Source organism: Cardinium endosymbiont of Culicoides punctatus (assembly GCF_004354815.1).
Taxonomy (GTDB): Bacteria; Bacteroidota; Bacteroidia; order Cytophagales; family Amoebophilaceae; genus Cardinium.
Window position 1 is genome coordinate 1 of sequence record NZ_QWJI01000055.1, and the last position, 43374, is coordinate 43374.

Consider the following 43374-nt stretch of genomic DNA (forward strand, 5'->3'; position numbering starts at 1 on the left):
TTTAAAATCAGGTTTTGGCTTATTTTATGATTTTTTGTGTAAAAATATCATGAGACAACCCTAAAAATATAAACATTTATGTAATAAATAGAGAAAATAAAAAATCTCAAATTTTTGTGCGAAATGTCGGTTTAATAATGGTAGTAGCTGGAATATGAGCTATAGATTGGTGACATGATCGGCACGCAACCACTTCGTGAATAATTTTCGCATCAGGAGTATCTATTTGTTCAAGCGTATTGCCCTGGTGACCTTGTTGACCACCTGTCGGACGCACGCCAGGTGTACGCAAAGACTGAGGAGTAGGCTTTTTAGACAAGCCATCACTAGAGGGTGGTTTCGAGCTATTCCTGCTGTCCAGCCCTAAACGACGTTCTAGAACAGCTAAACGTTGCCGTAAAAGCTTATTTTCTGATTCCAGTTCCGCTATCCGTTTATCTTTTGCATCCATATCACATATCTAACAAATGGTACTCAATAGTAAGAAAAAAATTTTGATATACCTGAAAAGTCACGAAAATTCAAAAAAGGTACCTGGGGAGTTACCTAGAACCTCTTGTTGCAATGGGGCAACCGTATGAGAAAATGCCTCATTCATTTTAACAAGTGTAGCTGTTGCAATACGCAATCCAAATACATCTTGGAAAGTTTGTTGCAAGCGATCTTCTGGAATAAATTGCTGATTTAACAAATAAACGGCTAACGCTTTAACACGTGATCCATACTGTACAGGAGCTGTAACATCTTTAGGAAATGCAGCTACTGTTTGATGACCACATGAACATATTTTAATCTCAGCTTGATGTTCTGTTACCAGAATCTTAGGAGCAGGGATATCGAAGACTTGGCGCTTAATAATGGTAGTAGCTGGAATATGGGCTATAGATTGGTGACATGATCGGCACTCAACCACTTCGTGAATAATTTTCGCATCAGGAGTATCTATTTGTTCAAGCGTATTGCCCTGGTGACCTTTTTGACCACCAGTAGCATGTTGACCAGGAGTACGCAAAGATTGAGGAGTAGGCTTTTTAGACAAGCCATCACTAGAGGGTGGTTTCGAGCTATTCCTGCTATCCAGCCCTAAACGGCGTTCTAGAACAGCTAAACGTTGCCGCAAAAGCTTATTTTCTGATTCCAGTTCCGCTATCCGTTTATCTTTTGCATCCATATCACATATCTAACAAATGGTACTCAATAGTAAGAAAAAAATTTTGATATACCTGAAAAGTCACGAAAATTCAAAAAAGGTACCTGGGGAGTTACGGTTCTAGAGCAACTTAAAGGTGTAGCAGTAAAACACGTGGATGAGTCGGGCTTTCGTATCGGTGGAAAAACACAATGGCTACATGTGCTTAGCTCAAAAGAAATGACCCACTATCGGTCTAGTCCAAAACGTGGAGCTCATATAAAAGATGTACAAGGTGTTATTGTCCACGACCATTTTAAGCCTTACTTTACCATCGATAATGTTAAACATGGTTTGTGTAATGCGCATCATTTACGAGAATTAAAGGCTTTAGAAGAAGTGGACAAAGAACCATGGGCTCCTAAAATGAGTAAACTCTTAAAGTGGTTAAGTAAGATAAAGGCCCCTCCATTAAAAATGGTATTTACATTTTATCCCACATTCCGCACCTTTTTTTAGATTCTTATTAATTAAATTAAGATCAATTGATAACATCAAAACTATTTAATATTACTTCAAAAACAACATTTTGTAGAATATATTGTTTAATGAAACACTCATTTCATAATGAATGATTAGGTTTGCTTCCTTATTATACTAAATAAAAAGTTACCATACAATAGTAAAGCAAAAAATTATTACTAATTAGTAGTTTCTAAAACTTATACTCTGTACAAAGTTTTACTTTGGCTATGAAAGTATATTACTATACAATTATAAAAATTATTAGTAATCAATTATAAAATAATTGTAAGATTTGCATTTTTTGGTGCGGAATGTGGGTTTTATGATTACATCATCAAAGAGGGGTTGTTGTTTCACGAAAGCAAAACGGCATTGGCTGGAAGAAAACGACGACCAGGTCATAATTTCAGGACTTTCGCACTTTTAGTTAAAAACACTGTTTATAGACTAGTCTATAAAATAGAGAAATGTTAATATTATTGATTATAAATACTATAAAACATGTCCATGTCTAAAAATGCAAACACAATTATCTGTTTTGCGAAAGTCCTGAATTTATTAATAAGGCTACGAGATTTTAAAGATGCAGTACTCAGATTTTTAACTACACCAGAGGTGCCTTTTACAAATAATCAAGCTGAACAAGATATTCGCATGATTAAAGTCAAACAAAAAATCTCGGGGGGATTTCGTACCCAAAAAGGGGCAGAGATGTTTTGCACTATTCGTGGATTTTTATCAACAAAACGTAAACAAGGGACCAATTTGTTTCAGGCTATTCAACAAGTATATGCTACCGCTTAAGTGAGGCACCTGGGGAGTTACGGTTTTTTAACAAAATAATCCTAAAACTGGTGTTTTCTTAATACAAATATAACATATTTAATATTGAAAACCAAATTATTTTATGATATTGCAGGGCCGACTATTTAGAACGCAAAAACATGATGGTGGGATTATTTTATAATGGATTAAGATTTAAATCGAACTGATTACCTCCGCGAATGATTCATCGAATCATTCTTGGTGAGTAATAAATGGTATTCTTTTGATAGCGTTCTAACGGCTATAATCCATGTAATGCATATGAACAAAAACATGATAGCCAAAAATGGAGATATTTGATCTGGTTGGGCATGAGTAAAAATAGTATAACACACGACTTGTAAGATGGCACCAGCTGATTTACCGATTTTTCCCCCTAAAATGTCAACAGAAGCTTTTCCTTTTGCACGCATTTCTTTATCTAGAGGAATGTAAACCATTTCTTTGGTTATATCAAAAAAACAATATTTAGCTCCTTTAGCTAACACATTTTGTAAACCACCAATGGCTACAATAGCAAATAAAATAGATATACCCATTACATGAGTTGGTAATAACTTAAAATAGTTTAGTACTACTAAAGCAAAGAACATACTTCCCATAATAAGTGTTATAATAGGTGTTCCAAGGGCTGCTCCCTTCCAGCCTAATTTTTGGGTAATAGCATTGCCTACAAATGAACATATAAGTGTAAAAATACCTGTCCAAAATAGAACCTTCCCTTGGTAAGTAATGAAAAGAGCTGGGTCTTTTCTGTAAAAAAGACTTGTTTCATGCAACCAAATTCCTTCAATTAAATTGATAACCATAGAATAAGAAATCATTAACACACAAATTAATCTTAAATATTTAGATTGTGCAATCATTTTAAAGCTTGTCCATAATCCTAGTTTTAATTTAGATGGTACATTTTCAACTTCCTTGTCAATTTGGTGATATATAATACGTGTTTCTACATATCTATGTAAAAAGAGTACAAGAATACATAAAAGAATAACAATAGTTATAAGGGAAGCAACCTGAAGCGTTGTTCCTGTTTTATAAACACCAAGAAATGGCAATAAAAAATGGTCATTACGAGAAAAATAAACCATAATGCTACCAGAAACCAATAGATTGGCTTGTCCGAGTAGATTGAAAACAAAGTAAAATCTACTAGCCTCTTCGGTTTTTGTTATCTTATTTGCTAACTGCCAATATAATAGGGTAAAAATAATCATTGGCCATAATTCACCCATCATATAAAAAAAGACCAATATCCATTTACCCCAGATTATAAAGAACCACTTAAAATGAGGATATAACTGAACATAATTGCTAATAGTATTCGCGCTTGGATGTAATAGTTCTTGGTTGGGAAATAAGAAAAAGCCAAATAAGCTAAAAAAAAGCAGAAAAAAAAGCATGACTCCCCTGAAGATATTTTCTTCTGTTGTCTTATTGCATAATATAGTGTATATAATAACGAACAAAATGCCAGCTGGCATTTCAATAAAAAGCTTAATAAAGCTCAAAGCTTCTGCCCCTATCATGGTAACAACTAAACCGTCTTTAATACCACGAATTAAGTTTTGATTAAGCAGTATAAAAAACATCATGACTGCCATGGAAAAAAACTTTGGCAACTCTCTTCTCTTAATAGGAAAAAAAAGTTCCCTCCATTTTTTTCTTGTAATGCTGGTTTCTTTCATGTACTAAAGTAGTTTAGAGATATATTCATATTAAGAATGATTGCCTATTTTGATAAAATAATTCAGAATCACCTAAATGAATAGAATTCAGTAGGGTTAATGCACATGCTTACATAAGCATTTTAAGGAATCAACTGCTCCGTTAGTACTTCATGATGTTTTTGTATGCAATGGCTAGTTGTATATAAACTAAATTATTAATTATTCAATAGTGCACAAAAACTTAGGTAGCAGTATTTCCTAATAAAAGCATTACTAGGCTGTGTGCGACCGAATAAGGAATAATTTGAATCATACGCATCGTTAAACCATTGAAAATTACACGAAAGTTTTTTTCTACTACAACATTTTGTTTAAGCCTACCTATCCAAGTCATAGGTATTTCTGCACCACAATTTTGTGTGGCAATAAGATCAAACGGCATAGTTAAAACGGATACACCAATTCCTGCTATAGAACTAACAAGTATATTCATGCCCATACCGGTCATGTTTTTTGTAATTTCATACCCTAATACAGCAGCTGAACAGGCAAGTATATTTCTCAAAAGTATTGGTGTAATAATATCTAAAATTTTTGCCTCTCGTTTCATTAGCGGTCCTTTATTAGCAGTGATCTCCCGTGCTTCACTATATACTGTAACAACTGTTTCTACGCCACCAGCTAAAAAGCATTGCCAAACGACCAATAGGATAAAGTTCGTTATAGGAAAGTAGTTAAGAGATAAAAAATAGAGCCATTGGGCAATTCCAAAAGCAAATGCCGCTATAAATTGTCGCAATGCGTAAATATGAGCTCCAGAGAAGAAAATCTTAAAATTTCGAATATGGATATACTTTGTAATAATGGCAGAATATGATTCTTTCGTCTCTTGATAAACCACTTTTATAAATTGAGTAGGGGCAACTAAATAGGCAACAACCATACAGGCTATACCATGTGCAACTGGATCAAGAAATAGGCGATATAGAAGACTGTTTTGCTGCATCTTGTAAATTAAAATATAAGTATTAAAATTGATTGAACTAAAGTGACCTCATGTTTTCCCTTAAAAAAACATTATCGCTATCTTGTAAATTTTCAGATAAAGATAAAAAATGATTTTCAAATCTTTATGGTTATAAAGTAGCATTATTAGTCCTAAGACAAATAAATTCATATATTCAGCTGCTTGCCGAAACCCTTAGTGCAAAACCAACCCAAATCTTTGAGACATGAAAAAGGTCACTATTTAAGACCGTACGTTAGTAACGTGGCTTAAAACAAAGCAATTTACCACTTTTTATTGAAATTATCAAACAAATTACAGCTCCTTGCATTTATATGACTAAAGCTATTAACCATTATTTTCCATTAGTGATATGAATTCTAGTCTGATACCTTATAAAGGTAAAAAACTATACGGTCATTATATCAGATTCCTTTAATTCTAGTAATTCATTAATTTTATTAATAAAATCATCCGTTATTTCTTGTAGTTTTTTTTCTGAGCGTTTTATTTCATCTTCTGGTATACCATCTTTTTGCATGGTTTTTAATATTTCCTTATAATCACGACGAACATTTCTAATAACGATCCTTCCTTTTTCTGCTTCATTTTTAACTAATTTAACTAGATTTTTTCGTCTTTCCTCAGAAGATGGTGGTAGGGTTACTATTACCATACGGCCATCATTTCTAGTAGAAAATCCAAGTTGACTTTCTGAAATGGCTTTCTCTATATGTGGAATAGATTTCTGTTCCCATGGTTGGACTATTAAGGTCCGTGCGTCAGTAGCACTAATGGAGGCTAATTGATTTAATGGTGTAGGATTTCCATAGTATGTTACCATTAATCCTTGAAGCATAGCAGGAACGGCTCTACCTGCATTTACTTTCGCAAAAGCTTCTTGTGTACAAAGGTAGGCTTTTGCCATGTTATGTTTGGCGTCATCTAAATGTTGTTGAACTACTTCCATGAATAGATAAAAATTATAATATACTAAGATTGTATTAGCTCCTTACTTTTCCAAATATAACAATGCTTAACGGTATATCTATATGATTGGGAAAAATTGTCTAGTCGATTTTAAACTATTTTCTATACTTTTTAGCGGAAATCTATTCGTTCACATTGGAGTCTATCATGCATCTATGGAATATAAGAGCCTGTTTTGGATTTTATTATCCATCATATAATCTTTGTGAACAAGTTTTTTGTATCAATGCATATGGGAAACTCGTTAATATTTCTTAAATTTGGAAAGTTTGTGGAGTGAGCATTTTAAGTTTAGTATTATGGAATATCCTTCAGAATCGTGGTTTAAAAAGTGGTTTAAGCTCATTTTTCCAGTAAAAAAATCTGAAGTAAAAAAGGTTTTTTTATTACTTTTCTTAAAGTTCTTAATCTCTCTTGTCTATTGCATGTTAACAACGCTCAAAGACACCGTTCTAGTTACTGCAAGTCAATCTGCCGCTGAAGTCATTCCAATTGTAAAAGGTTCTATTGTTTTTCCTATTTCTATAGCTGTTATCGTGCTATATACGAAACTAAATAACCATTTGAAACAAGCTACCCTTTTTTATGCCACGATCCTCCTTTTTTTATCTTTAATACTGATATATAGCTTTATTTTATACCCAAATGCAGATGCATTCAGTCCACATGCTACGGCAGATTGGCTAATTTCCTATACAGAAGGTAAATACTTACATTGGATTGCCGTATTGCGTCATTGGATACATGTTTTATTTTTTGTTATTGCAGAACTTTGGGGACAAATTGTGTTAATGGTACTCTATTGGAGTTTTGTTAATAATGTTTGTAAAATTCATGACGCCAAGCGCTTCTATGCCATATTTATTGCTGCGGGAGATATCGCGTTAATTGTTACGGCTCCTCTGATCTTAACATACACTAAAAAATATAGTCATGTAGACTTTTTATGCACTGTGCAAGCTTTAGTGGGGTATATTATGTTTTTTTGTTTGGCAATTGTTTTTACCTATTGGTGGGCAAACCATGCTATTAAACTAGATGGGGTTGGAGCAAATAACTTAACTACTACACCTAAAAAGTTACGTTTATCTCTTTTGGGTAGCTTAAAACATGTTGCCTCCTCCAAATATTTGATGAATATTGCCATTATTATGGTCTCATGTGGACTTTCTATAAATATTGTGGAGGGAACCTGGAAATCCTACTTAAAAGAAACATTCCCAAAGGCAGCAGATTATCAAAGCTTTGTTTCAGGAGTTAATTTTTGGACAGGTATCATAGCATTAATTATCTCACTCTTTTTCAGTGGTGGCATATTAAGAAAGTTTGGTTGGAGAACAGCTGCACGTATAGCACCAGTAATCATTGGTATTATGGGGTGCATCTTCTTTTTAATGAGTTATGGTAAAAATAACGTTCCCTGTCTGATAAATTGGTTAGGAGCCAGATTCATCTTATGGATTGTTATTTTTGGCGGCATACAAAATTTAATAGCAAAATCTGTAAAATATGCTTTTTTTGATAAGACAACTCAAATAGCCTATATACCACTTGATCCAGAAACAAAGGTCAAGGGGAAAGCGGCTGTAGATGTATTAGGATCTCGTTTAGGTAAAGCAGGGTCTTCATGGATACAGATTACACTTCTAGAACTTTTTCATACCAACAGCATTCAACCTCTTTCTGGCATATTGTTTATAATTTTACTTATTGCTATTATATTTTGGTATAGAGCTACCGATAATATTGATAAGCAACTTGCAATCTTTGAAGCGAAAGATACTTAATCCTAAAACTATTTACCCACAAAAAGATAGGAGAGGAGGTTGAAATTGTATAGATACCTTAGCATAAACCAGCAGATCAACACTCTAATGGACATACTTTCTTAAGTCATTTGACAAAACTTAAAAAAAAGCTGGTAAATTACCACAGAAGGCTTCTGCTTTAACTAAAGTTGACGGGAACGCTATCAAAACTGAGTAAGATTGACTTGCTTGGAAAATTTATGATAGCGTATGCAATCAACGACAGGGCAAGAAAAAGAAGATTAAAAAGATAAAATCATGCACAAGATAGATGCACTACCTATTGGTTATTCAGATGTTAAAAGGGTTATCAGAACAGGCTATTATGTAGATAAAACCCGATATGCTCAAGAATTGATAGAAAAAGAAAATCCTGTATTTATAGCTAGGCCTAGGAGGTTTGGGAAGTCTCTATTTATTGATACACTGGCTACTATATGCAATGGAGAACAGGAGATGTTTAAGGATTACCATATAGGTAAATCAGAAAATAGCTATCAGTGGAAGAAATATCCAGTGATTAATTTGGATTTTTCAGGGTTATCTAATAACACATCTGAAGAACTAAGCGCATCTATTAAAATGGTATTAAAAGAAATAGCCATTTCATATAGCCTAAAAATAGAAGCATTTACTGTTAAAGATATACTTCGTAGTCTAGTATTACAATTAATAAATTTAAATCATGCTAGAAAAAATGGAAATGTAATATCTATTTATGAGCCTAAAATAGTAGTATTAATAGATGAATACGATGCGCCTATTGTTCATCTAGCTAAAGGATCTGGCCTAGAACAGGCTAGTATCAAAGTCATGAAAGATTTCTTTATGACATTAAAGTCCCTCAACAAACATTTTAAGTTTACTTTTATCACTGGTGTAAGCAAATTCAGTTTATCTGATGTTTTTTCGGGGGCTAATCATTTAAATGACATCACGATTAGCAAAAATGCAGATAGCATGTTTGGATATACTCAAGAGGAAATATTATCTACTTTTTCCCATAATATACATGCTATTGGTTTGGAATGGACTAAAAAAGAAAGTCAAAAAATCACTGATTTAAAAGTTATGGACCGTATGACGACACATTACAATGGATATAGGTTCCATGAAAATGGAGTGTCTGTTTACAACCCATGGTCTACACTTAAATTCTTTGAAAGTGGTAAACTAGAAAACTATTGGTATGAGTCAGGTAGTCCAACTATACTTATTAACCAGATGTTAGTAGATCCTGATAGATTTGATCTTAATATGGATAATCTACAAATAGAGGCTACCAGAGATGACCTTATGTATACAGGAAGTAGGAGTGAGATTAGTTTAAAATCTCTAATGTTTCAAACAGGATATTTAACCATTGACAATTATAATGAGTCTACTGGTCTATATACATTAAAATTTCCTAATAAAGAGATAGAAGAATCTTTTCGGAAGAGTATAAAGTCCAGTTTAGAAAAGAGTGTAAAAGATTATTTCATACAAGAGCGAGATAAAATCAGAAATGCATTGGCAGATAAAAAAATGGAAACATTTATAGATAATATCAATACAGCCTTTTCGACCCTTCCTTATTATATCGATACCAAACAGGAAAAACAGTTCCACAGCAATTTACATATGCTGCTACAAGGTTTGGGGTTCTTAGGCGGTAGGAAAATGCAAATGTATAGCGAATCACCTTCTAGTCAAGGTAGATCGGATATTGTTTTAGAATTAGAAAGAGTAATATATATTATAGAAATCAAATATAAATCCAGCGGAAACATAGCCTTAGCACAAATCAAAGCAAACGGGTATTATAAGCCTTACTTACTCAGACAAAAAACCATTATACTACTAGGTATTAACTTCAATGAAGAAACCAGAATGATAGATAACTGGGAGTATGAAGAGGTGAAGCGCATTTAGGAGCGTAAAGTCAATTTCTGGTATGTTTTACTTTAATTGTTATATAATTAATATTATGTTAAATAGAAAATAAAATTGACTTTCATGAAAAATATGAAAAATTTGTAAATATTTTTGTATACTTGTATGCGTAGCTACAACTATACTGCCTACATAGCTCATTAAGGCATATCGAGTCGCAAAAAAACAAATGTTTTAAAATTTGATAATGAATGCATTACATAAACTTATGCCACTATTATTAGTGGGACTTACTGCTTGTAATAAGCATTCTTTAGGAATAAATAAAAAAGATTTACGACTTTCTCTTAAGGCATCTTGTAAGCCTAATGATTGGGGTTCTAAAAATGGTGCTGCTTTTTTATATACTATAATAGAGGTAGAAGGAGATGATACTAAAGAGTTTGATCAAAAAAATAATGAAACGGAAAGGAAAAAATTCGAAATTTATACTATAAAAGAAGAATGTCATGACGACATATAGTGATTATTCTGAATCAGAAATAAACTAAAAATTAACGGATATGTTCTGCTAAGGTATGCATTGCTAGTGCGTTGGTTCCTTTTAAGAGAATAGCACTATGCTGAAAATTCCGAGTACATAAATAATCAACCAATATTTCTTTATTAGGAAAGCAATGTATGTTTTTATGGGGCTTTTTGCTTGCAGCAACTGTAAATAAAGGGCCACATAATAGTACTAAATTGTAACTTGAATGGCATAATTGTGCTATAATTTTATCGTGCCAAATAGCTGTTTTGCTACCCAATTCCGCCATATCTCCTAATATAGCAATGTAGTAAGCTGATTTCAGCTGTAATAGCGTATCTAGGGCTGTTTGCATGGAAGCAGGGCTGGCATTATAGCTATCAATAAGTAATTGATTACTACCTTTTACTACTAGTTCCATTCGAAAGTTTTTAGGAACATAAGTTTGAATGGCTTGATGAGCAGCTTCTATAGGTACCTTAAAATACTTGGCTACGCAAAGTGCAGCTGCTATATTATAAATATGTGGTTTGCCTAATAGGTTTGTTCTAACATGTGTTCCTTCTGGTGATCTGTAACAGAGATATGGGTTTTCAGAAACTAAATCAAGAGGTGCAAAGTCATTAGCTTGAGGATAGGTAACAAGATTGGGCAGTCGGGCACTCATGGGTTGCAGCAGGGTGTCTAATGTATTTAAAAATACAATTCCCTGAGTAAGGTAGAGGTAGTTATACAATTCTCCTTTTCCCTGTATGATACCTTCTAGGTTATAAAAACTTTCCAGATGTGCATCTCCAATGGCTGTAATAATGCCATGTGTAGGCTCTGCTATTGAACAGCACAATGCAATATCTTTCAATTGTGTAGCCCCCATTTCTACAACAGCTATTTCTGTATCTTGAGCCATAGATAATAGCGTCAAGGCTACTCCTATACTAGTGTTTAGATTACCTTTGGTAGCTACTGTTTTGTAAGTAGTATGTAAAACGCGCCATATAAGTTCTTTCGTGGTAGTTTTTCCATAAGATCCCGTTATACCTATAACAGGGAAGTGTATACCATATTGTCGTCGATGATAATTGGCTAAATAATGTAGTGTAGATAGGCTATCTTCTACTAAAATATAGGCAGATGATGGTTGCATATATGCTGGATCATCTATAATGGCATAACTGGCTCCTTTAGCTAATGCAGCTTCTGCAAACTCATTTCCGTTAAATTTGGTACCCCTAATGGCAAAAAAAAGTGAACCAGGAGAAACATTGCGAGCGTCAATCGTAACAGAACGAGTAATTAAATATTTTTGATAGATATATTCTATATCAGCCATAAAGGTAATAAGAAATAATAATGTTCTATAAGTTAATTATATGCTATAAGTGATGGCTTAGGTGCGATTTTATTTTCAAAACAACAAGTAGATAGTGTTACCGATGGAGCTAACTTCCCTAATAAGGCATTATATCCTACCTTACAATCTACAGTGATCCATTTAATAGTAGTATGTTGTAAACGGAAACCTAATCCACAAGTATCTATCAGTGTTGCATTCAACAGATTATAGTCTCTATCATATAGTGCAATCAAATCACTAAATCCAAGTAATGCGAAATATACATGATGTATTAAAATGGGTGTATGAAATGTGCTAAGTATAGAGCAATTGAGTCGTGCGTTTATAGGTTTTGTAATAGCATAAATAGCATTTTCTTTTTTTTGTCCACATAGTGATTCAGGATCACCTTTTCTAATACCTAAACTTCTTTCTTGTGGCATACGATAGCCCATTATATAATTTAAACGAAAAAACTGACGCATGCCATGACGTGTTGTACGCTGGTTAGAGCTAGCATAGTTAAAGTCTAGTTTTAATACACCTTCTTCTAAAGACTTGTGGTATAAAAAAGCACCCGTTTTGCATGAAAAACTTAGGTAGCCAAAGGCATTATTTGCTATATTTTTAATGCAGTTTATACCAACATATTGTCTATTATTAAATTCTCCTTTTTGATATCCATACAGTATTTCTATAGATTCTCCTTTGGGTATTGATTCAGAGGAATGTAAGGAATAAATGCCTTTTGCTTTTTGGTAACCATCTATTACACATTCTATTTTCCCTAAAATCAATCTATAATGATGATAGATGGCATTTTGTATGGCAGATACAGTAGGTCGTGTATGAAATGTTTTCTTATAGCCACCTAATGTTACTAGCCAATAGCAGGGAGGTAAATCAGTTTTTCTCTTTTTTATAAAAGACTTACCTAACCATAAATTTTTACAGTCAAAGGCATATGTATGGGCATTTTCAGTTTGTTTGTACCATTGCGTTCCTATAAAGTAGGTGCCATGTATTTGAGGAATAGCATATTCTAGGCCATAACCCCATCTTTTCTTTAAAAAAAATTGATTGTGAAAAATATGTCCATACCCACATATATTATTATGGGTTACAGTAAGTAGTGGCCCTTCCTCTAAACTTAGGGAAAGGCTCATCGGGAATTGGTCTCTGGTTCTTATAGTTATATCAACAACAGCTGTTTCATCTTCGAGTAGTGTAATTTTTTTTATAACTGATACAGATTTAAAATATGATAATGCTTCTAGTCTTTTACCTATACGTAATAACTCCTCTTGGCTTAAAACATCCCCTTGTTTTACCTGGATGTATTTATAAATTAATGATGGGTTTGTTGTAGGAGAAAGCCATGTTGCAAAACGTTGATATGGTCTTGGTTTAAGTGGAATCGGGTCCATAGCGCCTGTAGACTCTATAATTATTTTTCCAATTTTGTATTGATTTTCAATACTATTGCATGCTTTTAATTCGAATGAGATACAAAAAGAGAGGACAAAACCAACTGTTAATCCAATGATTTTCAACATACTTTTTATTTTAAAATTGGTATTATTCTCAAGTATATACAAAAAATTTGGATAAAAATTTTTGAATCTCTAAAAAATTTAGAATGGCTGGCTGGATTATTTATTTAGCAAATAGAAAAAATGATTGAGTAATTGATCATTTTTTCCCATTATTTGCTAAATACTCCATATTTAAGTTTTAGTATTCATCTTCATTAAAGATAAAATCATCACCTGTTGGGTAGTCTGGCCATATATCCTCAATCGATGTATATAGACATTCATCGTCTTCTAGCTCTTCTAGATTACGAATAACTTCAAAGGGGGCTCCAGACCTTTTGGCATAATCTATTAATTCATCCTTGGTTGCCGGCCAAGGAGCGTCTTCCAAATAAGATACTAATTCAAGCGTCCAATACATAATTTAAAAGTGAAAATATAATTTATTAAAGTTGCATTTTTTTTGTTACTCATTATTAGTCTTTTAAACTAATCTTTTTAGCAGTCAAAAATATAGTAAATTTTAACTCCATGCAAGTAAAAATGCACTATTTTTTTAGATTATTAAATCCATGGATAGCAAAGTAGCTATTTTTATTATCATTATAATTTTTGTTATTTTAACTACCAGAAATTTACTAGTACATGCATCCAGTTTTTTTTATAACCAAACGATATACCCAAAAGCATACGAAACAAACATTGGTTTATCGTTTATCTAGACTTTCTTGTTATAGTACAGCTTTAGCAACAACTATCCTACTATTGGTACTGTCCACAATGAATGGTATGGAAAAGCTATTTTCTTCTTTATTTTACGCTTATACCGTTGCATTGCGCATAGAAACGAAGACTAAAAGTTGTTTTTATAGGGATAACGAATTAAAAGAAAAAATTAAGCGCATGATTAACGTAACGGATGTAGTTGAAGTGTTAGAAACAACAGCATTGGTAGGGCTTAATGGCAAACAAGCTATTACAGTTATTAAAGGATTTTCTAATAATTTTACAGAAAGTGATTTTTATAAAAAAAGTATCCGCATGGATGCTACTTCTTTTTTGGATCCCAGCGATAATAAATATAAGGCTATTATAGGCACACATATTGGTAAATTATTGCAATTAGATGTGATTAGGAATCATACTATGTTAACATTTTTTTATCCTAAACGAAATGCTTCTCCTCATAGCATAAACCAACCTTATACCTATAGATGTAAAAAATTAGCAGCAGGTGGATTATTTTCTATAGAGCCTAAAATCGATAGTAAATACATTATTACCCCAATTGGTTTTTTAGAAGATTTAACAGATAGAAAAAACCAACGAAGCTATTGGGAAGTTGTTCTAAGGGATGAAACAAAAATAAAAAGTACCCAACAAGCTATACAACAGATATTACCAAAAGAACTAAAGATGAGTAATCGTTATCAACAAAATGAATGTAAAAACAGGGCTATTTTAATTGAAAAGTTATTTGTATACTTTATTTTTTCTTTAATAGTATTACTTACATCTTTTCATCTCTTTTTTATGCTTTGCATGATTATTTTAGCAAAGAAGAAAGATATAGCTATATTGTCTTTGCTTGGCATCACGCAAAATCAAATAGGAAGAATATATTTCTATAATGGATTATTGGTATCCTTAGAGGGCATATTATATGGTCTCTGTACCGCATTCACTATGTGTTTTTTACAACAAAAATTTAAAATAGTTCACTTTATTAAGCTTAAAACAGCTGGGGCTATTTCCTATCCTATGGATATACACGCATGTGATTTTATATATACGGCTATATTAGCCATTTGTGTTGGAATACTTGCATCTCTTTGGCCTATGAAACGTGCTATGGCACTAACGCAACACAACCAAAAAATCTATTAGACCTGTTGCGTAAGTCCTCGGCCCACTGAAGTGGACTAAAACCTACTCAAAAATCCATAATTGGCTGCGTAATGTAGGGTTGTCAACCGAAAATTACCACTATAAGATAATCCAAAAGAAAATCCATATTCAAACAATTGGTTCTTACAATCATAATAGGGTCTAAAAGCAGCTTCAATGGTTATGTCTGGAAAGGGTATCCAGTTTTTATGTAGCGATACCAATAGGAGCTCTCTGGATGGTTCATAGTAGGTTACTGTATTATTTTCTATCCGAATAGATTGATATAATGGATACCCCATATTTTCAGAAGAGAAATTAGTACCATGCCAATAACTCATTGATAACTCAACCCATCCCATAGCACAATTAAAAATATATAGCTGACCATACCCTCCTTTAGAGGGTCTATCAACTGTTTTTACATACCTATTTAAAAGTAAATAACCAGCACAAGTTATTTTTTCAAAAAAACTGTTTGGTGGCATAAAAGTAAACAATAAACCACCAGATCCAGCAAATAAACTATAATCTTTTATAGGGATACCTTGGCCTCCTAAATGATAAATAGCTAATTGAAATATTGTACATAGTCCTATCTTTTGAGTATGATAAAATTGATATCCTGTATCTAAATGAAATGTAAACGTTTCAGGTCTCGATTTTTTCTTTGATAGTAATGTCAACCAATCCAACCAACCAGATAAATAGGTTTTATCGCTTTCTACTCTAAAATGAATACCTTCTATAAAAGGCCTTCGTAGCAAATTATGAAAATTCCAAAGAGGTTCTATTAATGTAGGCTGGTAATCTTTGAGATAAAAAATACCCATTACAAAAGCATTACACTTGTTTTTATAATAGGTTGATAGCATGGGTGTTATGCCACCCCATGGTTTGACCTGTCCAAAATACTTCTTCCAAACCAACCCTATGTCAAGCCCTATATATGGAGTTATCTGTAGGGATATACTGGGAAAAAAATGTAGGCCAAAAATAGTTTCACCTTCCATTATTTTGTTAAAATACTCAATATTATCTACAAAATTGTAATTTCGGATGGTTAGCAAAAGATCCGTTGCATGATCACTCGGCAGCGTAGTTTCATCCCCGTGGTGTTGATGTATTACATCTTGATTTTTATAATCAATAGCATGTAGGGGAATTAAAGGAAGAAACCATAGTATAAGAACCACTAAATAGTCAATTCTGAAATATTCCCTAGAAGACCATCGAGTTGCTAACATCTATTTAATTTAAAATACTTACTTTTCTATGTCGAATTACCCAGCAGCGCGCGTTTTACTTTTTGAAGACAAAAAATAAGAACGAAATCCTTTTAAACTGGAAGAGTATATTAAAAAATAATTATAAATCAATAAAAATATTTCATTATATCCATACTATACCTTATGGATCTTATAAGATCTATGCCATTTTATTTGACCATAAATACCTATGAATACGAGAACCAAATGTTGGATACTAAGTATACTGGCACCAGTATGGTAGCATGCTATGGAAAAAGCTGCATAACGCAATAAAGCTATAAGCCATCTTTCTAACTTTTTATGTGACATAAACCACTTTTCTACAAGGCCAAAAGATAGATTAAAAGCATCTCCACAAATAGCAAAAGAAAATTTATTCGAATCTGTAACCATCATAATGATAAATATAAATCCAAGTGCACCAAGTATACCCGTGCCTATGGCATATAAAAGCATATGATTGGATGTGCGCGTTACATATAATGGTTGTTGATGGGGTTTGCCTCTCCATTTTATATGGGCATATACATTAAACGCTGTAGATATAATCGTATAAATTACTTTTCCATAGAGCCTTCTAACAAAATAGACCTTGATATTCATAAAAAGAATAGGATAGGTCAATATCCTACTCCAAATATTTTGACGTGCATCTAAAATATGCGCAAAAATAGATAAGACAACTAAAGTTATTTCCCATAGCAATTTTTTATCATTGCATAAAAGCAATTGACTATAATCGGCTATAGTGGCCCACAGTTGATCCAGATTCATAAAGAAAAGATATTGTATATAACAAAAGAATTTTATAACTGATATACAGAATATGTTTATAAAACATCTTTGAATTCCTCCGATTTAAGCTGATTGCTAGATTGAGCATGAATTTTGCCTATGAGTTCATAAACTTCTCGAAATGGCCTTTCAGATAATGCTTTAATGATTATATTGACTTCAGCGATATCTAATTTAAGATCTATTGTATTTGGTTTCATACGTGCACCCATTGCATATCCCACTAACTAATTAATAAAAAAAAATCATATACACAAACAAAACTTTCATTTTTTTCCTTAAAAAGGGTAACCAATAGTAAGGTTAAAGTTAACAAGTTTTGATTGCGAAATCAAACCAGAAGGACTACGTAACTTAATGGCTACATCCCCACAAAGTACAAAGGTATTATAAAAATTCAATCTTAACCCAAAACCACCCCCTATAGCAAAAGCTTTATAAAAATTATTAAAATTGAACTTTGCTTCCATTGGTGCATTTCTTGATAAACTCCAAGTATTTCCTATATCTACAAAAAGAGCTCCTTCTAAAAAGCCTATTAGTTTTTGACGAAGCTCTATATTCCCCAATAACAGCAAATCACCATTACCTTCTCTTATTTTATTTTTCTTAGATTGGCAATAACCAGGACCTATTTTATGTGTATCCCAAGCCCTAACGCCACTATACCCTCCAGCTTGATATTGTTTATCTGGATGAACTATGTCATTTTCTCCATAGACTATGTTTACCCCTAATTTGGTTTGACAAACTACCATAGTATCTTCCGTAAGATTAAAAGAACGTCTATGATCTAAGTCAAGCTTAATATATTGATAAAATTGAAATTTTCTTGGGAAGATCTTTTTTAAAGAAAAAATCTTTTCATATAATCCTCCATGTTCCACCCCAATGGAAAAAATCCATTTATACCTATTTAAAACATCTAAATATTCGTTAGCAGTAGTGTCCTTAATGGTAGATGCGAATCCTATGCTTGTTAAAAAAGAAGGTATTAAAATATTGTTTTCTAATTTATATTGAGCATTTTTATCTATCACCTTTGGATGTATATATGAGATCTTACAGGGTGAAAACTGGTATGAAATATTTTTATCTCTATGACGCCAGTCATAGATCAGTTCGCTATCTGTTTTTTTTCTAGTGTAAATTGGATTATGAATATAATTAAACCCAATATGCACTGCTGTATTTGGGCTAAAATCCTCTAATGCCACCTTTGCTCTTTCTGGCAAAGGCAATAAAAAATGTGGAGTGGTGTATTTAAGGCGTAATCCACAAGAAAGGTGTTTGTAAAAAGCCTGTTTTTTTCCTGTTAATTGTTCGCTTAATGAAACATTTGTTTCTATTTGTACAATACCAAGGCCTCCAAATAACTGCCTTATGGTAGGTATAATTTTAATAGTTGGACGTAATCGTTTAAGATTTAGATTAATACACTCCCCCCCTATTTCGGTCTGTACGATAACACGTTCATAAGGCTTCAAATATATATATATAACCAAATGATTTGCTTCTTTTTTAGGGAAAATAGTAATAGACTCAAATATACCAAGGCGATGGAGTCGCTCAGATGTTTCTAGAATCTTACTTTTATCATAAAAGTCTCCAGGTCGAATAGCTATTTTATGGACTAAATCTTTAAGTAAGTGTTTAGCTGATTCAATTAGAAATACAATCCCTTGGCATTCCTTCGTGAGTAAAGTAGTCTGTCCTTTGGTTTTATTTTTGGGAGTTAAATCTACAATAACACGTCCTACTTTAATCTTATTATGAGTTAATTGATTATCAGGTTTTTCTATAACAGTAGTAATGGCTATCGTATGATCATTTTGAGAAACTTCTGCTGTAAAATGACAATATGCTTCATTAAATTCAAAATATCCATTATTGGATAACAAAGTTATAATTCTCTCTTGTTCATTTATAAAATCTTGATATTGATATGGATTATTTTTTTTAATAAAACTTTCTTTCACATGCTTCAATAATATTTCTTTTATAGATGGGTCTTTGATATCTAGTTCTATAGATGAAATTTTATACGCATGCCCTTGCTGTATACGATAGGTCACACATACACTGTTTTTTTTAAAATCAGTTTGCGTAGTAATGATAGCATCTAGATATCCTTTGGAATGAAGATAGTCTAGAAATATTTTTTCATTCTGTTGCACATAAATTCGATTGTAGGCCATTGGCTTTTCTCCCATACGCATAAAGCGATTTCCATGTGCAAGTGCTCTTTCTTTTGACTTAATAAGTCTATCTCTCTGAGCAATAAGTTTAATTTTATCCTTCTCGTTAATAGCTTGATCTATTTTACTTTGATATACACGATTAATTCTAATAATTTTTGCTTGTATTTTTTCGGGATAAAAATGTTTTTCCCCAAGCTGGTATAACCATTTTTTTATTGGTATAAATAAAAAAGTGCTATGTGGTTGATAAATAGAATATTTTTTTAGTTCCTTTTTTTGAGTAGAACGGACACCTACTATGACCTCTTTAATAGACAAGGATTCATTTGCATGTACCTCTATTACCATGCAACCAGTGAATGATAATAGATATAGAACGAATAGTAAGAATTTTTCTTTTCTTCTTAAAAAATATGTTTTCAACTTCGACAGTTAATAGATAATTAAAGTTTTAAAATTGTAAATTAATTAAAAAATCTCATAATTGGTAAAGATGGCATGTTCAATAGGTGTCCCATGTATCATATTATCAAATAAATGTAGTATGTTTGATATACGCTGATTTTATTTTGCTTTGACTTTAAAATCTGGCAGTGAATCATGGGCAATCTTGGACTAACTTGTATAACTAGGCTAACTAAAAAATGAAAAAAATATTTTTCTAGCCCCTAAAACTATATGACCGATAATACAGAAAAATTAAAAGCGCTGCAAATTACCATTGACAAATTAGAAAAGACATATGGACGTGGAACAGTAATGAGATTAAGTGATAATCCCATAGTGGACATTCCTATCATTTCCACAGGCTCCTTAGGGTTAGATTTGGCATTGGGCATAGGTGGTATACCACGTGGCAGAATTGTTGAAATTTATGGTCCAGAATCTTCTGGTAAGACAACGCTATCTCTGCACTGTATAGCAGAAGCACAAAAAAAAGGAGGACTGGCTGCCTTTATTGATGCAGAACATGCTTTTGATAGAAGCTATGCAGAACGTTTAGGTATAGATACTGAAAATTTGTTAATCTCCCAGCCAGATGATGGAGAACAAGCACTAGAAATAGCAGAACATCTCATTCGTTCTGGTGGTATAGATATTATAGTAATCGACTCTGTTGCAGCATTGGTACCCCGTAGTGAAATCGAAGGAGATATGGGTGACAGCAAAATGGGGTTACAAGCCCGTTTAATGTCACAAGCATTAAGGAAACTTACAGGGACTATTAATAAAACAGGTTGTTCTTGCATTTTTATTAATCAATTAAGGGAAAAAATTGGGGTAATGTTTGGCAATCCAGAAACTACCACTGGTGGAAATGCACTAAAGTTTTATGCCTCTGTTCGTCTAGATATTCGTAGTATAACAGCTTTAAAAGAAAGCGACGGTACAATCTTAGGCAAACGTACTAGGGTTAAGATTGTAAAAAATAAAGTAGCACCTCCTTTTAGAGTAGTTGAGTTTGATATTGTTTATGGAGAAGGTATTTCTAAAGTTGGAGAACTTATCGATATCGGAGTAGAATTGGGTGTTATTAAGAAAGCTGGCTCTTGGTTTTCGTATGAAGACAATAAATTAGCTCAAGGAAGAGAAGCTAGTAAGGAGGTACTGAACAATAACCCAGAACTATTTGCAAAAATAGAAAGGGAAATTAAAGCAAAAATTTCTGAGATTACTTTTAAATCAAAAACGGATTGATTTTACTAAACTAAAGGTATTATTATTGCTAGCGGTTTAGAGTAAATTAGACCTTTATAAACATATATTTTGTAATGTCCTCTTAGGACATACTCCAGAACCGACTATTTCATATATTAGGCGCATCTTTACTACATGGTAGAAAATACAATAATAGAGGTCAAAAATTTAGGGTTAATAGCGTATAAAGAAGCACTTGCCATTCAAGAAGCACACTATCAGACAATTGTTGATAGAAAGAAAAAAAATAGCACTTTGCCTCAAGATGAGCAAGAACCAACTCCTAACTATTTGCTCTGTTGCGAACATTTTCCTGTATATACACTTGGAAGAAGTAGTTCTATAGATCACTTGCTTGTAGACAATGCTGTGCTACAAGCACAAGGTATTGCGTTATATAATGTCAATAGAGGTGGAGATATTACCTACCATGGACCTGGCCAATTGGTAATTTACCCTATTATTGATCTGGAGTTTTTTTTTAAGGACATACATCGTTACCTTCGGCTACTTGAATCATCTGTTATAGAAACGTTACGTAATTTTAATATTGTTTCTACGCAGCTTCCTGGATTTACAGGAGTATGGTTAAACGAAGATAAGAACAAACAATGTGCCGAGAGAAAAATTTGTGCGATTGGCATTAGAGTAAGTAGGTGGGTAACCATGCATGGACTTGCGTTAAATGTATGTAATGATCTAATGCCCTTCAGTCAGATTATACCTTGTGGTATAGCTAAACAGGTCACATCTATACAACAAGAACTAAAAAAAACGATTCCAATGCGTTCTGTTGAAGATATGCTAACCAAATCTATTATAAATAATCTTTTGGGTAACACATAATTATAATGGACTGAAAAAGTTAGGCAAAAAGGGGAAACTCCTAGCCATAAATTATTTTCATCCATAGCATTTGCTTTTATTTTTTCAGTTTATTAACTTTGAAAGTTGATTGAAATTTTATCAATAAGTCCTATCAAAGGCGCATCTTATCTTTGGTGTATTATTTCCCCATTTTTAAGTTTAAGCCTTATTAGGCCTGTGTTGCATATTAAGTAGATAGACGTTATGCTAAAAATAACATTTTGCATATACGTTTCTAATGTAATACAGTGATTTTCTGTTTATGCTTTTAACATTATGTAAAAATGAAATTCCGCCTTTTTATGCTCTTTTTATCTATTGTCCTAGCTATAAAATCATGCAAAAGCCCTGCAGCAAGTTCTAGCACAACAAGTGTCCAGGCTAATGGACCTGAAAAAGTGAATTCCGAACGTGGGAAATCTACAAGCAGCAGCAAGGCATCTGAAGAAGAGTATAAAGAAAAACCTTCCAAGCCAATTTTTTCCCTCAAAGACATTACTATACAAACTGGTAATACAGAAGAGATGATTTTAGAAGTTCAAGGGCCAATAGAGGGATATGTAGTTAAATCTATTACAATAAATGGCAAATATGATGTGCATAACTTTCAATTAAGTGCGCTAAAGAATCAATCCATACCATCTACTGGTTTAACATTTTCCATAAATCCAGTGAATACCTTAAGACCAGGTGCCTACAGATTAACAATAAAGGTCGGCAAAATAGGGTGTGGTAGTCGAGCTACAGAGCAATATATTAGTTGTACCATTACCATTTCCACAAAACCAGAAGAAACCAATCTCCCTTCCTCAGAACAACAGAAATGTACTAATAGTGATAGTAATAAAAAACCAGATAGGGTGTCAAAAGAGAAAAAAAAAGGTAAAAAGTCAAAAGCTAACGCAACAGAAGATGCAAACCTATCCGATCCAACACGGGATTTCCCTCTTTTTACAAAATCCTTGCCAGAACCTGATACAATTCCTATCTATACATTTCTATGTACAAACGGTCAAAATACTGTGATTACGTATGATTTAGATAATACCCTAGAAAAGTTTCAAATACAAACAATTAAAATCGTGAAGCAACCAAATGGGAAAAATTCTACTGCCCTCAACCGTTTTGGCCTAGATAAATATAAGAAGGGAGGAATATTTAATAAATCCATAACCATATCTACAAGTATTAATCAGTCGGGTATGTATCGATTGACTGTAGAGATTAAAAACACAAATTCATCAGAAACATGGATATCTGTATGCAATATACAACTTGGTAATAACTAAAATATATGATGACAGGTAACTCCCCAGGTATATCAAATTTTTTTTCTTACTATTGAGTAATATTTGATATGGATAAAATTGTTAAAGAAAATAACTTAAGTAATCAGTCCTAAAATATCATAAAATGTTTTGGTTCAATATCAATTACAAAACAGGCCTAATCAAGATTTATGGTACACATGCCTCATTGGCCTAAATTAGTTAATAGCAAGTCAACATTTTCTATCGATCGCATCAAAGGTTATTTAAGTAAATTAGGTCATCCTGAAAAAAGAATACCACCTATTATTCATATAGCTGGAACCAATGGCAAAGGATCAACACTATCATTTATAAGATATATAATGCAAACAGCAGGATATACAGTGCATACATATACTTCTCCACATTTAATCAATTTTAATGAGCGAATAGTTATTGCAGGTAGCTATATCGATGATCATGCACTATACAACTTATTGGAAGAATGTCGCACTGTAATTGCAGATCAGCCGATTACTTTGTTTGAAGCTGCAACGATGGCATCCTTTTTAGCTTTTTCCCGCCATAAAGCTGATGTCACTCTGGTTGAAGTAGGTATAGGTGGAAGATTAGATACAACAAATGTTATAGAGCATCCAATCTTAACCATAATTACTTCCATTGCACTTGATCATATGGAGTACCTTGGCCCTACTGTAGAAAGTATAGCATATGAAAAGGCTGGAATAATGAAACCTAATGTTCCCTGTATCATAGCACCACAAAAAAAAGCTATAATGAATGTACTAGAACACAACGCAATCAACAATAAAGCACCTTTATATAGAGGAGAAATCGAATGGAATTGCGAAAGAAAGAACCATAAAATGGTGTTTCAATCCGTTATGCAATCCACGGAATTTCCTTTACCATCTTTAAGGGGTGATCATCAAATAATTAATGCAGGAAATGCCATTGCAGCATGTAATATTTTGAGTAAAAAATATGGATTTAAGATCGAAAAAGAGGATATCACTTTAGGACTACAACAGACTTATTGGCCTGCACGACTAGAACTTATAGAAGAGGGTAATTTAATTGCTTTGCTACCAAAAGGGTGGAAGTTATTTTTAGATGGTGCACATAATAATGAAGGTGCTAGAATATTAGCTGAGTGGATAAAAGACCACTTTAATGAAGGTGTTTATATAATTTTTGGGATTACTGGCAATAAAAATATAGAAGAATTTTTGAGCCATTTAAAACCATATATCAGGCTATTATGTTCTATTGATATAAAAATTGAACATAAAGCAACCGATATGAGTTTAGTTAGATCAGGAGCAAACAATATAGGAATCAATGCCATTGAGTGTGTATCGATCAGCGACGCAATATTCAATCACATACTAAAAAAATCTGTCGAAAATGTTAAAACTATATTAATTTGTGGTTCGCTATACTTGGCCAGAGATTTTGCTATGGAGAATATGAAACGATATATTCCACATTTTAATTAGTCGGTTTTAAAGTATTCATATATCGGATTTTTTATAAACCGATATTCTACCAGATTACTCCTTTGTATTCTTGATATACTCCGAAACAACTAGTTATTTCTTTGTTTAATTGGATATTTTTTGTAAAATTGTAATGTATTGCCTACATGATTCTCAATTCTCAGGATATAGGTAAACACAATAAGTAGAAGATTCAACCATTACATCGTAATGTATATAAAACATATAACGTTATAAACATAATAAAATGAGTATTTTAAAAATAAAAAGTATTGGGTTACTAGCTGCTTCCGTTCTGTTCTCATCACAAGAAGCTATAGCAGAAGATCATTGGGGTGCTGGTATAAAAGCATCTGGATCCATTTCTTTTATGAAAGAATCAGCTAAAATGACTAAAGAGATTGAAGACGTCAAAAAGAGCGGTATTGATGTTTCAACTAACTATTTTAACCCTTGGTTTGGTGCAGGTATATATGCAGAGTACGCTTTTTTTAATGACCATATAGGAGTTGGTACAGAAATATTGTATAATAGATTTATTGGTTCCTTTAGTAGGAGTTCCAAACCTAATTCTGCTGTTGCTCCGAATATTTCTGATACAGATACAGGTACAGATACAATTAGAACAGATACTATTGCCTTCCCACTTACTTTTGGAGTGTATTGGACTTCTTTTATTCGTCCATCATTTTAAAGATGACTATTTTCTTGCTAGATTGTTCTTCGGTATATGTCCTGTCGTTTGTTTTGGAGATAAAGCAACTTCTGCAGATCCTGGTAAAATTCCTAAGATTAACAATGATATAAGACGTAGATTTGGCTTTATCGGTGGACATAGTTTTGAATTTCCTAATGGATTGTTGCTAGAGCTTAAGGGTTTACTCCCTTATAACCTTTACGATTCCGATGAAGAAGATAATCGTCCTTTCGTAACATCTTGCCACCTTTCACTCGGTTACAATTTTGCTAAGTTATTAGAAAATTAGGGCAATAATATATATTCCTGTAATAAGGTTTTAAAATTGTTGGCTATGCCGATCAGCTGGTATTGAGCTGTTTGGCATAGCCAACTTTTATTTTACCTAGTTCATTGATTCTTAAGCAAATAGAAGCATCCATCAAAACGTCCACGTTGAAGAAAAATGCGCAAAAAAATCTAGATAAGTTCAATCTATACTGTAAATCTCATTTGTAATATGGTAGTGTATGTATATCACATATATTTATTTGTTATATTAAGCATTGGTATATAAAACCCATGTATTTGTATTTTGATGGATATTTAGCATAACTGCATGTTTACAAATACAACAAAACGTTATCAAGCTTTTATTAAACATTTACGCAAAGAGCCAGCTCAACGTAAGACAGAGCTTGTTTACAATACACCTTTTCAATTGTTGGTAGCTGTTATATTGAGTGCACAGTGTACCGATAAAAGGGTAAATCTATGTACACCAGCACTATTTTCCCTATTCCCTACAGCATCTCTTTTGTCCAAAGCTTCCTTTGATGCAGTATTTGACTGTATCAAAAGTATCTCCTATCCTAGAAATAAAACTAATTTTTTAATAGAAACTGCTAAGCGTCTTGTAACCACATTTAATGAGACCATTCCCTCTTCTGTAGAAGCTTTACAAACCCTACCTGGAGTAGGACGTAAAACAGCACACGTGATTGCATCCATTTTGTATAATAAGCCTACTTTAGCCGTAGATACACATGTTTTTAGGGTAGCAAAACGCATTGGATTAGCTCCACAATCAGCCACCACACCACTCATGGTAGAGAAAGAACTGATGGCCCATCTTCCTATTAAGTATATACAAAGCGCAAACCAATGGATTTTGCTCCATGGGAGATATATTTGTATAGCAAGAAAGCCAAAATGTAATGCATGTCCTATAACAGATTTTTGTGACTATTTCCAAAACAACCCATATGCAGTACAAACGCGTATTACTAAAACTGAGTGGAGAACTGCTAAAGAGTAATAAATCAAAAAAAAATATTGACCACGCACAGCTTCAACATTATGCAGAAGAAATCATAAAGGCACATAAACTAGGAATAGGTATAACCATAGTAATAGGTGGTGGTAATATCCACAGAGGAAATAAAGATGTACTTCAGCTAAATCGCACAGAAAGTGATCATATTGGCATGTTAGCCACCATTATGAATGGGATTGCATTACGCAGTTACTTAGAAAATAATGGCGTTCCTACTATGCATATGTCCAGTATCGCTTGTGCCATGTGTGATGTATACAAGCAGCAAGAGGCTATAAAAGCACTAGAACATGGACATGTAGTGGTATTAACAGGTGGTTTGGGATTACCCTATTTTACAACAGATACAGCTGCAAGCTTGCGTGCAATAGAGCTAGGAGCAGAAGTTATGCTAAAAATGACCAATGTCGATGGTATCTATAGTGCAGATCCTAATATAGATCCCTATGCCGTAAAGTTTGATCACTTAACCTTTCAAGATGCTATAGACAAAAAACTAGCGGTGCTAGATCGGATGGCTTTTGTACTATGTCAAACATATAAGCTTCCTTTAATTGTCTTTGATGCAGCAATCCCTAATGCGTTATTGCGTATAATAAAAGGTGAACACATAGGCACTATAGTTAGTGACCATAAAGAGCCAAATATATATCCATAATTAGTAATAAATCATGTTTTTTTAGTAAATTTAGGATTGTATTTGCCCTAGTTTTAGATCTAGGCGAAATTTGTTATAAATAGGGTGAAGCAAAGGGTATGTAAATACCTTTTTATAGAAGAAATATAGTAAGTTCACAAATCCAAAAGGTTAATGATTTTTGTAGAAGTAAAAGAACAGGAAGGTCTTGATAGAGCCCTTAAAAGATTTAAGAAAAAAATAGAGCGTGTTCGTGTACTTAAACAGGCAAGAGCACGTATGCATTATGTTAAGCCGACAATGAGACGCAAAGCAGAGCGTGCAAGAGCCATTTACAGAAGCAAGATGCAAATGCGTGAGGTATAAAGCTGTTATGTATACCAGACCGCTTAAAAAGATAAGGCTCTGGTATCAGAATGGGCTTACAAAAAAAGCTATCCTTGCTAAGACACGTTAGGATTATGACCTTATAGGGGGGATATCTCAAGGTGATTATTTTAAGGCAAATCTATACGGTTTTATTTTAGCCAGCCTACATGGATGACCAATCGTCTTTAGCATTCTTTGAAGCATATTTAACTGCAGAAAAGAGAGCCAGTGCCCATACTATTTTAGCATATAAATTAGATCTTGAGCAACTTAGATCGTTTTTGGCTAGTCTAGTCATTCCCAAATCGTTTCAGGAAACGACCGCTCAAGAATTGCGCAGTTGGGTGATGTCTTTGGTGAAGCAACAGCTTAGTGCCCATTCTATTAATAGAAAATTAGTTGCTATACGTACTTTTTATGCTTTTTTACAGAAAAAAGCCTGGATAACTACCAATCCTACTGCTCAACTTAGAAGCTTAAAGACCCCTAAAAGGTTGCCTATTTTTTTTCAAAAAAGAGAACTACTCGATTTTTTGGAACAACATACCTTTGAAAGTACCTTTGCTGGCTTGCGGGATAGATTGGTTTTAGAGCTACTATATGGCACAGGTATGCGTTTGGCCGAGCTTTTAACACTCCGTACTCTAAATGTGAATCTTTCAGAAAGCATACTTAAAGTCATAGGCAAACATAATAAAGAACGTATTATCCCTTTTCCAAAAAGGCCCCTGAGTGAAATCATAGCATCCTATTTACTGCAAAAAGAGCAATTAGGGTATACGACTAAAATGCTAGTAGTAACAGACTGTGGGAAACCTTGTTATCCTATGTTTATATATCGCATAGTGAAAAAATACTTAGCACCAACCACGCGCGCTAGTAAACATAGCCCTCATATATTGCGTCATACTTTTGCTACACACTTATTGGATAACGGAGCTGATCTACAAGCTATTAAAGAACTTTTGGGTCATGCAAACTTGTCTGCTACACAAGTATATACCCATAATTCTTTAACCAAATTGAAAGAAATATTTAAAAAAACCCATCCTAGAGCTGAGGAAGAAATGTAGTATCTGGTCCCAAGGAGCATTATGTATATTTATACATTTACATAATCTCTTCACAAGCCTCCTCCCCTATTATATATTATTTGTTGTGTCATAAATATTAACTTTTTTCTTCCGTCTTACTTGTTCCAAAAGCCACAAAACGTTGGCCTGAAGTATCTAAAGCACGGCAAGCAATTGATTGTACCTGTTGCGTTGCGTTATCCGCTTTTTCAGTAAGCTCTTTTATGTATGTTTCTTGTTTCTTGATTTTGTCTTCAAGATAATTGATACTCTGCTCGTTTAGTTTTAATATTCCATCATATTCTTTTTGCTTCAATTGGCTATCAAACTCATGTTGTTGTACGAGTTGTGTACGTAACAATGCCTCGGCTTTTTCCACAGTCTCCTTTATTTTATTTGGTATTTCTTCTACTTGCGCTTTCAAAGAGGCGTATTCTTGCTCTTGCGCTACCAAATCAGCTTCTCGTTTTAGTAAACTATCTTTTAAATCAGATAATTCCTTTTCCATAAAAGCTCTTTTGTCGTTATATTCATCGGTTTCCTTACGACGCTTTAATTCCAAAGCATAGCTGTATTCTTCTTCTTCACGTTTTCTAGTTTTTACAAGCATATCCTTTTGTTCCTTATAATCTTGCTCAAGCATTGTACGTTGTTGTTGCCAATGCGCTTTCTCACTAGCCATTTCTTGTTGAAAACTTTGTTTTTCCTGCTGAATTTCTAGTTCAAAACGCTCTTTTTGTTCCGTTTGAGCTTGCAATAAAGCTGATAAAGTGTTTGCTGTTTCATTAATTTGATACAATTCCTGCAAATGTTTTTGTTCCAAAATAATAGCCTCACGCAAATTGGCTAGTTTTTGAAATTCGTCAAGCAATTGTTCTGATAAACCATCAATTTTCTTAATAGTATTTGATTTCAAAGTACTTAAGTCAGTTAATATATCATCAGATGAATTATTAATTGCTTTGTTTACTATTTGTTGTTTCTCTTCTTGTTTTTTATGTTCTTGCGGACTCTCAACCTGTTTTTCAGTCAGTTTTGTTAGAACTTCATGATAAGCTGCCAAGATTTGATCTTTCGTACTTTTAGCAGACACCTCTAGCATATTATTTTTTTTTATCATTTTCTTAAAACCATTTTTATAATTTCTACTAATTAACTAATTTTTATTGAGTTATCCATGAGTTCACAGAACCATACGAATAGAATACCTCATAGGGCCCCTCTTGGAATAGGGTAATACGATCTATATTATACTACTTTGAGCATCTTTAGCCCTGCTTACTATCCCTTGGTTGTGTTTTGTATATTTCTTTAGTTATCTTTTCAGATAATTCTGCTTGCACATTCAAATTTTTCTTTATTCCATTTTCTTGTGCTTTATTAACAAGATATTTTTCGAAATGGGCATGTTTTGAATCAATGCCATAAAATTTAGCAGTGCGATACATGGTCTTTTTAATATCCTTTTCTAATCTTTCAGATGTTTTATTATTTAGTTTAGAAAAATCCAATCTAATTACCGGATATTTTTTCTAGGCATATTGTATTATATTGCCATTTTCATCTTCAAACTCCCCATTAGAGATAAAACAGTCTTTAAATAGTTCTTTATTTATTGCTCCTTCGGCAATTGCAGCTATGGTATTTACAAACAGTGATTTACCAAATCTGCGGGGGCGAACAAGAAAGGAAGGTTTCCCTTCTAATAAAAGTTTACCAACAAGTTTTGTTTTATCTGCATAGTAACCAGAATGTATAACACTGGCTATATCTGTATCTCCAATAGGCAAACGACTCAAATGTGTTCTTTTTATAGAGGCTGGTTCTAAATGTGTTCCAGCTCTTTTTTGTTCTACATCTTGATACATGTTATACTTATTCGTTTTACACGAAAATAAAGATAGCATAAGACACAGTAATAATATGCAATTTTTTTTATTTTTTTGAATAAACATTTTTTCTATTAATGAATCGTTATTGCTCGATGTGTCTTATGAGAGCTATGTAGGCTGTAATATCTTAAGAAGACTACATGAATGGATGTGCTATCGGAGCATATCATCCCTATAAGACAGATCATGCTAAAAATTTTTAGTCATTACAAATATAGAAACTATCCGTTAACACCGTCAACACTAAGCTACTTCCTTTGCAATTTTAGATATTTTTTTCTAGTCCATCAAAAATGGGTATCATTTTTTGAAAAAAGTTAAGAATTCAAAGATAGTGTTATCATTTATTACTCATCCTTAGGCCTATAACTAGAATTATGAAATAATTTTTGGTTATCTGTGCAGGACATTAAGCCATTTATAGTTTCTATTTTTTTATTTCGTTTCATATATTCTTTTACAATTTCCCAACCCAACCACTTACCAATACTACCTGGACAGTTTGAACTAATTTCTCCTGTAAATGGCCTAGGATATATATACTGTTTTTTTATTACGTGATTCGTATTGAAAAATAGTTCATTTTCAATAAAGTGCTCCCATACAACGGTTTTATATCTATTTAAATCTTTTAATTGATCGGACGTGTAACCCAATATGACATGTTCTGGTAGATCCGGAAGTATGTCCTTAATAAGAAAAAAATTTTTCCCATAGTAGAGCATTTCTGCTAAAAGTGTTTTGTCATTCTTATTTACAGCATTAAACTGCTGTATATAAAGCAACATAATTTTGCACACTATAGAATCAGTATTATATGTATCTGCACTATATTTAGGTATGTTATGAAGTGAAAATTTTGGATTCTTACCCAAGAAACAGTCAAGGCCAATGACAATTAAATTTTTACTTACATAGAGATCTTGTTGCATTCCAGTTATTATTGTATATATTGGGGGGACTTTTATATTTGGATAGTATCTTATTAATTTGGAAAAAGCTAATAATAAATCATTCTTAATATGAGAAAGATCATCAAACTGCTGTTTACTTTCTTCATATATTTCTAATGCTATTGGATCCTTACACATTGAAAATAGTGCTTTGGAGATCTCTTGATAGGCGCCTTGATCTGTATACTGTATGTTCAAAAACTCTCGGCTAAACAACATGTGTTGCATTAACAGACTAATGATTTGCTCTTCGTTTTTAGCAGCAAAAAGCTGTTGTTCTAATCGTTCTATAACACAACTATTTTCTATATCATTTACATATGTGGTAGTATGTGTTAACGGTGTACGAGTAGAAACAAAAAAAAGTGAATATATAACTATTATACTTCCAAATAAAGGAATTATATGCCTTTTCCATTTTTTTATATATCTAGCCATAATAATGTTTATTTAACATACTTATTCTAAGAAAAAATTATAGACATTACAAAGCATTGCATAAAAAATTTGGTAATAGTTAAAATTATATGTTATTACTGTAAAAAAAGTGTAATGTTTATGGAATATTGCAGTAAATTTAGAAAATCATGTCTATGAGTTGTATCTTAAATGGTCTGGTGTCAAATCAAATTTTGACTTTAAACATTCTCTAGTCTCAGCAAGAATAAAAACATGGGAAAGAATCATCCAAATAGTTCATTTAGTGAACTAAAAAGTCCAGAAGAGCAGTTTGATAAGGCATTGCGTCCAGTGAAGTTTATGGATTTTTGTGGGCAGGAAAAATTGGTGGATAATATCAAGATATTTGTAGCAGCTGCTCAAAAAAGAAAAGAAGCCCTCGATCATGTATTGTTGCATGGTCCTCCTGGTCTAGGAAAAACCACATTAGCTTATATCATTGCTCATGAATTACATACAAATATTAAAGTTACCTCTGGACCTGTATTGGATAAACCTGGTGATTTAGCAGGTCTGTTAACCAGCTTAGAGCCTTATAACATACTTTTTATAGATGAAATACACCGTCTAAATCCTATCGTAGAGGAATATCTTTATACAGCTATGGAAGATTTTAAAATAGATATTATGCTAGATGCTGGACCTAATGCACGTAGTATACAATTGGCACTGAATCCTTTTACATTGATTGGTGCTACTACACGTTCAGGATTACTTACTGCACCATTGCGTGCTCGTTTTGGCATTAATGCTCGATTAGATTATTACAATGCAGCATTACTGACTAAAATAGTACAAAGAGCCAGTACCATATTTGATACGCCAATTGACGACGCAGCTGCTTATGAGATTGCAAGACGTAGTAGGGGTACACCTCGTATTGCAAATAACTTGCTTAAACGAACAAGAGATTTTGCTCAAGTTAAAGGAGACGGAACCATTACCAAAGATATTGTTACACTGAGCTTAACCGCTTTAAATGTAGATGAGCATGGCCTTGATGAAATGGACAAACGTATTCTTACAACTATTATAGAAAAATTTAAAGGAGGTCCTGTAGGTCTTACAACGATTGCAACAGCTTGTTCCGAAGAAGCAGAAACCATAGAGGAAGTATATGAGCCATTCCTTATTCAAGAGGGCTATATCAAACGTACGCCACGTGGAAGGGTTGCAACAGAAGCCTCTTATAAACATTTAGGGGTTCCATATACCATTGATTTATTTACTAAATAATCATTATTCATTTAGATAAATGGTTAAAGTATTTCCTTTTTTATTAAAAAATATTAGATTTGTCCGGTTAAAACGTAACACATTTAATAATAAATGCTATTGCTATGGATTTTGGAAAATATACTATTAAGGCACAAGAAGCTATTCAACAAGCCATACAAGTTGCACAAGAAAGTCAACAGCTTTCCATTGAAAATGGTCACTTGCTCAAAGCTATATTAGACAATAATGAGACACATGTTTCATTTATTATCGAGCAACTGCAAATTCCTTTAACACGTTTAGAGCAGGATTTAGAAAAACTTATTCAAACCTATCCCAAAGCATCTGGACAACAGCCCTATTTTTCTTCTGGTATACATACCACATTGTATGAAGCAGAACGCTTTCAAAAAAAATTAGGTGATGATTTTATTGCTGTAGATCATTTGCTCTTAGGTCTTTGTATAGGAAAAGATAAGGCAGCAGAGTTGATGCAGAAATATGGCATCAAAGAGCAACCTTTGTTACAAACGCTTCAAAAATTACGAGGAAGCCACAAAGTATCTGATGCTAGTGCGGAGTCTACCTATAGATCTCTAGAACGTTATGCTAAAAACTTGAATAAATTAGTAAAAGAGGGAAAAGTAGATCCTGTTATTGGTCGTGATGAAGAATCTCGTAGAACCTTGCAAATTATTTCACGCAGAACTAAAAATAACCCTTTACTTATTGGGGAGCCTGGTGTAGGCAAAACAGCAATAGTAGAAGGATTAGCCCAAAGAATTGTAGCCGGGGATGTTCCAGAAAGTATTAAATCTAAAACCGTTTTTGCATTAGATTTAGGGCTTCTTATTGCTGGTGCTAAGTATAAAGGAGAATTCGAAGAACGACTCAAGGCAGTGATCAAAGAAGTAATAGACTCTAATGGTGAGTTTATTCTATTTATTGATGAAATACATACCCTAATCGGTGCAGGTGCTTCTGGAGAAGGGGCTATGGATGCTGCCAATCTACTTAAACCGGCTCTGGCGCGTGGAGAATTACATGCTATTGGAGCTACTACGCTAAAGGAGTATCAGAGATATATAGAAAAAGATAAGGCATTGGAGAGGAGATTCCAGGTTGTAACTATTGATGAACCAACCCAAGAGGATGCCATTTCTATTTTGCGTGGTATCAAAGAAAAGTATGAGCTCCATCACGGCGTACGTATTAAAGACAGTGCAGTTATTGCAGCGGTTCAGCTTTCTAGTCGTTATCTCCCAGAACGTTTTTTGCCTGATAAGGCAATTGACTTAATGGATGAGGCTGCTGCTAAACAAAGAATTGTGCTGGATGCCATTCCCGTTGATTTAGATCAATTACAACGTAAAATTACTCAGCTAGAGATTGAAAGGGAAGCTATTCGTAGAGATAAAGATGAAACAAAACTTGCAGAGCTATCTAAAATGCTTGCTGATCTTAATGAAAAAAAGAATGCATTAAAGGCAAAATGGGAGCATGATAGATCCATTGTTCAGGGAATAGGTATACAAAAGAAATATATTGAACAATTACGTCTAGATGCTGAGCAAGCTGAACGTAATTTTGATTATGGTAAAGTTGCAGAAATCCGATATGGAAGGCTTTCAGAAGCAGAAAAAAAACTCAAAGAACTGCAATTACAAGTAGAAAATCTTCGAGATTCTAGTCCTTTATTTAAAGAAGAAGTTAACGAAGAAGATATTGCTACAATTGTAGCCAGCTGGACAGGTATACCTGTTTCTAAAATGCTCCAAAACGAACGAGAAAAACTATTGCATTTAGAAGATTTCCTTTCCCAACGTGTAGCAGGACAAGAAGAAGCTATTAAAGCCATTGCGGATGCTGTTCGCAGAAGTCGTGCTGAATTACAAGACCCCCGTAAACCTATTGGTTCTTTTATTTTTTTAGGTACTACTGGAGTTGGTAAAACAGAGTTAGCCAAAGTATTGGCTCAATTTCTATTTAATGATGAACATGCTTTGATTCGAATAGACATGTCTGAATATCAGGAAAAACACGCTGTTAGTAGACTTGTCGGTGCACCTCCTGGCTATGTGGGGTACGAGGAAGGTGGACAACTAACAGAGGCTGTTCGTAGAAAACCTTATTCAGTTGTATTATTAGATGAAATAGAAAAAGCCCATTCAGATGTATTTAATATCTTGTTGCAAGTGTTAGATGATGGTAGACTAACAGACAATAAAGGTAGAACAGCAAGTTTTAAGAATACGATTATTATCATGACGAGTAATGCTGGTGCACATCTTATTCAAAGCAGGTTTGCTCATGTTGCAGAGATTCCTACGGATGCTCTACTCGAAAAAACAAAGCAAGACGTTCTGCAAGTGCTACAGAGTAAAATGAGTCCAGAGTTTTTAAATCGGGTAGATGAAATTGTTATGTTTAATCCTCTTTCCAAGAAAGTGATTAAAGAAATTGTTTGTATTCAGATACGAAAACTTACGGAAGATTTACAAACAAATCATATTAATATAACTATAAATGATACGCTTGTAGATCATTTAGCCGAGGAGGGATATAGTTTGCAATTTGGGGCAAGGCCACTTAAACGATTGCTACAACGCACTATACTTAATGAGTTGTCTAAGGAGTTATTATCTGAGCATATTACTAAAGATAGGTCTATTTTAATTGATTATAAGGATGGCATGGTGATATTTGCTAATACTTAAGTTGATTTTTGAGTGTATCAAGAACACAAAGAATTAATTTGCGCGTGATGTTATGTGAGGCATGGTGGCAGGCTCATAGGGATTATAATGAACAAATAAACAATATCCCTATTATATTAGAGATGGCTATATAGATACAAAGAAACAATACAGGTTAAATGAATTGTGCTATATAAAATAAGTACCTGGAGCCGGGATCGAACCGGCACGATATCACTATCATTGGTTTTTGAGACCAACGCGTCTACCAATTCCGCCACCCAGGCAAATATAAAACCAAGAATTCACATTAAAGCAGAATTTAATATGTATCTTAATGGTTTTTTAGAGGTCACGAGTGGATTCGAACCACCGTACGAGGTTTTGCAGACCTCTGCCTAGCCGCTCGGCCACGTGACCTACAAGAACTATTTAATCAGTTTCTTCTTCCTTCGTTTTTTGCTGTATTTCTATTTTTTCTTTTAAATCAGCAAAAGCTTCAAATCCTCCAGAAACTGGCTTTGGTACATTGTTAGCACCAGACGCAAATGTAGATTTTTTTACAGTTTTAGTTGTCCCTCTAGTGGTAACCTGTGTGCGTTCTGTTTTTACATCTCCCGTTATACTTTCTTTTCCTTTATTAGTATCTATCTCTGGGTTAAAACTGGCTTGATGAGATACAATTATTTTTTTATCTGCCTTAGCGACTTTCATGATTTGAAGCTCTAATTCTTCTCCAATTACTGGTTCTGTACCATCTGCTTTTATAAAATGCTGCTGTGGAATTTGAGCTTCCATTCCATGAGCTAGCTCGACAAAAGCACCACGACCTGGAACCTTTTTGATAACAGTTCCTTTATGAGTTGTTCCTACTTGGAAAACTTCCTCACAAATGTCCCATGGATTTTCTTCTAGTTGTTTTAGTCCTAAAGAAAGGCGTCTATTTTCTCGTTCAATTTCTAATACTATTGTTTCTAACCTCTCACCCAGTTTTAGAACATCAGACGGATGGGCAATTCTTTTTGTCCATGAAAGCCCAGAAACATGCAGCAATCCTTCAACACCTGGTTCTAGCTCTATAAATGCGCCAAAATGGGTTAAATTTCGAATGATTCCTTCATGCTTAGTACCTATAGCATAGGTGGATAAGAAGGTGTCACGCTCCCATGGATCTCCAGTTAGCTGCTTAATGCCGAGAGATATTTTGTGATTATCACGGTCTAATAACAGTACAGAAGCTTCTACTTCATCTCCTGTTTTATACCGCTCACTTAGGTCATATGCGTATTGTGACCATGAAATTTCAGAAATATGTACAAGGCCCTCAATACCAGGCATAATTTCTAAGAAAATGCCATAGTCAGCAATATTTGTCACCTTACCTTTAACAGTAGATCCTACTTGGAATGATTCTGGTAGTGTATCCCATGGATGTGTTTCCAGTTGCTTCATACCTAAAGAAATCCGTTTTTTGTCTTCATTGAGTCCAATGACAACTACACGAACCTTTTGGCCAATAGTAAATATATCTTCTGGATGGCTAACTCTACTCCAAGAAATATCTGTGATATGTAGCAATCCATCTATATCCCCTCCTAAACTAATAAAAGCACCGAATTTCGTCATATTTTTGACATAGCCTTCTAGAATTTGACCTTTTTCAAGGCTATTCATAATCTCAAGTCTTTGTCCTTCAAGTTTTTTCTCAATTAATGCTTTATGAGAGACAACTACGTTATCATTTGCATGATTTATTTTGATAACGGCAACGTCAATCATTTTATCTACGAAAATGTCAAAGTCTAAAACAGGTTTAATATCAATTTGTGAACCAGGTAGGAACGTTTCAATATCACAAACCTCTACAATTAAACCACCTTTCGTTCTACGTCTAACAAGACCTTCTAAGACCTCTCCATGTTCTAAAGCATGTTGTATTTTTTCCCATCCCCTTACTAGCTTAGCCTTTTTACGAGATAGAACTAGTTGCCCTTTAGTATCTTCTGTGTCCTCAATATATACTTCTATTGCATCACCTGCTTTTAAATCAGGGAGATCCCTAAATTCGGAAGCAGAAATTAAACCATCAGATTTATAGCCAATACTAACGATGACATCTCTTGGGGTTACACTAATTACAGAGCCTTCTACGATTTCATATCGGTTAATATCTTGTAATGTGGCTCTATATATTTCTTCCAGTTCTTGCCTCTCTTGATCTGTGTACGTACCGGCTAATTGGTTTCCGGAATTATTATATTGATCCCAGTTAAAAACTTTTTCTGTTTCACTCATAGGGTGAGATATTGATTTTTACATTTTACGTAAAAGCAGCTAAAATTTGAAGCAGATTCCTATTTCAAAGCTACCTTGCCGTGGTTTGTTTAAAGATTAAAAAAATACAACTTCAACTTTAATAAACAATTTGTAAACGAAAGTTATACAGACGAGTCCATTTTTTACCTGCCAGTGAACAACCATCAATGATTCAGTATTCCCTTTGGTTTTTTTGCAACGCAATAAAATATACCAAAACACTGAAAATCAAATGATTTAATTTAAGTTGCTACAATTTCATGTTTACTATAACGTAATAAATTTACAGAAAACATTTAGCTGCCTTATTTCTTCTTATTTGATTAAATTAATCATTAATTTCGTTAATGGCTTAATCAACTAACATATAGTGTAGTACACTATAACAAAGGACTCTGTTTGTTGGTGCAATATACGAAAATATAATTTTACTATTAAGCTCTTTATAGTAAAAAATGTGAGCTTCATTTACTTCTTTTGTTAAGAAAAGATTAAAAATTCTTATTGTAGAGAACATTTTCATGCATATTATTAAAGACTATTCTTTACAAAAACTTAATAGTTTAGGTGTAGCATCCTTAGCAAGCCATTATATTTCATTGAATACATTTGGAGAAATAGCGCATTTGTGTAAAGTCTTGGATTTGCCTAAAACACATTTCTATATTTTAGGTGGAGGAACAAATACATTATTTACCGGGAATTTTCCTGGTTATATTATTCAGGTAAAATTAACAGGTATTGAAGTATTAAAAGAAACAATACATGGTATACTGGTAAAGGCAGCTGCAGGTGTAAATTGGCATGATTTGGTTCTATTTTGTGTAAATAGGGGTTATGGTGGTATAGAAAATTTGTCACTGATTCCAGGAACAGTAGGAGGAGCACCATTACAAAATATAGGAGCTTATGGTGTAGAACTGAAAGATATCATTTATACAGTTGAAGCCATTGAATTAGCTACTGGAAAAAAAAGGTTTTTTTCTCCATATGATTGTGAATTTGGTTATAGAACCAGTGCTTTTAAAACAAAATTTTATAATCAGTATTTGATCACAGGAATTGTTGTAAAGTTACACAGGGAGAAGAGGTTTTCCCTAGAGTATATGGATATCCTAGAAACATTGGAAACAATGGGGGTAGATAAGCCCTCATTTAAATCGATCAGTGATGCAATTATTATGATTAGAAAAAGGAAATTACCTGATCCTGCTGTTTTAGGTAATGCGGGTAGTTTTTTTAAAAATCCATTAATTTCTATAGAACAATATAATCTACTCAAGAAAAAATATCCAAAAATAGTTTCGTTTAGAACGGATAACGAGCTTATTAAAAAAATTTCAGCTGCTTGGCTTATAGAAGAGGCTGGATTTAAAGGTTATCGGAAAGGTAATGTAGGCGTTCATAAGTCACATGCCCTTATACTGGTTAACTATGGAGAAGCTACTGGTAAAGAAATTGTCAATTTAGCAAATCTTATCAAAGATAAAGTAGCCAATATGTTTAATATAGTTTTAGTGTCAGAGGTGAATATTATAAATGAGGTAGTTGCCTAGGTTAACTGAAGCCTCTTGCAATATAATTTTGACTTATAGTATCATATAATTTAAACCACGACTAGGTTACGAACATGCATTTTTCATGGATTGTATTTTACCTACTCTCTTTATTACCAATGAGGGTATTATATTTTTTTTCAGACATCTGCTTTATGATTTTATACCATATAGTAGCTTATAGAAAGAAAATAGTCGAGCAAAATCTAAGTAATACTTTTACAACAAAGACTATTCCAGAACGAATCCAAATAGCAAAGGATTTTTATAGTCATTTATGTGATCTACTCTTTGAGCACATCAAAGCTTTAACCATCTCACCTAATGCGTTACTTCAGCATGTTTCTGTTCAACATACAGAGAGCATGGAATCATTTTACAAACAAGGAAAATCCATTATACTTGTTTCTGGACACTTTGGAAATTGGGAATGGATAGCCAACGCACTTGCATTACAAACATCATATATTATATATTCTGTTTATCAAGAATTAAAAAATAAATCGATAGATAGATTAGTAATAAACCTGAGAACACGGTTCAAACGAAAGGTCATTAAAAATACTTCTCTAATCAGGCATTTTGCTATGGACAAAGAAACCCCTCAGGCCATAGCTATGTTAATAGACCAAGCTCCAGAGTATAAAAAAAACAACCACTGGACTACCTTTTTATCTCAGCCTACAGCTATCATGCTAACTGCAGCAAAATTAGCAAAAAAATACAACCAACCTATTTTTTATGTTAGCATACATAAAATAGCAAGGGGAGTATACCAAGCTACTCCTGTACTTCTTGTGGAAGACCCAAATAGCTTCTCTACCGAAGAAATTGCAGAGCTATATACTAGAAAACTGGAAGAAGATATTCTAAATAACCCTGAATTATGGCTTTGGTCTCATAGAAGGTGGAAAAAATAATGGAAAATATCTGTAAAACGCACATTCTGCACTAAAAAATGGAATTTTTATAGTGAGTAGAGCGACAGCCTCCTTGCGTTGGCTACCACCCCCTTGTTAGAGCCTATCGTGGCGCACGAAAGACTCAATGTAATTTTTATGCTATTCGACAAAACTAGCTGAATTAGAATTAAATGTTGTAATGGAGGGATTTTGTACTGATAATTGGTCTTTTTTTAGAAAAACTTTTAGTAATTGTTGTCACAAAATAGGCAAGCAATTTACAAAAATGATCGAGGAGAAAAAAATGTTTATTTCCTCATACAATGAGCCTTTTAAATCGCCTAAAGCTGTTCCCGGGCGATTTAGTACTTTAATCGTATTGAAACGATTAAAGTACTCTTACTATTTCCAAATTACTTTAAGGGGTTCACCTATAGTTTTATCTTCTTTGTCTGTAATAGAAATGATATATTCCACTTCTGAGCTTAAAGGTTCTATCTCATATGTTTTCCCTTCTTTAATTTGATTTAAAACAGTTTTTCCATTGACCTTGAAAATTAAATCTTCGGTAATACCTTCACCAGCTGATATGAAACCGCTACGTATTGTACAAGTTCCTACTGTTTTGCGGATAGCTAATCTATATTTAAGGTATTCACTTTCCTGTTCTGAAGTACAAGGAGTTTTAATAGTAAATGACTTTTCATTTCCAGACAAATTAAGTGTATTCTCAGATTCATGACCCAGAAAAAACAAAAAATTTCCTTTAGACTGTGCTATGTTATTACTATTTCCTGAGGTACTATTATTTTTTGTATTACCACTAGACTGTGCTATGTTATTGCCACTTCCTGAGGTACTATTATTTTCTGTATTACCTGAATTACCACTACAAGCACATATATTTAAAATTGATCCTAAAGCTAAAGCGCTTACCATGTGTGTAGCTATATTTTTATTATTTCTCATAAATAATTTTAATTTTAACATAAACTTGCATCTAATTATTCCCCATGCTAAAAAAGCATATAATCTTAAATATTATAATTCTATTAAAGATAAATACTAAGGATAAAGAAACGTGATTGATTCTTTCCTATTTTCTAATAAAAAAGGTTTGATTTTTCTTAAAGAAATATATTATGAAACAGTCGCCTCAATTCCTTACACATGCAAATGTAGCAAAAAATGTTTTAATGCTAACATTTTGCACAAAAATTTTTAGATTTTTTTTTATTTTTTCGTATATAAAAAAATTAACAAATTCCATTTTTGGTGCAGAATGTATGATAAAATACACATTATGAAATAAAAATATATTTTTTATGTAATCCTTGATTAATCTAAACCTTTTTTTATTAAAAATCCATATCGAATACTAGTGAATATTCCTTAATATTATCAACAGTAGTCACTAAAACAAAGATTTTATGCAAACGCCAATTTCTTTTTCCTCTCCATTTCGGCATTTCCCAATAGAAGGCTATAGTCAAGTAACAAGTCATTGGATTGATCCTAATCAGCAAGGATATGACCAGCCTATGATGGATGCAGCAATACAGAAACGTTACCTGGAAAAGTTATGGCAACGTCTTTATGGTAGTTCGTCTCCTTGGGATAAAGATTACGTTGAAAGCATATTTCAAGAAGATATTGGATCTTGCCAAGAAAATGCACTATTAAGATTCAGCAACCATGATCAATCTGGAGAAGATAAGTGGTATGGAATGAATTTTAGACCTTATACGAGCACATGGATAAAAGATATAAGGGCAAATATCCCCCTACACGAACTTAAAAAACCAATCTTCCATGCAGTCCACAGAGCTATTACGATACAAAATCTTGCTGTTAGAATATTGCCTTCACAAGACATTTGCCTTCGTAGTATCATACCAGGATATGGATATCCCTTTGACCGCTTACAGGCTTCAGCAGTTTTCATAGGCACACCTATTTATAGAATAGCACAAACTAAGGATAAAATATGGTCGCTTATTATCATGCCGGATTTTATAGCTTGGGTTCCAAGCAGTGGGTTAGCTTATACAGATGATGCTTTTATCCAGAAATGGCAAGAAGCTGCACAAGATCAGCTTGCTGCGATTATACAAACTCAGACGCCTTTAGTAGATACAAAAGGAAGATGTATAACACAAGCTTATGTAGGATCTGTTTTTCCAGTATCTACACATAAACATGATACAGTAGGTAGACTGATCTTAAGTGTTCCTATTGCTAACGAAGAAGGGAAAGCTTCTTCAGTTGATGTAGCGGTTTCTTCAACACAAGCTACCTATATTCCAATGCAAACGTCACGCAAGAATTTTGCAAGGCTAATTGAAACGTTGAAAGAAAGGGATTTTGGTTGGTGTGGTACAACCTTTTATGGTGGTGGTACAAATATATGATGGGATAAAAGACTGACATTGAGGATTTTCCACTATATTTGATAAAAAACGGCTAATTTTTCTCAAAGCAATATATCATGGAAAAGTGTCCTCAATGTCTGACTGACTTAAATGTAGTAAAAAATGGCCTTAATAAAGACCAAAAACAAAACTATTTATGCAA

40 protein-coding genes and 2 tRNA genes are annotated in these 43374 nt (G+C 33.3%); 22 read left to right on the top strand and 20 right to left on the bottom strand.

Annotated features, from left to right (window positions below):
* Positions 1-106: 106 nt before the first annotated feature.
* Together CCPUN_RS04205 and CCPUN_RS04210 are read right to left on the bottom strand one after the other, a co-directional pair.
* Positions 107-451 (bottom strand): DUF6444 domain-containing protein, encoded by a 345-nt coding sequence (locus CCPUN_RS04205; protein WP_133282323.1) that lies wholly within the window; start codon positions 449-451, stop codon positions 107-109.
* Between the two features lie 60 nt (positions 452-511).
* Positions 512-1171, bottom strand: coding sequence for a DUF6444 domain-containing protein (locus CCPUN_RS04210; protein ID WP_133282324.1), 660 nt, complete (start codon positions 1169-1171; stop codon positions 512-514).
* A 48-nt stretch (positions 1172-1219) separates the two neighbouring features.
* Here CCPUN_RS04210 and CCPUN_RS04215 point away from each other — a divergent pair, with 48 nt between their 5' ends.
* On the top strand, positions 1220-1648 hold the full coding sequence (locus tag CCPUN_RS04215) for an IS66 family transposase (RefSeq protein ID WP_133282325.1): 429 nt from the start codon (positions 1220-1222) through the stop codon (positions 1646-1648).
* 507 nt (positions 1649-2155) lie between these two features.
* Positions 2156-2458 carry an IS66 family transposase gene (locus CCPUN_RS04220; protein WP_133282326.1) on the top strand — a complete coding sequence of 101 codons (303 nt, stop codon included), beginning with the start codon at positions 2156-2158 and terminating at the stop codon, positions 2456-2458.
* A 188-nt stretch (positions 2459-2646) separates the two neighbouring features.
* Here the strand turns inward: CCPUN_RS04220 and CCPUN_RS04225 are convergent, their stop codons facing one another.
* The 3 genes from CCPUN_RS04225 to frr form a co-directional block, all read right to left on the bottom strand.
* Positions 2647-4170 carry an Npt1/Npt2 family nucleotide transporter gene (locus CCPUN_RS04225; protein WP_133282327.1) on the bottom strand — a complete coding sequence of 508 codons (1524 nt, stop codon included), beginning with the start codon at positions 4168-4170 and terminating at the stop codon, positions 2647-2649.
* Positions 4171-4393: 223 nt separating this feature from the next.
* Positions 4394-5158 (bottom strand): hypothetical protein, encoded by a 765-nt coding sequence (locus CCPUN_RS04230; protein WP_133282328.1) that lies wholly within the window; start codon positions 5156-5158, stop codon positions 4394-4396.
* A 409-nt stretch (positions 5159-5567) separates the two neighbouring features.
* Positions 5568-6128, bottom strand: a complete 561-nt coding sequence (gene frr / locus CCPUN_RS04235) for a ribosome recycling factor (protein WP_133282329.1) — start codon at positions 6126-6128, stop codon at positions 5568-5570.
* 319 nt (positions 6129-6447) lie between these two features.
* Between frr and CCPUN_RS04240 the strand changes: the two genes are divergently transcribed.
* The 3 genes from CCPUN_RS04240 to CCPUN_RS04250 all read left to right on the top strand — a co-directional run bounded on the left by CCPUN_RS04240 (position 6448) and on the right by CCPUN_RS04250 (position 10354).
* The gene (locus CCPUN_RS04240) at positions 6448-7935 is read left to right on the top strand and encodes an Npt1/Npt2 family nucleotide transporter (protein WP_133282330.1); all 1488 of its coding nucleotides are present in this window, start codon (positions 6448-6450) and stop codon (positions 7933-7935) included.
* A 279-nt stretch (positions 7936-8214) separates the two neighbouring features.
* Positions 8215-9870 carry an AAA family ATPase gene (locus tag CCPUN_RS04245; protein WP_133282331.1) on the top strand — a complete coding sequence of 552 codons (1656 nt, stop codon included), beginning with the start codon at positions 8215-8217 and terminating at the stop codon, positions 9868-9870.
* Positions 9871-10099: 229 nt separating this feature from the next.
* Complete coding sequence (locus tag CCPUN_RS04250) at positions 10100-10354, top strand: hypothetical protein (RefSeq protein WP_204594665.1); 255 nt, start codon at positions 10100-10102, stop codon at positions 10352-10354.
* A 31-nt stretch (positions 10355-10385) separates the two neighbouring features.
* Here CCPUN_RS04250 and CCPUN_RS04255 read toward each other — a convergent pair whose 3' ends face one another.
* From CCPUN_RS04255 to CCPUN_RS04265, 3 genes are all read right to left on the bottom strand, one after another.
* Positions 10386-11690, bottom strand: a complete 1305-nt coding sequence (locus tag CCPUN_RS04255; RefSeq protein WP_133282333.1) for a UDP-N-acetylmuramoyl-tripeptide--D-alanyl-D-alanine ligase — start codon at positions 11688-11690, stop codon at positions 10386-10388.
* Between the two features lie 32 nt (positions 11691-11722).
* Positions 11723-13249 carry a BamA/TamA family outer membrane protein gene (locus CCPUN_RS04260; protein ID WP_133282334.1) on the bottom strand — a complete coding sequence of 509 codons (1527 nt, stop codon included), beginning with the start codon at positions 13247-13249 and terminating at the stop codon, positions 11723-11725.
* 178 nt (positions 13250-13427) lie between these two features.
* A complete protein-coding gene (locus CCPUN_RS04265) occupies positions 13428-13649 on the bottom strand; it encodes a DUF2795 domain-containing protein (protein WP_133282335.1) in 222 nt (73 codons plus the stop codon).
* A gap of 224 nt (positions 13650-13873) precedes the next feature.
* Here CCPUN_RS04265 and CCPUN_RS04270 point away from each other — a divergent pair, with 224 nt between their 5' ends.
* A complete protein-coding gene (locus tag CCPUN_RS04270; RefSeq protein ID WP_133282336.1) occupies positions 13874-15115 on the top strand; it encodes an FtsX-like permease family protein in 1242 nt (413 codons plus the stop codon).
* Positions 15116-15150: 35 nt separating this feature from the next.
* On the opposite strand, the gene CCPUN_RS04275 is transcribed toward CCPUN_RS04270, so the two are convergent.
* The 4 genes from CCPUN_RS04275 to CCPUN_RS04285 form a co-directional block, all read right to left on the bottom strand.
* Entirely contained in the window at positions 15151-16362 is a 1212-nt protein-coding gene (locus CCPUN_RS04275) for a hypothetical protein (protein ID WP_133282337.1), read from the bottom strand.
* A gap of 156 nt (positions 16363-16518) precedes the next feature.
* The gene (locus tag CCPUN_RS04280) at positions 16519-17160 is read right to left on the bottom strand and encodes a nicotinamide mononucleotide transporter family protein (protein ID WP_133282338.1); all 642 of its coding nucleotides are present in this window, start codon (positions 17158-17160) and stop codon (positions 16519-16521) included.
* A gap of 56 nt (positions 17161-17216) precedes the next feature.
* Positions 17217-17381, bottom strand: coding sequence for a hypothetical protein (locus tag CCPUN_RS04765; RefSeq protein ID WP_165941961.1), 165 nt, complete (start codon positions 17379-17381; stop codon positions 17217-17219).
* A gap of 78 nt (positions 17382-17459) precedes the next feature.
* Complete coding sequence (locus CCPUN_RS04285) at positions 17460-19730, bottom strand: BamA/TamA family outer membrane protein (RefSeq protein ID WP_133282339.1); 2271 nt, start codon at positions 19728-19730, stop codon at positions 17460-17462.
* A gap of 330 nt (positions 19731-20060) precedes the next feature.
* Between CCPUN_RS04285 and recA the strand changes: the two genes are divergently transcribed.
* The 10 genes from recA (at position 20061) to CCPUN_RS04335 (ending at position 28808) form a co-directional block, all read left to right on the top strand.
* Positions 20061-21080 (top strand): recombinase RecA, encoded by a 1020-nt coding sequence (gene recA / locus CCPUN_RS04290; RefSeq protein WP_133282340.1) that lies wholly within the window; start codon positions 20061-20063, stop codon positions 21078-21080.
* A 135-nt stretch (positions 21081-21215) separates the two neighbouring features.
* Entirely contained in the window at positions 21216-21926 is a 711-nt protein-coding gene (lipB, locus tag CCPUN_RS04295; RefSeq protein WP_133282341.1) for a lipoyl(octanoyl) transferase LipB, read from the top strand.
* A gap of 305 nt (positions 21927-22231) precedes the next feature.
* Positions 22232-23236 carry a hypothetical protein gene (locus CCPUN_RS04300; protein ID WP_133282342.1) on the top strand — a complete coding sequence of 335 codons (1005 nt, stop codon included), beginning with the start codon at positions 22232-22234 and terminating at the stop codon, positions 23234-23236.
* Positions 23237-23406: 170 nt separating this feature from the next.
* A complete protein-coding gene (locus CCPUN_RS04305; RefSeq protein WP_133282343.1) occupies positions 23407-24717 on the top strand; it encodes a bifunctional folylpolyglutamate synthase/dihydrofolate synthase in 1311 nt (436 codons plus the stop codon).
* Between the two features lie 247 nt (positions 24718-24964).
* On the top strand, positions 24965-25411 hold the full coding sequence (locus tag CCPUN_RS04310) for a fimbrial protein (RefSeq protein WP_133282344.1): 447 nt from the start codon (positions 24965-24967) through the stop codon (positions 25409-25411).
* 22 nt (positions 25412-25433) lie between these two features.
* Positions 25434-25703: a hypothetical protein gene (locus CCPUN_RS04315; RefSeq protein WP_133282345.1), complete on the top strand. Its 270-nt coding sequence runs from the start codon at positions 25434-25436 to the stop codon at positions 25701-25703.
* A gap of 309 nt (positions 25704-26012) precedes the next feature.
* Positions 26013-26711, top strand: a complete 699-nt coding sequence (gene nth / locus CCPUN_RS04320) for an endonuclease III (protein ID WP_133282346.1) — start codon at positions 26013-26015, stop codon at positions 26709-26711.
* Complete coding sequence (gene pyrH, locus CCPUN_RS04325; protein WP_204594667.1) at positions 26635-27387, top strand: UMP kinase; 753 nt, start codon at positions 26635-26637, stop codon at positions 27385-27387. The genes nth and pyrH overlap by 77 nt, the downstream gene beginning before the upstream one ends.
* A gap of 153 nt (positions 27388-27540) precedes the next feature.
* Entirely contained in the window at positions 27541-27732 is a 192-nt protein-coding gene (rpsU, locus tag CCPUN_RS04330) for a 30S ribosomal protein S21 (RefSeq protein ID WP_133282347.1), read from the top strand.
* Between the two features lie 170 nt (positions 27733-27902).
* Positions 27903-28808, top strand: a complete 906-nt coding sequence (locus CCPUN_RS04335) for a tyrosine-type recombinase/integrase (protein ID WP_133282348.1) — start codon at positions 27903-27905, stop codon at positions 28806-28808.
* A gap of 97 nt (positions 28809-28905) precedes the next feature.
* Here the strand turns inward: CCPUN_RS04335 and CCPUN_RS04340 are convergent, their stop codons facing one another.
* From CCPUN_RS04340 to gldB, 4 genes are all read right to left on the bottom strand, one after another.
* A complete protein-coding gene (locus tag CCPUN_RS04340) occupies positions 28906-29928 on the bottom strand; it encodes a coiled-coil domain-containing protein (RefSeq protein ID WP_133282349.1) in 1023 nt (340 codons plus the stop codon).
* A 148-nt stretch (positions 29929-30076) separates the two neighbouring features.
* The gene (locus CCPUN_RS04345) at positions 30077-30319 is read right to left on the bottom strand and encodes a hypothetical protein (protein ID WP_133282350.1); all 243 of its coding nucleotides are present in this window, start codon (positions 30317-30319) and stop codon (positions 30077-30079) included.
* A 21-nt stretch (positions 30320-30340) separates the two neighbouring features.
* Positions 30341-30676, bottom strand: a complete 336-nt coding sequence (locus tag CCPUN_RS04350; RefSeq protein WP_133282351.1) for an AAA family ATPase — start codon at positions 30674-30676, stop codon at positions 30341-30343.
* A gap of 371 nt (positions 30677-31047) precedes the next feature.
* Complete coding sequence (gldB, locus tag CCPUN_RS04355) at positions 31048-32091, bottom strand: gliding motility lipoprotein GldB (RefSeq protein ID WP_133282352.1); 1044 nt, start codon at positions 32089-32091, stop codon at positions 31048-31050.
* Between the two features lie 234 nt (positions 32092-32325).
* On the opposite strand from gldB, the gene ruvB reads away from it, so the two are divergent.
* Positions 32326-33348: a Holliday junction branch migration DNA helicase RuvB gene (gene ruvB, locus CCPUN_RS04360; protein WP_133282353.1), complete on the top strand. Its 1023-nt coding sequence runs from the start codon at positions 32326-32328 to the stop codon at positions 33346-33348.
* Between the two features lie 104 nt (positions 33349-33452).
* Entirely contained in the window at positions 33453-36047 is a 2595-nt protein-coding gene (locus CCPUN_RS04365) for an ATP-dependent Clp protease ATP-binding subunit (RefSeq protein WP_133282354.1), read from the top strand.
* Between the two features lie 182 nt (positions 36048-36229).
* Here the strand turns inward: CCPUN_RS04365 and CCPUN_RS04370 are convergent.
* The 3 genes from CCPUN_RS04370 to rpsA all read right to left on the bottom strand — a co-directional run bounded on the left by CCPUN_RS04370 (position 36230) and on the right by rpsA (position 38321).
* Positions 36230-36313: transfer RNA gene (locus CCPUN_RS04370), tRNA-Leu, on the bottom strand.
* A gap of 62 nt (positions 36314-36375) precedes the next feature.
* Positions 36376-36446, bottom strand: a tRNA-Cys gene (locus CCPUN_RS04375).
* Between the two features lie 12 nt (positions 36447-36458).
* The gene (rpsA, locus tag CCPUN_RS04380; protein WP_133282355.1) at positions 36459-38321 is read right to left on the bottom strand and encodes a 30S ribosomal protein S1; all 1863 of its coding nucleotides are present in this window, start codon (positions 38319-38321) and stop codon (positions 36459-36461) included.
* A gap of 542 nt (positions 38322-38863) precedes the next feature.
* Between rpsA and murB the strand changes: the two genes are divergently transcribed.
* Together murB and CCPUN_RS04390 are read left to right on the top strand one after the other, a co-directional pair.
* The gene (gene murB, locus CCPUN_RS04385) at positions 38864-39898 is read left to right on the top strand and encodes a UDP-N-acetylmuramate dehydrogenase (RefSeq protein ID WP_133282356.1); all 1035 of its coding nucleotides are present in this window, start codon (positions 38864-38866) and stop codon (positions 39896-39898) included.
* Positions 39899-39972: 74 nt separating this feature from the next.
* Complete coding sequence (locus CCPUN_RS04390) at positions 39973-40818, top strand: lysophospholipid acyltransferase family protein (RefSeq protein WP_133282357.1); 846 nt, start codon at positions 39973-39975, stop codon at positions 40816-40818.
* A 384-nt stretch (positions 40819-41202) separates the two neighbouring features.
* Here CCPUN_RS04390 and CCPUN_RS04395 read toward each other — a convergent pair whose 3' ends face one another.
* A complete protein-coding gene (locus tag CCPUN_RS04395; protein ID WP_133282358.1) occupies positions 41203-41769 on the bottom strand; it encodes a hypothetical protein in 567 nt (188 codons plus the stop codon).
* Between the two features lie 461 nt (positions 41770-42230).
* Between CCPUN_RS04395 and CCPUN_RS04400 the strand changes: the two genes are divergently transcribed.
* Together CCPUN_RS04400 and CCPUN_RS04940 are read left to right on the top strand one after the other, a co-directional pair.
* The gene (locus CCPUN_RS04400) at positions 42231-43211 is read left to right on the top strand and encodes an SH3 domain-containing protein (protein ID WP_133282359.1); all 981 of its coding nucleotides are present in this window, start codon (positions 42231-42233) and stop codon (positions 43209-43211) included.
* 77 nt (positions 43212-43288) lie between these two features.
* On the top strand, positions 43289-43374 hold an 86-nt coding region (locus tag CCPUN_RS04940; RefSeq protein WP_420888380.1), incomplete at its 3' end, for a transposase-like zinc-binding domain-containing protein.

Bases quoted from the DNA above. Each gene is read 5' to 3' on its own strand.
- CCPUN_RS04205 (WP_133282323.1), bottom strand. From the start codon at position 451: ATGGATGCAAAAGATAAACGGATAGCGGAACTGGAATCAGAAAATAAG.
- CCPUN_RS04210 (WP_133282324.1), bottom strand. From the start codon at position 1,171: ATGGATGCAAAAGATAAACGGATAGCGGAACTGGAATCAGAAAATAAG.
- CCPUN_RS04220 (WP_133282326.1), top strand. From the start codon at position 2,156: ATGTCCATGTCTAAAAATGCAAACACAATTATCTGTTTTGCGAAAGTC.
- CCPUN_RS04225 (WP_133282327.1), bottom strand. From the start codon at position 4,170: ATGAAAGAAACCAGCATTACAAGAAAAAAATGGAGGGAACTTTTTTTT.
- CCPUN_RS04230 (WP_133282328.1), bottom strand. From the start codon at position 5,158: ATGCAGCAAAACAGTCTTCTATATCGCCTATTTCTTGATCCAGTTGCA.
- frr (WP_133282329.1), bottom strand. From the start codon at position 6,128: ATGGAAGTAGTTCAACAACATTTAGATGACGCCAAACATAACATGGCA.
- CCPUN_RS04240 (WP_133282330.1), top strand. From the start codon at position 6,448: ATGGAATATCCTTCAGAATCGTGGTTTAAAAAGTGGTTTAAGCTCATT.
- CCPUN_RS04245 (WP_133282331.1), top strand. From the start codon at position 8,215: ATGCACAAGATAGATGCACTACCTATTGGTTATTCAGATGTTAAAAGG.
- CCPUN_RS04250 (WP_204594665.1), top strand. From the start codon at position 10,100: ATGCCACTATTATTAGTGGGACTTACTGCTTGTAATAAGCATTCTTTA.
- CCPUN_RS04255 (WP_133282333.1), bottom strand. From the start codon at position 11,690: ATGGCTGATATAGAATATATCTATCAAAAATATTTAATTACTCGTTCT.
- CCPUN_RS04260 (WP_133282334.1), bottom strand. From the start codon at position 13,249: ATGTTGAAAATCATTGGATTAACAGTTGGTTTTGTCCTCTCTTTTTGT.
- CCPUN_RS04265 (WP_133282335.1), bottom strand. From the start codon at position 13,649: ATGTATTGGACGCTTGAATTAGTATCTTATTTGGAAGACGCTCCTTGG.
- CCPUN_RS04270 (WP_133282336.1), top strand. From the start codon at position 13,874: ATGCATCCAGTTTTTTTTATAACCAAACGATATACCCAAAAGCATACG.
- CCPUN_RS04275 (WP_133282337.1), bottom strand. From the start codon at position 16,362: ATGTTAGCAACTCGATGGTCTTCTAGGGAATATTTCAGAATTGACTAT.
- CCPUN_RS04280 (WP_133282338.1), bottom strand. From the start codon at position 17,160: ATGAATCTGGATCAACTGTGGGCCACTATAGCCGATTATAGTCAATTG.
- CCPUN_RS04765 (WP_165941961.1), bottom strand. From the start codon at position 17,381: ATGAAACCAAATACAATAGATCTTAAATTAGATATCGCTGAAGTCAAT.
- CCPUN_RS04285 (WP_133282339.1), bottom strand. From the start codon at position 19,730: ATGGTAATAGAGGTACATGCAAATGAATCCTTGTCTATTAAAGAGGTC.
- recA (WP_133282340.1), top strand. From the start codon at position 20,061: ATGACCGATAATACAGAAAAATTAAAAGCGCTGCAAATTACCATTGAC.
- lipB (WP_133282341.1), top strand. From the start codon at position 21,216: ATGGTAGAAAATACAATAATAGAGGTCAAAAATTTAGGGTTAATAGCG.
- CCPUN_RS04300 (WP_133282342.1), top strand. From the start codon at position 22,232: ATGAAATTCCGCCTTTTTATGCTCTTTTTATCTATTGTCCTAGCTATA.
- CCPUN_RS04305 (WP_133282343.1), top strand. From the start codon at position 23,407: ATGGTACACATGCCTCATTGGCCTAAATTAGTTAATAGCAAGTCAACA.
- CCPUN_RS04310 (WP_133282344.1), top strand. From the start codon at position 24,965: ATGAGTATTTTAAAAATAAAAAGTATTGGGTTACTAGCTGCTTCCGTT.
- nth (WP_133282346.1), top strand. From the start codon at position 26,013: ATGTTTACAAATACAACAAAACGTTATCAAGCTTTTATTAAACATTTA.
- rpsU (WP_133282347.1), top strand. From the start codon at position 27,541: ATGATTTTTGTAGAAGTAAAAGAACAGGAAGGTCTTGATAGAGCCCTT.
- CCPUN_RS04335 (WP_133282348.1), top strand. From the start codon at position 27,903: ATGGATGACCAATCGTCTTTAGCATTCTTTGAAGCATATTTAACTGCA.
- CCPUN_RS04340 (WP_133282349.1), bottom strand. From the start codon at position 29,928: ATGATAAAAAAAAATAATATGCTAGAGGTGTCTGCTAAAAGTACGAAA.
- CCPUN_RS04350 (WP_133282351.1), bottom strand. From the start codon at position 30,676: ATGTATCAAGATGTAGAACAAAAAAGAGCTGGAACACATTTAGAACCA.
- gldB (WP_133282352.1), bottom strand. From the start codon at position 32,091: ATGGCTAGATATATAAAAAAATGGAAAAGGCATATAATTCCTTTATTT.
- ruvB (WP_133282353.1), top strand. From the start codon at position 32,326: ATGGGAAAGAATCATCCAAATAGTTCATTTAGTGAACTAAAAAGTCCA.
- CCPUN_RS04365 (WP_133282354.1), top strand. From the start codon at position 33,453: ATGGATTTTGGAAAATATACTATTAAGGCACAAGAAGCTATTCAACAA.
- rpsA (WP_133282355.1), bottom strand. From the start codon at position 38,321: ATGAGTGAAACAGAAAAAGTTTTTAACTGGGATCAATATAATAATTCC.
- murB (WP_133282356.1), top strand. From the start codon at position 38,864: ATGCATATTATTAAAGACTATTCTTTACAAAAACTTAATAGTTTAGGT.
- CCPUN_RS04390 (WP_133282357.1), top strand. From the start codon at position 39,973: ATGCATTTTTCATGGATTGTATTTTACCTACTCTCTTTATTACCAATG.
- CCPUN_RS04395 (WP_133282358.1), bottom strand. From the start codon at position 41,769: ATGAGAAATAATAAAAATATAGCTACACACATGGTAAGCGCTTTAGCT.
- CCPUN_RS04400 (WP_133282359.1), top strand. From the start codon at position 42,231: ATGCAAACGCCAATTTCTTTTTCCTCTCCATTTCGGCATTTCCCAATA.